General features: G+C 71.1%; 60 protein-coding genes (1 of these 60 cut by a window edge). 48 read left to right on the top strand and 12 right to left on the bottom strand.

The features are described from left to right. Both NYZ95_RS04195 and NYZ95_RS04190 read left to right on the top strand, forming a co-directional pair. Window positions 1–530, top strand: partial view of an ABC transporter ATP-binding protein gene (locus tag NYZ95_RS04195; protein ID WP_262849011.1) — the final stretch only. The gene continues 1,204 nt to the left of window position 1, outside the view; 530 of the gene's 1,734 nt are visible here — the last part of the coding sequence; its start codon lies beyond the left edge, outside the window; it ends in the stop codon at window positions 528–530. Next, a complete protein-coding gene (locus NYZ95_RS04190; RefSeq protein WP_262849009.1) occupies window positions 527–2,443 on the top strand; it encodes an ABC transporter ATP-binding protein in 1,917 nt (638 codons plus the stop codon). The genes NYZ95_RS04195 and NYZ95_RS04190 overlap by 4 nt, the downstream gene beginning before the upstream one ends. A 17-nt stretch (window positions 2,444–2,460) precedes the next feature. Here NYZ95_RS04190 and NYZ95_RS04185 read toward each other — a convergent pair whose 3' ends face one another. Further along, entirely contained in the window at window positions 2,461–2,886 is a 426-nt protein-coding gene (locus NYZ95_RS04185; protein ID WP_262849007.1) for an HIT family protein, read from the bottom strand. Between the two features lie 184 nt (window positions 2,887–3,070). Here NYZ95_RS04185 and rpsP point away from each other — a divergent pair, with 184 nt between their 5' ends. From rpsP to trmD, 4 genes are read left to right on the top strand one after another with little or no spacing between them, the layout of a single operon-like run. Next, on the top strand, window positions 3,071–3,514 hold the full coding sequence (gene rpsP / locus NYZ95_RS04180; RefSeq protein WP_262849005.1) for a 30S ribosomal protein S16: 444 nt from the start codon (window positions 3,071–3,073) through the stop codon (window positions 3,512–3,514). Between the two features lie 8 nt (window positions 3,515–3,522). After that, window positions 3,523–3,765, top strand: a complete 243-nt coding sequence (locus NYZ95_RS04175) for an RNA-binding protein (RefSeq protein WP_139107000.1) — start codon at window positions 3,523–3,525, stop codon at window positions 3,763–3,765. A gap of 4 nt (window positions 3,766–3,769) precedes the next feature. Beyond that, the gene (gene rimM / locus NYZ95_RS04170) at window positions 3,770–4,309 is read left to right on the top strand and encodes a ribosome maturation factor RimM (protein ID WP_262849001.1); all 540 of its coding nucleotides are present in this window, start codon (window positions 3,770–3,772) and stop codon (window positions 4,307–4,309) included. Beyond that, on the top strand, window positions 4,306–5,025 hold the full coding sequence (trmD, locus tag NYZ95_RS04165; protein WP_262848999.1) for a tRNA (guanosine(37)-N1)-methyltransferase TrmD: 720 nt from the start codon (window positions 4,306–4,308) through the stop codon (window positions 5,023–5,025). Before rimM ends, trmD begins: the two co-directional genes overlap by 4 nt. A gap of 3 nt (window positions 5,026–5,028) precedes the next feature. Here trmD and NYZ95_RS04160 read toward each other — a convergent pair whose 3' ends face one another. Then, window positions 5,029–5,844 carry a helix-turn-helix transcriptional regulator gene (locus tag NYZ95_RS04160; protein WP_262848996.1) on the bottom strand — a complete coding sequence of 272 codons (816 nt, stop codon included), beginning with the start codon at window positions 5,842–5,844 and terminating at the stop codon, window positions 5,029–5,031. A gap of 443 nt (window positions 5,845–6,287) precedes the next feature. Between NYZ95_RS04160 and rplS the strand changes: the two genes are divergently transcribed. From rplS to NYZ95_RS04110, 10 genes are all read left to right on the top strand, one after another. Continuing rightward, complete coding sequence (rplS, locus tag NYZ95_RS04155; protein WP_262848994.1) at window positions 6,288–6,638, top strand: 50S ribosomal protein L19; 351 nt, start codon at window positions 6,288–6,290, stop codon at window positions 6,636–6,638. A gap of 118 nt (window positions 6,639–6,756) precedes the next feature. Next, window positions 6,757–7,443 carry a signal peptidase I gene (gene lepB / locus NYZ95_RS04150; RefSeq protein WP_262848992.1) on the top strand — a complete coding sequence of 229 codons (687 nt, stop codon included), beginning with the start codon at window positions 6,757–6,759 and terminating at the stop codon, window positions 7,441–7,443. Window positions 7,444–7,495: 52 nt separating this feature from the next. Next, window positions 7,496–8,209, top strand: a complete 714-nt coding sequence (gene lepB / locus NYZ95_RS04145; RefSeq protein ID WP_262848990.1) for a signal peptidase I — start codon at window positions 7,496–7,498, stop codon at window positions 8,207–8,209. A gap of 11 nt (window positions 8,210–8,220) precedes the next feature. Next, window positions 8,221–8,913, top strand: a complete 693-nt coding sequence (locus tag NYZ95_RS04140) for a ribonuclease HII (RefSeq protein WP_262848988.1) — start codon at window positions 8,221–8,223, stop codon at window positions 8,911–8,913. Beyond that, complete coding sequence (locus tag NYZ95_RS04135) at window positions 8,910–9,218, top strand: DUF2469 domain-containing protein (RefSeq protein WP_262848985.1); 309 nt, start codon at window positions 8,910–8,912, stop codon at window positions 9,216–9,218. The genes NYZ95_RS04140 and NYZ95_RS04135 overlap by 4 nt, the downstream gene beginning before the upstream one ends. Window positions 9,219–9,320: 102 nt before the next feature. Beyond that, a complete protein-coding gene (locus tag NYZ95_RS04130) occupies window positions 9,321–9,689 on the top strand; it encodes a YraN family protein (RefSeq protein ID WP_262848983.1) in 369 nt (122 codons plus the stop codon). Further along, entirely contained in the window at window positions 9,689–11,257 is a 1,569-nt protein-coding gene (locus NYZ95_RS04125; RefSeq protein ID WP_262848981.1) for a YifB family Mg chelatase-like AAA ATPase, read from the top strand. Before NYZ95_RS04130 ends, NYZ95_RS04125 begins: the two co-directional genes overlap by 1 nt. After that, window positions 11,254–12,480: a DNA-processing protein DprA gene (gene dprA, locus NYZ95_RS04120; protein ID WP_262848979.1), complete on the top strand. Its 1,227-nt coding sequence runs from the start codon at window positions 11,254–11,256 to the stop codon at window positions 12,478–12,480. The genes NYZ95_RS04125 and dprA overlap by 4 nt, the downstream gene beginning before the upstream one ends. 62 nt (window positions 12,481–12,542) lie before the next feature. Next, entirely contained in the window at window positions 12,543–13,463 is a 921-nt protein-coding gene (locus NYZ95_RS04115; protein WP_262848977.1) for a tyrosine recombinase XerC, read from the top strand. A 204-nt stretch (window positions 13,464–13,667) separates the two neighbouring features. After that, window positions 13,668–15,881 (top strand): NADP-dependent isocitrate dehydrogenase, encoded by a 2,214-nt coding sequence (locus NYZ95_RS04110; protein ID WP_262848975.1) that lies wholly within the window; start codon window positions 13,668–13,670, stop codon window positions 15,879–15,881. 78 nt (window positions 15,882–15,959) lie between these two features. Here NYZ95_RS04110 and NYZ95_RS04105 read toward each other — a convergent pair whose 3' ends face one another. Continuing rightward, entirely contained in the window at window positions 15,960–16,868 is a 909-nt protein-coding gene (locus NYZ95_RS04105; RefSeq protein ID WP_262848973.1) for a peptidoglycan DD-metalloendopeptidase family protein, read from the bottom strand. A 122-nt stretch (window positions 16,869–16,990) separates the two neighbouring features. On the opposite strand from NYZ95_RS04105, the gene NYZ95_RS04100 reads away from it, so the two are divergent. The 11 genes from NYZ95_RS04100 to NYZ95_RS04050 all read left to right on the top strand — a co-directional run bounded on the left by NYZ95_RS04100 (window position 16,991) and on the right by NYZ95_RS04050 (window position 25,716). Beyond that, on the top strand, window positions 16,991–17,512 hold the full coding sequence (locus NYZ95_RS04100) for a CAP domain-containing protein (protein WP_262848971.1): 522 nt from the start codon (window positions 16,991–16,993) through the stop codon (window positions 17,510–17,512). A 245-nt stretch (window positions 17,513–17,757) separates the two neighbouring features. After that, window positions 17,758–18,672, top strand: coding sequence for a 30S ribosomal protein S2 (rpsB, locus tag NYZ95_RS04095; RefSeq protein ID WP_262848968.1), 915 nt, complete (start codon window positions 17,758–17,760; stop codon window positions 18,670–18,672). 103 nt (window positions 18,673–18,775) lie between these two features. Then, complete coding sequence (gene tsf, locus NYZ95_RS04090) at window positions 18,776–19,600, top strand: translation elongation factor Ts (RefSeq protein ID WP_262848966.1); 825 nt, start codon at window positions 18,776–18,778, stop codon at window positions 19,598–19,600. A gap of 50 nt (window positions 19,601–19,650) precedes the next feature. Continuing rightward, a complete protein-coding gene (gene pyrH, locus NYZ95_RS04085) occupies window positions 19,651–20,412 on the top strand; it encodes a UMP kinase (protein ID WP_372500449.1) in 762 nt (253 codons plus the stop codon). Window positions 20,413–20,448: 36 nt separating this feature from the next. Beyond that, window positions 20,449–21,003, top strand: coding sequence for a ribosome recycling factor (gene frr / locus NYZ95_RS04080; protein ID WP_262849946.1), 555 nt, complete (start codon window positions 20,449–20,451; stop codon window positions 21,001–21,003). After that, complete coding sequence (locus NYZ95_RS04075; protein ID WP_262848962.1) at window positions 21,003–21,845, top strand: phosphatidate cytidylyltransferase; 843 nt, start codon at window positions 21,003–21,005, stop codon at window positions 21,843–21,845. Before frr ends, NYZ95_RS04075 begins: the two co-directional genes overlap by 1 nt. Before the next feature lie 60 nt (window positions 21,846–21,905). Then, window positions 21,906–23,036 carry a dual-specificity RNA methyltransferase RlmN gene (rlmN, locus tag NYZ95_RS04070; protein WP_262848960.1) on the top strand — a complete coding sequence of 377 codons (1,131 nt, stop codon included), beginning with the start codon at window positions 21,906–21,908 and terminating at the stop codon, window positions 23,034–23,036. Next, a complete protein-coding gene (locus NYZ95_RS04065) occupies window positions 23,029–23,904 on the top strand; it encodes an HAD family hydrolase (protein WP_262848958.1) in 876 nt (291 codons plus the stop codon). Before rlmN ends, NYZ95_RS04065 begins: the two co-directional genes overlap by 8 nt. Further along, window positions 23,901–24,629 carry an enoyl-CoA hydratase gene (locus NYZ95_RS04060; RefSeq protein ID WP_262848956.1) on the top strand — a complete coding sequence of 243 codons (729 nt, stop codon included), beginning with the start codon at window positions 23,901–23,903 and terminating at the stop codon, window positions 24,627–24,629. Before NYZ95_RS04065 ends, NYZ95_RS04060 begins: the two co-directional genes overlap by 4 nt. Further along, complete coding sequence (locus tag NYZ95_RS04055) at window positions 24,629–25,021, top strand: thiol-disulfide oxidoreductase DCC family protein (RefSeq protein ID WP_262848954.1); 393 nt, start codon at window positions 24,629–24,631, stop codon at window positions 25,019–25,021. Before NYZ95_RS04060 ends, NYZ95_RS04055 begins: the two co-directional genes overlap by 1 nt. Next, complete coding sequence (locus NYZ95_RS04050; protein WP_262848952.1) at window positions 25,018–25,716, top strand: AMP-binding protein; 699 nt, start codon at window positions 25,018–25,020, stop codon at window positions 25,714–25,716. Before NYZ95_RS04055 ends, NYZ95_RS04050 begins: the two co-directional genes overlap by 4 nt. Here the strand turns inward: NYZ95_RS04050 and NYZ95_RS04045 are convergent. Further along, window positions 25,673–26,212, bottom strand: coding sequence for a hypothetical protein (locus NYZ95_RS04045; protein ID WP_262848950.1), 540 nt, complete (start codon window positions 26,210–26,212; stop codon window positions 25,673–25,675). The genes NYZ95_RS04050 and NYZ95_RS04045 overlap by 44 nt on opposite strands. A gap of 48 nt (window positions 26,213–26,260) precedes the next feature. Between NYZ95_RS04045 and NYZ95_RS04040 the strand changes: the two genes are divergently transcribed. Beyond that, window positions 26,261–26,728 (top strand): MarR family winged helix-turn-helix transcriptional regulator, encoded by a 468-nt coding sequence (locus NYZ95_RS04040; RefSeq protein ID WP_262848947.1) that lies wholly within the window; start codon window positions 26,261–26,263, stop codon window positions 26,726–26,728. A 12-nt stretch (window positions 26,729–26,740) separates the two neighbouring features. Here NYZ95_RS04040 and NYZ95_RS04035 read toward each other — a convergent pair whose 3' ends face one another. Beyond that, window positions 26,741–27,214 carry an Lrp/AsnC family transcriptional regulator gene (locus tag NYZ95_RS04035; RefSeq protein ID WP_262848944.1) on the bottom strand — a complete coding sequence of 158 codons (474 nt, stop codon included), beginning with the start codon at window positions 27,212–27,214 and terminating at the stop codon, window positions 26,741–26,743. A 275-nt stretch (window positions 27,215–27,489) separates the two neighbouring features. Here NYZ95_RS04035 and NYZ95_RS04030 point away from each other — a divergent pair, with 275 nt between their 5' ends. From NYZ95_RS04030 to NYZ95_RS04010, 5 genes are all read left to right on the top strand, one after another. Next, entirely contained in the window at window positions 27,490–28,593 is a 1,104-nt protein-coding gene (locus NYZ95_RS04030; RefSeq protein ID WP_262848942.1) for a polyamine ABC transporter substrate-binding protein, read from the top strand. Further along, complete coding sequence (locus NYZ95_RS04025; RefSeq protein ID WP_262848941.1) at window positions 28,577–29,743, top strand: ABC transporter ATP-binding protein; 1,167 nt, start codon at window positions 28,577–28,579, stop codon at window positions 29,741–29,743. The genes NYZ95_RS04030 and NYZ95_RS04025 overlap by 17 nt, the downstream gene beginning before the upstream one ends. Further along, a complete protein-coding gene (locus NYZ95_RS04020) occupies window positions 29,743–30,681 on the top strand; it encodes an ABC transporter permease (protein ID WP_262848939.1) in 939 nt (312 codons plus the stop codon). Before NYZ95_RS04025 ends, NYZ95_RS04020 begins: the two co-directional genes overlap by 1 nt. Continuing rightward, complete coding sequence (locus NYZ95_RS04015; protein WP_262848937.1) at window positions 30,678–31,496, top strand: ABC transporter permease; 819 nt, start codon at window positions 30,678–30,680, stop codon at window positions 31,494–31,496. Before NYZ95_RS04020 ends, NYZ95_RS04015 begins: the two co-directional genes overlap by 4 nt. Window positions 31,497–31,661: 165 nt before the next feature. Further along, window positions 31,662–32,411 carry a hypothetical protein gene (locus NYZ95_RS04010; RefSeq protein WP_262848935.1) on the top strand — a complete coding sequence of 250 codons (750 nt, stop codon included), beginning with the start codon at window positions 31,662–31,664 and terminating at the stop codon, window positions 32,409–32,411. Window positions 32,412–32,495: 84 nt separating this feature from the next. Here NYZ95_RS04010 and NYZ95_RS04005 read toward each other — a convergent pair whose 3' ends face one another. Then, window positions 32,496–33,872, bottom strand: coding sequence for an aspartate aminotransferase family protein (locus tag NYZ95_RS04005; protein ID WP_262848933.1), 1,377 nt, complete (start codon window positions 33,870–33,872; stop codon window positions 32,496–32,498). 142 nt (window positions 33,873–34,014) lie between these two features. On the opposite strand from NYZ95_RS04005, the gene NYZ95_RS04000 reads away from it, so the two are divergent. Next, on the top strand, window positions 34,015–35,457 hold the full coding sequence (locus NYZ95_RS04000; protein ID WP_262848931.1) for a gamma-aminobutyraldehyde dehydrogenase: 1,443 nt from the start codon (window positions 34,015–34,017) through the stop codon (window positions 35,455–35,457). A gap of 116 nt (window positions 35,458–35,573) precedes the next feature. Here the strand turns inward: NYZ95_RS04000 and NYZ95_RS03995 are convergent, their stop codons facing one another. Both NYZ95_RS03995 and NYZ95_RS03990 read right to left on the bottom strand, forming a co-directional pair. Further along, window positions 35,574–36,218, bottom strand: a complete 645-nt coding sequence (locus tag NYZ95_RS03995) for a response regulator transcription factor (RefSeq protein WP_262848929.1) — start codon at window positions 36,216–36,218, stop codon at window positions 35,574–35,576. Beyond that, a complete protein-coding gene (locus tag NYZ95_RS03990) occupies window positions 36,215–37,372 on the bottom strand; it encodes a sensor histidine kinase (protein WP_262848926.1) in 1,158 nt (385 codons plus the stop codon). Before NYZ95_RS03990 ends, NYZ95_RS03995 begins: the two co-directional genes overlap by 4 nt. Window positions 37,373–37,512: 140 nt before the next feature. Here NYZ95_RS03990 and NYZ95_RS03985 point away from each other — a divergent pair, with 140 nt between their 5' ends. The 5 genes from NYZ95_RS03985 to ispG are packed head-to-tail and all read left to right on the top strand — an operon-like array spanning window position 37,513 to window position 43,038. After that, a complete protein-coding gene (locus tag NYZ95_RS03985) occupies window positions 37,513–38,460 on the top strand; it encodes an ABC transporter ATP-binding protein (protein ID WP_262848924.1) in 948 nt (315 codons plus the stop codon). Continuing rightward, window positions 38,457–39,257: an ABC transporter permease gene (locus NYZ95_RS03980; protein ID WP_262848922.1), complete on the top strand. Its 801-nt coding sequence runs from the start codon at window positions 38,457–38,459 to the stop codon at window positions 39,255–39,257. The genes NYZ95_RS03985 and NYZ95_RS03980 overlap by 4 nt, the downstream gene beginning before the upstream one ends. A 51-nt stretch (window positions 39,258–39,308) precedes the next feature. After that, complete coding sequence (gene dxr / locus NYZ95_RS03975; RefSeq protein WP_262848920.1) at window positions 39,309–40,547, top strand: 1-deoxy-D-xylulose-5-phosphate reductoisomerase; 1,239 nt, start codon at window positions 39,309–39,311, stop codon at window positions 40,545–40,547. Continuing rightward, entirely contained in the window at window positions 40,544–41,845 is a 1,302-nt protein-coding gene (locus tag NYZ95_RS03970) for a M50 family metallopeptidase (RefSeq protein ID WP_262848919.1), read from the top strand. Before dxr ends, NYZ95_RS03970 begins: the two co-directional genes overlap by 4 nt. Window positions 41,846–41,889: 44 nt before the next feature. Beyond that, complete coding sequence (gene ispG, locus NYZ95_RS03965; protein ID WP_262848916.1) at window positions 41,890–43,038, top strand: flavodoxin-dependent (E)-4-hydroxy-3-methylbut-2-enyl-diphosphate synthase; 1,149 nt, start codon at window positions 41,890–41,892, stop codon at window positions 43,036–43,038. A 13-nt stretch (window positions 43,039–43,051) separates the two neighbouring features. Here ispG and NYZ95_RS03960 read toward each other — a convergent pair whose 3' ends face one another. Beyond that, complete coding sequence (locus NYZ95_RS03960) at window positions 43,052–43,567, bottom strand: mycothiol transferase (RefSeq protein WP_262848914.1); 516 nt, start codon at window positions 43,565–43,567, stop codon at window positions 43,052–43,054. 88 nt (window positions 43,568–43,655) lie between these two features. Here NYZ95_RS03960 and NYZ95_RS03955 point away from each other — a divergent pair, with 88 nt between their 5' ends. The 5 genes from NYZ95_RS03955 (at window position 43,656) to NYZ95_RS03935 (ending at window position 48,087) form a co-directional block, all read left to right on the top strand. Beyond that, complete coding sequence (locus tag NYZ95_RS03955) at window positions 43,656–44,498, top strand: GNAT family N-acetyltransferase (protein WP_262848911.1); 843 nt, start codon at window positions 43,656–43,658, stop codon at window positions 44,496–44,498. After that, on the top strand, window positions 44,498–45,070 hold the full coding sequence (locus tag NYZ95_RS03950) for a hypothetical protein (RefSeq protein ID WP_262848909.1): 573 nt from the start codon (window positions 44,498–44,500) through the stop codon (window positions 45,068–45,070). Before NYZ95_RS03955 ends, NYZ95_RS03950 begins: the two co-directional genes overlap by 1 nt. Before the next feature lie 46 nt (window positions 45,071–45,116). Continuing rightward, entirely contained in the window at window positions 45,117–45,692 is a 576-nt protein-coding gene (locus tag NYZ95_RS03945) for a hypothetical protein (RefSeq protein ID WP_262848907.1), read from the top strand. 35 nt (window positions 45,693–45,727) lie between these two features. Further along, window positions 45,728–46,255 (top strand): hypothetical protein, encoded by a 528-nt coding sequence (locus NYZ95_RS03940; RefSeq protein ID WP_262848905.1) that lies wholly within the window; start codon window positions 45,728–45,730, stop codon window positions 46,253–46,255. Between the two features lie 83 nt (window positions 46,256–46,338). Then, a complete protein-coding gene (locus NYZ95_RS03935; protein ID WP_262848903.1) occupies window positions 46,339–48,087 on the top strand; it encodes a proline--tRNA ligase in 1,749 nt (582 codons plus the stop codon). 3 nt (window positions 48,088–48,090) lie between these two features. Here NYZ95_RS03935 and NYZ95_RS03930 read toward each other — a convergent pair whose 3' ends face one another. Genes NYZ95_RS03930 through NYZ95_RS20295 form a run of 3 tightly spaced genes read right to left on the bottom strand, consistent with a single transcriptional unit; the run spans window position 48,091 to window position 50,274 of the window. Further along, entirely contained in the window at window positions 48,091–49,236 is a 1,146-nt protein-coding gene (locus NYZ95_RS03930) for a GNAT family N-acetyltransferase (RefSeq protein ID WP_262848901.1), read from the bottom strand. 52 nt (window positions 49,237–49,288) lie between these two features. Beyond that, a complete protein-coding gene (locus NYZ95_RS20300; protein ID WP_262848899.1) occupies window positions 49,289–49,735 on the bottom strand; it encodes a ferritin-like domain-containing protein in 447 nt (148 codons plus the stop codon). After that, window positions 49,732–50,274, bottom strand: a complete 543-nt coding sequence (locus NYZ95_RS20295) for a hypothetical protein (protein WP_262848898.1) — start codon at window positions 50,272–50,274, stop codon at window positions 49,732–49,734. The genes NYZ95_RS20300 and NYZ95_RS20295 overlap by 4 nt, the downstream gene beginning before the upstream one ends. Window positions 50,275–50,428: 154 nt before the next feature. Between NYZ95_RS20295 and rimP the strand changes: the two genes are divergently transcribed. The 4 genes from rimP (at window position 50,429) to infB (ending at window position 55,383) form a co-directional block, all read left to right on the top strand. Continuing rightward, a complete protein-coding gene (gene rimP, locus NYZ95_RS03915; RefSeq protein ID WP_262848896.1) occupies window positions 50,429–50,887 on the top strand; it encodes a ribosome maturation factor RimP in 459 nt (152 codons plus the stop codon). Beyond that, window positions 50,887–51,885, top strand: a complete 999-nt coding sequence (nusA, locus tag NYZ95_RS03910; protein WP_262848894.1) for a transcription termination factor NusA — start codon at window positions 50,887–50,889, stop codon at window positions 51,883–51,885. The genes rimP and nusA overlap by 1 nt, the downstream gene beginning before the upstream one ends. Before the next feature lie 79 nt (window positions 51,886–51,964). Further along, window positions 51,965–52,327 (top strand): YlxR family protein, encoded by a 363-nt coding sequence (locus NYZ95_RS03905; protein WP_308212219.1) that lies wholly within the window; start codon window positions 51,965–51,967, stop codon window positions 52,325–52,327. A 113-nt stretch (window positions 52,328–52,440) separates the two neighbouring features. Then, entirely contained in the window at window positions 52,441–55,383 is a 2,943-nt protein-coding gene (infB, locus tag NYZ95_RS03900) for a translation initiation factor IF-2 (RefSeq protein ID WP_262848891.1), read from the top strand. The last annotated feature ends 109 nt before the right edge of the window (window positions 55,384–55,492 follow it).

Here is a 55,492-nt window from a genome sequence, read left to right as displayed (position 1 = left end):
GGGAGCTGACCCAGGTGTGGGACGCGATGGGCCTGGTCCCGCAGAAGGCCTTCCTCTTCTCCGGCACCGTCGCCACGAACCTGCGGATGGGCGATCCGAACGCCACCGACGAGCAGCTCTGGGAGGCGTTGGAGATCGCGCAGGCGCGCGACTTCGTCGAGGCGATGCCCGAAGGGCTCCACGCGCCGATCGCGCAGGGCGGCACGAACGTGTCCGGCGGCCAGCGGCAGCGTCTCGCGATCGCCCGCGCGATCGTGAGCCGCCCGCTCGTCTATCTGTTCGACGACGCCTTCTCGGCCCTCGACTTCGCCACGGACGCCGCGCTGCGGCGCGCCCTGCGTACGGTCACCGCCGAGGCCGCCGTCATCGTCGTCGCGCAGCGCGTGAGCACCATCCGCGACGCCGACCGCATCGTCGTCCTCGACGAGGGCCGGGTCGTCGGCACCGGCACGCACACCACCTTGATGGACACCTGCGAGACCTACCGCGAGATCGTCCTCTCCCAGCTGACCGAGCAGGAGGCAGCATGAGCAGCCGCGGTCCCGGCCCGGCGCTGGGCATGCAGGCCCCGCAGCGGGCGAAGTCGTTCCGCAGGTCCGCCCGACGTCTCGTCGCCACGCTCCTGCGGGACCGGGTGACGACGGCGGCGATCCTCGCCCTGGCCGTGATCGGGGTCGCGCTGAGCGTGATCGGCCCGTGGATCCTCGGCCGCGCGACCGACATCGTGTTCGAGGGCTACCTCGCGAGCCGTTTCCCCGCCGATCTCTCCAAGGCGGAGGTGGTCGCCGGCCTGCGCGCCGACGGCGACGACCGGGTCGCCGACATGGTCCAGGCGATGGACCTCCAGCCGGGCCAGGGCATCGACTTCGAGGCGCTGGGGTGGATCCTCGTCGCCGCGCTGGTGCTCTACGTCCTCTCGTCGCTGTTCATGTACGTCCAGGGCGTGATGACGACGCGCCTCGTCCAGCGCACCGTGGCCGGCATGCGTACCGAGGTCGAGGAGAAGGTCGGCCGGCTCCCGCTCTCGTACTTCGACTCCCGTGCCCGTGGCGAGATCCTGTCGCGGGTCACCAACGACCTCGACAACATCGCGCAGTCGCTCCAGCAGACAATCAGCCAGCTCCTGGTCTCGGTGCTCACGGTGGTCGGCGTGCTGGTGGCGATGCTGACGATCTCGCCGCTGCTCACCCTCGTCGCGCTCGTGACGATCCCGGTCGCCGTCGTGGTGACCGGGCTGGTCGCGAAGCGGTCCCAGCCGCAGTTCGTCGCCCAGTGGGCCGCGACCGGACAGCTCAACGGGCACGTCGAGGAGAACTTCACCGGTCACGAGATCGTGAAGGTCTTCGGCCGCCAGGAGCAGGCGCGGGAGGAGTTCACCGCGGCCAACGCGCGGGTGTACGACGCCGGGTTCCGGGCGCAGTTCGTCTCCGGGATCATCCAGCCGGTGATGATGTTCGTCTCGAACGTCAACTACGTCGCCGTCGCCGTCATCGGAGCCGTGCGCGTCGGGTCGGGGACGATCAGCATCGGCGACGTCCAGGCGTTCATCCAGTACTCGCGCCAGTTCACCCAGCCGCTGACCCAGATCGCGTCGATGATCAACCTGCTGCAGTCGGGCGTGGCGTCGGCGGAGCGGGTCTTCGAGCTCCTCGACGAGACCGAGGAGGTCCCCGACCCGCCGGACGCGCTCGCCCCGGCGATCGTGCAGGGCCGCGTCGCCTTCGAGGACGTGTCCTTCTCGTACGACCCGGACAAGCCGCTGATCGAGCACCTCGACCTCGTGGCCGAGCCCGGCCAGACGGTCGCGATCGTCGGCCCGACGGGCGCAGGCAAGACGACGCTGACCAACCTCGCGCTGCGCTTCTACGACGTCGACGGCGGTCGCATCACCCTCGACGGCGTCGACATCCGCGCGATGGACCGCGACGTGCTCCGCGACAACTTCGGTGTGGTCCTGCAGGACGCGTGGGTGTTCCACGGCACGATCCGCGAGAACATCGCGTACGGGGCCGATGGTGCGTCGGAGGAGCAGATCGTGTCCGCGGCGCAGGCGGCGTACGTGGACCACTTCGTCCGCACCCTGCCCGATGGCTACGACACCGTGATCGACGACGACGGCGGCAACCTCAGCGCCGGTCAGCGCCAGCTGCTCACGATCGCGCGCGCGTTCCTCGCCGACCCGTCGATCCTGGTGCTCGACGAGGCCACGAGCTCGGTCGACACCCGGACCGAGGCCCTGGTGCAGAAGGCGATGGAGCAGCTGCGCTCCGGACGTACGAGCTTCGTCATCGCGCACCGCCTGTCCACCATCCGCGACGCCAGCCGGATCGTGGTCATGGAGCAGGGCCGGATCGTCGAGCAGGGCACCCACGACGAGCTCATCGCCGCCGCAGGCGCGTACGCGCGGCTCTACCAGGCGCAGTTCGCCGGCGCGGAGGTGTGACGGCGTCGGCGTGGGGGTCAGTCGGGGACGTGCTCGGCGTGGCCGTGGGCGACCAGCCGGGCGCGGAGCCGTTCGGCGGCCTCGTCCAGCGACGCGGGAGACGGGTCCGGGTCGACGGCAGCGAAGCTGAAGTCGTCGAGTCCCCAGACCGGCCACACATGGACGTGGAGGTGCGGGATCTCGAACCCCGCGACCATGGTGCCGACCCTCGGGCTGTCCCACTCGGCCTGCTGGGCGCTGCCGATCCGCTTCGCGACCGTCATCAGGCGGGCGAGCAGCGCGTCGTCGGCGTCGATCCAGTGGTCGACCTCCTCGCGCGGGACGACCAGCGTGTGGCCGGGCCGGATCGGCCCGATGCTCAAGAAGGCGACCACCTCGTCGTCCGCCCACACGAACCTTCCCGGGATCTCGCCGGCGATGATCTTGGAGAAGAGGGTGCTCATGAAGAGCAGTCTGCCGTACGGAGTTGGAGCGCCGAGCGGCGTTCTGGCACAATGGACAGTCGATTCCGTCTCGCGGGCGAACCCTCTCATTCGGCCGCGTCCGGATCCGCGATCAGGCGGCCCGTTCCCCACACGGTTCCCGCTGGATCACCACACCACATTCATTTGAGGAGACACCACACCCGTGGCCGTCAAGATTCGCCTGAAGCGGATGGGCAAGATCCGCACCCCGTTCTACCGTGTCGTCGTCGCTGACTCGCGCACCAAGCGTGACGGTCGCGTCATCGAGGAGATCGGGACGTACAACCCCAAGGCCGACCCGTCGATCATCAACATCGACTCCGAGCGCGCCCAGCACTGGCTCTCGGTCGGCGCCCAGCCGAGCGAGGCCGTCGCCGCGCTGCTCAAGCTCACCGGCGACCTCCAGCGGTCGAAGGGCGAGAAGGCCGAGTCGACCGTCAAGGTCGCCGAGCCCAAGCGCGACAAGGCCGAGATCTTCAACGAGGCCCTCAAGGCCGTCCACGACGTGCCTGCGTCCGAGGCCGTCACGAAGAAGGCCCCGGCCAAGAAGGCCGCGAAGGCCGACGACGCGGCCGAGGCTGCTGAGGCAGCTCCCTCGGAGGCCTGAGTCCCGTGATGGTCGCCGAAGTCATCGAGCACCTGGTCGGCGGCATCGTCGACCACCCGGACGACGTGGACGTCACCCCCAAGCAGCTGCGACGCGGCCTGCTGTTCGAGGTCCGGGTGCACCCCGAGGACCTCGGCAAGGTGATCGGACGCCACGGTCGTACGGCCACGGCGATCCGGACCGTCGCCGGCGCGATCGCCGGCAAGGGCGGCGCCCGGATCGACTTCGTCGACGTCGACCGGCGTCGCTGACGACGTGGAGATCGTCGTCGGTCGTATCGGCCGTGCGCACGGCATCCGCGGTGAGGTCAGCATCGACCTGACGACCGACGAGCCCGAGAAGCGATTCGCCTCGGGCTCGTCGGTCGTCGTGCGTCCTCGCTCCGGAGCCGCGCGCACGCTCGTCATCCGGGGCACGCGCCCGCACCAGGGGCGCCTCCTCGTCACCTTCGAGCAGGTCCCCGACCGGACGGCCGCCGAGGAGCTGCGTGGCGCCCAGGTCGTCGTCGACGTCGACGAGACCGAGCGGCCGGACGACCCGGAGGAGTTCTACGACCACCAGCTGGTCGATCTGCGGGTGCTCAGCGGCGGCGTCGAGCGCGGCGTCGTACGCGAGGTGCTGCACCTGCCCGCGCAGGACATGCTCGCCGTCGAGCGGTCGGACGGCGTCGAGGTGCTGGTGCCGTTCGTCGCGGCGCTCGTCACCGACGTGGACCTCGACGCCGGAGTCGTGCACGTCGCCGCCGTCGAGGGTCTGCTCGATCCCGAGCTGTCCGAGGACGCCGGGCCTCGATGATGCGCATCGACGTCCTCACGATCTTCCCCGCCTACCTCGCGCCGCTGGACCTCTCCCTGCCGGGCAAGGCACGGCAGCGCGGCCTGCTCGACCTGCGGGTGCGCGACCTGCGCGAGCACACCCACGACCGTCACCGCACGGTCGACGACACCCCGTACGGCGGCGGTGCCGGGATGGTGATGCGCCCCGAGCCGTGGGGCGAGGCGCTCGACGCGATGCTCGACGACCGTGGGGACGGCGACGGTGCCGACGCCCCTGTCCTGCTCGTCCCGACACCCTCAGGGAGGCCGTTCAAGCAGGCCGACGCCGAGCGCCTGGCGCACGAGCCGTGGCTCGCTTTCGCCTGCGGTCGCTACGAGGGGATCGACCAGCGTGTCATCGACTGGGCCTCAGAGCGGATGCGCGTCGAGGAGGTCTCGCTCGGTGACTTCGTCCTCAACGGGGGAGAGGTCGCCGCGCTCGCGATGATCGAGGCGGTCATCCGGCTGCTGCCGGGGTTCATGGGCAACCCCGAGTCGCTGGCCGAGGAGTCTCACGGGTCCGACGGGCTCCTGGAGTACCCCGTCTACACCAAGCCGACCCGCTGGCGCGACCACGAGGTGCCGCCGATCCTGCTGTCGGGCGACCACGCGCGGATCGCCGCTTGGCGCAGGGAGCAGGCCCGCCTGCGTACGGCTGAGCGCCGGCCCGACCTGCTCGACCGCACCGACTCCTGATCGTCAGCGCGGAGCGCGCACGCGCTCGGTGGCCTCGGGCCGTGCCCCCGCCTGCTCGTCGCCGAGCGTCATCACCAGGCCTCGGCGGTGCGCGGACGTCACCGCGGCGACGCGGTCGCTGACACCGAGCTTGCGGTAGACGTTCTCGAGGTGCTTGTGGACGGTCCGCGCGGAGATGCCGAGGCTGCGTCCGATGGACTCGGCGGTGCGGCTCTCGGCCAGCATCGCCAAGATCGTGTGCTCGCGCGGGGTGAGGTCGACCTCGTCCTCGGGCTGCGGGGTCGGCGTCGTGGCGGCCGCGACGAGGCGGATGTGGGACTCGAGCCCGCGTACGAGGTCGTGCAGGGCCCTCGCCCGGGGCAGCGCCCAGCGCGGGAACGGGTCCTCGCGGACCAGCACGTAGCCCTCAAGGACACCGTCGCGCTCGTTACGGGTCGGCAGGGCGAGCTGGTGGATGCCGATGTCGAGCGAGCTCAGGAGGCGCAGCAGCGGCGCCGGGAGGGCCAGAGGGCTCTGGTCCGGGGTCAGCAGCTGGCTCGGCTCGAGCGACCCCGTCCGCAGGTAGTGCAGCAGCAGCGGGTGGGTGCGCTCGAGGGTGCGCACGCCGTACGGCCAGCGCATCGCGTCGAACGCGATGTCCTGGGGGAACGCCTGCACGCCCAGTGCGCCCGACTGCCGGTCGAAGCTCACGTGGGCGCCCGCACGCGCGTCGAAGTCGTGGAGGAGGTGCTCGGCCAGGTGGCGGCGCGCGACGGCGGTGTCCTCCTCGGTGAGGACCGCCGCGGCGACCTCGATCCACCGCGCTGCGACGTCCGGCACCTTGTGCCCCCCTTCTCTCGCGCGCTCTAGGCGTGAGAGTAACGAAGATGCGGGACCCCGCGCTGCGTGGCGCCGTCGCTGAGACACCCCGCCCGCACCTGTCGCGGCGAGCGGCTGTTGCTACGTACCCTTACGTATACCGTCGCCTCGGCCGTCGGCCCTAGGCTCACAGCGGGGTCCAGCACCGTCGGCGACGTCATCGGGGGAGATGCCGCGAGACGCGGTGCTGGACCCCCTTCGCATGCCCCGACCGTCGCGCCTGACTCGATTAACGGCCGCCAGGGCGCGTGTGGCAGACTGGGAGGTCGGTGCTGGGCTCTGCTGCCACAGGGGTGTCGAGCCGACCTGACCGTCGCGAGGCGACGAATCGCAGCACCGTTTCCCCGCATTCGTACACCGCACATGTCGTGGGTGACCTGTGGCACCGACGAGGAAGAGATGAGATGACCAACGTAGTCGACGCCGTCGCGAGCCAGTCGCTCCGTGACGACGTCCCCGAGTTCCGCGCCGGCGACACCGTCAAGGTGCACGTCAAGGTGATCGAGGGCAACCGCTCGCGCGTCCAGGTGTTCCAGGGCGTCGCGATCCGTATCCAGGGCTCCGGGGTCGGTCGTACGTTCACCGTCCGCAAGGTGAGCTTCGGCGTGGGCGTCGAGCGGACCTTCCCGCTCCACACGCCGATCATCGAGAAGATCGAGGTCGTGACCCGCGGCGACGTCCGTCGCGCGAAGCTTTACTACCTCCGCAACCTGCGCGGCAAGGCGGCCAAGATCAAGGAGAAGCGCGAGTCCTGAGCAGTGCCGGGGGGCAGCTGTGGAGGAGCGTGAGGGCAGGTCCACGGACCGCCCTGAAGAGCTCGTACCGGGGACGCACCGGGCAGCCCGTGCGACGGGCGGCCCGGTGCGTCCGCGCGTGCGGACGCTCGTGGGTCGCTGGGGCGACCGGGCAGTGCCGCTCTGGATCGAGGTCGTCTCGCTCCTGCTCGTCGCCCTGCTCCTGTCCCTCGTCGTGAAGTCGCTGTTCCTCCAGACGTTCTACGTCCCCTCGGAGTCGATGGAGCCGACGCTCACCGGCAACCCCGACGGCGCCCAGGACCGGATCGTCGTCCAGAAGGTCTCGTACTGGGGCCGCGCCCCGCACCGCGGCGAGGTCGTGGTCTTCGAGGACCCCGGCGGCTGGCTGTCGTCCGGCGAGGTCCACGACTCGACCAACGCCGCCCAGAAGCTGCTGTCGACGGCCGGGCTCGCTCCGTCCGGCGGCCACCTGGTCAAGCGCGTCATCGGCGTGGGCGGCGACACCGTGCAGTGCTGCGACACGCTCGGGCGCATCGAGGTCAACGGCGTCGCGATCGAGGAGCCGTACGTCAAGGACGCCTCCGCGACGGCCCGTACGCCCTTCGACGTGACGGTGCCCCACGGGTACCTGTGGGTGATGGGCGACAACCGCGGCAACTCGGCCGACTCGAGGGCCCACGTCGACGATCCTGGCGGCGGTTTCGTGCCTGACGACAAGGTCGTCGGCAAGGTCGCTTTCGTCGTCTGGCCGTGGAAGGATCGCGCCGTCCTCCACGATCCCGAGACCTTCGCCTCACTCGACTGACCGTACGGCGGCTCGCGACGGTCGGCCTGGAGCGCGGGGCTAGGCTGTGGGCGTGACGTCCCACGAAGAGACCGCCGAGAGCGCGCCCATGAGCCGCTCCGGCAAGGAGAAGCGCAAGCCGCTGCCCCTCTGGCAGGAGACGATCCTGCTGGTGGTGATCGCGCTGGTGCTGGCGCTGATCGTCAAGACGTTCTTCGTGCAGGCGTTCTGGATCCCTTCCGGCTCGATGGAGAACACGCTCCAGGTCGACGACCGGATCCTCGTCCAGAAGGTGTCGTACTGGGCCGGCGAGCCGCAGCGCGGCGACGTCGTCGTGTTCGACGACCCGGGCGACTGGCTCGGTGCGGGCTACGAGGAAGAGGTCGGCCCGGTCCAGAAGGCGTTGTCGGTCTTCGGTCTGTTCCCGACCGGCGGTCACCTCGTGAAGCGCGTCATCGGCGTGGGCGGCGACCGGGTGGTCTGCTGCGACGCCGAGGGGCGCCTGCAGGTCAACGGCGTCTCGATCGACGAGCCGTACGTGCTCGACCCGGACGCCACGGCCGACGCGCGCTTCGACGTCGTGGTCCCGGAGGGCAGGCTCTGGCTGATGGGCGACAACCGCGGCAACTCGACCGACTCCCGCGCCCACCAGGGCGGCCCGGGTGGAGGCTTCGTCCGCGAGGACGCGGTGCTCGGCAAGGCGTGGGCCGTGGTGTGGCCGCTCAAGCGGGCCGGCTCTGCCGGCTCGGACCACGAGCCGTTCGCGGACGTCCCTGACCCAGGCTGAGGCTCGGGCCGATGACGCAGGTGGCACGCGGAGCGACCATCCGCAAGGACGCCGGGTTGTACGGCTACGACCGTGCGCTGCGTCGCGCCGGGTTCGGCGCGGTGGCGGGAGTGGACGAGGCGGGGCGCGGGGCGTGCGCCGGCCCTCTCGTGGCCGCGGCGGTGATCTTGCCTGAGGGACGCCGGGGCGAGGTGCCGGGGCTGGCCGACTCCAAGCTGCTGACGCCCGCGCGCCGCGAGGCGTGCTACGCCGAGGTCGTCCGTCGTGCCGTCGCCTGGTCGGTCGTGGTGATGAGCCCGGCCGACTGCGACGCGCTCGGCATGCACCACGTCAACATCACCGCGCTGCGGCGGGCGCTCGCGCGGCTGTCCATCAAGCCCGACTACGTCCTCAGCGACGGCTTCAGCGTCGACGGGCTCGGTGTGCCGGGTCTCGCGGTCTGGAAAGGCGACCGGGTCTCGGCGTCGATCGCGGCGGCCTCGGTCGTCGCCAAGGTGACCCGTGACCGGATGATGTGCGAGCTCCACGCGGAGTACCCGGAGTACGAGTTCGCCATCCACAAGGGGTACGTGACGGCGCTCCACGAGGAGCGGCTGGCCCGGTACGGCCCGTCGCCGGTCCACCGGCTGCGCTACCAGAACGTCCGCGCGGCGGCCGGGCTCGCTCGTTACGCTGGTGCGGCAACCACCGAGGGAGTGCGATGAGCGCGGAGGACCTGGAGCGGTACGAGGCGGAGATGGAGCTCGCGCTCTACCGCGAGTACCGCGACGTCGTCGGCATCTTCACGTACGTCGTGGAGACGGACCGGCGCTTCTACCTGTGCAACGGCGTGGACGTGAAGGTGCGTTCGGAGACGGGCGACGCCTACTTCGAGGTGACCATGACGGACGCGTGGGTGTGGGACATCTACCGCCCCGCGCGCTTCGCGAAGAACGTCAAGGTCCTCACCTTCAAGGACGTGAACGTCGAGGAGCTCGCGACGAGCGACTTCGAGCCGCCGAAGGCGTGATCGAGCTCTCCGTCGTCCACAGGCCTGGCCGTTCCCCAGGTGCCGTGCGTCCCGCGGCCGCGTCGGCGTGCCGGACCCACACTCTCGGCGGAGGTGGTGGTCATGGGCTCGACCTACGAGCAGCGGCAGGCCGTCGGCGTCCACGGCGAGAACGTCGCGGCGGAGTACGTGCAGAGACAGGGCATGGAGGTGGTCGCCCGCAACTGGCGGTGCCGGTGGGGTGAGATCGACCTGGTGGCGCGCGACGCCGAGACGATGGTGTTCTGCGAGGTCAAGACCCGGCGGAGCACCGCGTACGGGACGCCGCTCGAGGCGGTGACGCCGCAGAAGGCGGCCCGGCTTCGCAGGCTGGCGGGGCTGTTCCTCGCCGAGCACGACGTGAGTCCCGTGATGGTGCGCATCGACGTGATCGGCGTGCTGGTGCCCTCGCGGGGCGCGGCGCAGGTCACGCACGTGGTGGGGGTGGCGTGATGGCGTTGGGTCGGACGCGGTCGGTGTCGCTGGAGGGGATGCGCGGACGCGTGGTCGAGATCGAGGTCGACGTGAGCGCGGGGCTTCCGCGCACCACGCTCGTCGGGCTGCCGGACGCCTCGCTCGCGGAGGCGCGCGACCGGTGCCGGGCGGCAGTCGTCAACAGCCGCCACTCGTGGCCGGACCGCAAGGTCACGATCAACCTCTCACCTGCGGGCCTGCCGAAGTCGGGCGCACACTTCGACCTCGGCATCGCGCTCGCGGTGCTCGCCAGCCAGCAGGTGGTGCCGCACGACCGGCTCGCGAGCGCCGCCGTGCTCGGCGAGCTGCGCCTCGACGGCCGTCTGCGTGCCGTGGCCGGGGTCCTTCCTGCGACGGTCGCGGCGGTGGCGGCCGGCTGCGAGCGCATCATCGTCCCCGAGCCCAACGCGGGGGAGGCGGCGATCGTCGAGGGCGCGCACGTGCTGGGGGTCCGTTCGCTGCGGCACGCCGTCGCGCTGCTGCGTGGCGACGAGCCGCCGGACGACCCGCCCGTCGACCCGCTCGCCGAGCAGGCACCCGGTGGCGGCCGGCTCGACGGACTTGACCTGACCGACGTCGCCGGGCAGGACGATGCGCGGACGGCGATGGTGATCGCGGCAGCCGGTCTGCACCATGTCCTGCTCACCGGACCGCCGGGGGTGGGCAAGACCATGCTCGCGCAGCGGCTTCCTGGGCTGCTTCCCGACCTCGACCGGCAGGAGTCGCTGGAGACGAGCGCGGTGTACTCGGTCGCGGGGCTCCTCTCGCCGGAGGCACCGCTGCTCGACCGTCCGCCGTTCGTCGACCCTCACCACACCGCTTCCGCCCAGGCACTGGTCGGGGGAGGCAGCCGCGTGGTCCGGCCAGGCGCCCTGAGCCTGGCGCACAACGGCGTCCTCTTCCTGGACGAGGCGCCGGAGTTCCGGCGAGACGTCATCGAGGCGCTGCGCCAGCCGCTCGAGAGCGGGCGCGTGACCATCTCGCGAGCGGCGCAGACGGCCGAGTTCCCCGCGCGGTTCCTGCTGGTCCTCGCGGCGAACCCGTGCCCGTGCGGTCAGAAGGCGGGCCGATCCGACCTGTGCACGTGCCTGCCCCTCGACAAGCGTCGCTACTCCGAGCGGCTCTCCGCACCGGTCCGCGACCGGATCGACCTCCAGCCGTCCGTCGGACCGGTCTCTGCCCGTCACCACGGCCCGCTCGACGCAGCGCGGACCCCGACCGCCGTCGCGGCAGCACGGGTCGCCGAGGCGCGGGACCGTCAGCGGCTCCGTCTCGCCGCGACGCCGTGGCGGACCAACGGCGAGGTGCCGGGTGCGGTCCTGCGCCGCGAGATCGCGACTCCTCCCGTGGTCGTCGCCGAGGTGGACCGTTCGACGCGCTCGGGCGCCATCAACGCGAGGACGGCCGACCGGCTCCTGCGTGTCGCCTGGACCGTCGCCGATCTCCGCGGGCGGGACGCGCCCGACCCCGACGACCTGGCGACGGCGACGGCGCTGCGCCAGGGCGCGTCCCTGCCCGGTCGCCTCTGGGAGCGGGTGGTCGCGTGAGCGACGCGACGTCGCCCTCGAGGGCCGCCCGCGCCCGGCGCGCGGAGCGACGTGCACGTCTGGCGATGAGCCTGGTCGCCGAGCCGGGCGACCCTCGCATCGCCGCGCAGCTCGCCGAGCGCCCCGTGACCGACCTCCTCGCGGCGGTCGTCGCCGGCGAGCCGCCGCTCCCGGAGGCGTGGCGGTCGCGTGCAGCCGGTCTCGAGGGCAGGATCGCCGCGCTGCTCGCGGGAGCCCGGGGGAGGGGCGTGCGCTGGGTGTGCCCGGGCGACGGCGAGTGGCCGGAGCCCCTGGACGACCTCGATCAGATCGACGGTCTCCGCGGAGTGGCAGGTCGCCCTCTCGGCCTCTGGGTCCGAGGAGCCGGGCGCCTCGATCGTCTCGCCGAGAAGGCGGCAGCGGTGGTGGGGGCGCGCGACGCCACGACGTACGGCTGCGACGTCGCGGGCGACCTCGCGGCCGACCTCGCCGACGCGGGGATGACGGTCGTGAGCGGTGCGGCGTTCGGGATCGACGCGGCAGCCCATCGCGGGGCGCTCTCGCTCGACGGGCCCACGGTGGCGGTGCTCGCCTGCGGCGTCGACGTCGACTACCCCCGCGCGCACGCCGGGCTGCTCCACCGCATCGCCGAGGCAGGGGTGGTGGTCAGCGAGCATCCGCCCGGTGCGACCCCGACGAAGGGACGGTTCCTGACCCGCAACCGCGTGATCGCCGCGCTGGCGAGGGGCACCGTCGTCGTGGAGGCGGCGCGACGAAGCGGCGCCCTCAACACGCTGGGCTGGGCCAACGAGCTGGGTCGTCTCGCACTGGCCGTGCCGGGCCCCGTCACCAGCCAGACCTCGGTCGGCGTCCACCAGGCGCTCCGCACCGGTCGCGCGACGCTGGTGACCAACGGTGCCGAGGCCCTCGAGGACCTCGATGCGCTCGGGCGTCGCGACGCGACCCCGCCACCGGCGCCCCAGACGGCGTGGGACGTGCTGCCGTCCCTCGCGCGCGAGGTGCTCGAGGCCCTGCCTGCACAGGGCTCGATCACGGTGGACGTGCTCGTCTGGCGGGTCGGGACCACGGCCGAGTCCGTGCGGGAGGCCCTCGACGGGCTCGCGCGCGAGGGGTTCGTCCGGCAGGTCGACGGTGGATGGGCGCTCGCCCGGCGCGCCGACCTCGCTCCGGCCCCGCCGGGGGAAGCGCAGGGGAGGAGGGCAGAGACGCCACGGGACACCTAGACCCACCGCCCCTGCGGCGCGTCGCCTTGGCGGCGAGCGCACCCGGGTCCGAGACTCGCAGGGTGAGTGCGAGCGAACGGAGCCCGGCCTGGGCGGACGCCCTCGAGGCGTACGAGCGGCACCTGCGCTCCGAGCGAGGGCTCAGCGAGCACACCGTCCGCGCGTACACCGGCGATCTCGACCAGCTGTCCTCCCACGCCGAGGCGCTCGGGGTCCGCGACCCGTCGGCGCTCGACCTCCGCGCACTGCGCAGCTTCCTCGCGGCGCAGCAGGTCCGGGGGCGCTCGCGCAGCACCCTGTCGCGCAGGGCGGCGGCTGTGCGCCGCTTCACCGCGTGGATGGTGCGCACCGGACGCGCCGACGAGGACGCAGGGGCGCTGCTCGTCAACCCGCGCCGGCACCGTGAGCTCCCCGCGGTCCTGCGGCAGGACGAGGTCCGCGCGCTCCTCGACGCGGCAGCCGACCGGGCCGAGGGCGACGCGGTCGGCGTGCGTGACGTCGCGATCCTGGAGCTTCTGTACGCCACCGGGATCCGCGTGGGGGAGCTCTGCGGGCTCGACGTCGACGACGTCGACCACGCCCGCAGCGTCGTCCGCGTCGTGGGCAAGGGCGACAAGGAGCGCAGCGTCCCCTTCGGCCGGCCAGCCGCCCGTGCGCTCGAGCGGTGGCTCGGCCTGCGCGGCACGCTCGCCGTCGAGGGGAGCGGACCCGCGCTTTTCCTGGGGAAGCGGGGCGGCCGGATCGATCCGCGTACGGTGCGCCGGATGGTGCACGCACGCATCGAGGACGTCGAGGGCGCCCCCGATCTCGGGCCGCACGGCCTGCGGCACACCGCTGCCACGCACCTCCTCGAGGGCGGGGCCGACCTCCGCAGCGTGCAGGAGCTCCTCGGCCACGCCTCGCTCGCGACCACGCAGCTCTACACGCACGTGAGCTCCGAGCGCCTCCGGCAGGCCTACGCCCAGGCCCATCCCCGGGCCTGACCACGCGGTCCGAGCGGTGCTGCCCGCGTCGGGACGCCCGCCGACGAGGAAGTACGCTTCATTGACGGAGCACCTTCCTACAGGTGGACCGCGAGCATGCGACGAGTCCCTTCCGGTGACGGACGCATCCCTGTAGGACGCGCCACCAGCACGACGAGCCGTCCTGGCGAGCAGGGCGGTCGAACGCAGGAACGGAGCTCGAAGTTGGACTCGAAGGTCATCTACACGCACACGGACGAGGCGCCTCTCCTGGCGACCTACTCGTTCCTCCCCATCATCTCGGCGTACGCGGCGAAGGCCGGCATCACCGTCGAGACCCGTGACATCTCGCTCGCGGGCCGGATCCTCGCGCAGTTCCCGGAGCGTCTGACCGAGGACCAGCGTGTCGGTGACGCGCTCGCCGAGCTCGGCGAGCTGGCCAAGCGGCCCGAGGCCAACATCATCAAGCTGCCGAACATCAGCGCCTCGGTCCCGCAGCTGAAGGCGGCGATCACCGAGCTGCAGGGGCAGGGCTACGACCTGCCGGACTACCCCGACGACCCGTCGACCGACGAGGAGCGCGACGTGCGCGCCCGCTACGACAAGGTCAAGGGCAGCGCGGTGAACCCGGTCCTCCGCGAGGGCAACTCCGACCGCCGGGCGCCCGCGTCGGTCAAGCAGTACGCGCGCAAGCACCCGCACTCGATGGGTGCGTGGTCGCCGGACTCGAAGACCAACGTCGCCACGATGGGCGAGAACGACTTCAAGTCCAACGAGAAGTCGGTAGTCATGGAGGCCGACGACACGCTCCGGATCGAGCTCGTCACCGCCGACGGCACGACCGTCCTGCGTGACGCGGTGCCGGTGCTCGCCGGCGAGGTCGTCGACGCGACCTACCTCGACGTGGAGGCCCTGCAGGCGTTCATCGCCGACGCCATCGCCCGCGCCGAGCGCGAGGGCGTCCTGTTCAGCGTCCACCTCAAGGCCACGATGATGAAGGTCTCGGACCCGATCATCTTCGGCTACGTCGTCAAGACGTTCCTCAAGCCCGTGTTCGACACGTACGGTGACCAGCTGGCCGAGGCCGGCCTGAGCGCCAACGACGGCCTGGGTGCGATCCTCGCCGGTCTCGGCAAACTCTCGAACGGTGACGACATCGCGGCCGCGATCGACACCGCGCTCGCCGCGGGCCCGGCACTCGCCATGGTCGACTCCGACCGCGGCATCACCAACCTGCACGTCCCCAGCGACGTCATCGTCGACGCCTCGATGCCCGCGATGATCCGCACCTCGGGCCACATGTGGGGTCCGGACGGCGCCGAGGCCGACACGCTCGCGACCATCCCGGACAGCTCGTACGCGTCGGTCTACCAGACCGTCATCGACGACTGCCGCGCGAACGGCGCCTTCGACCCGTCGACCATGGGCTCGGTGCCCAACGTCGGTCTGATGGCACAGAAGGCCGAGGAGTACGGCAGCCACGACAAGACCTTCGAGATCCCCGCCGACGGCACCGTCCGTGTCGTGGCCTCGAACGGCGACGTCCTGATGGAGCACACGGTCCGCAAGGGCGACATCTGGCGCGCCTGCCAGACGAAGGACGTCCCGATCCGCGACTGGGTGAAGCTCGCCGTCACCCGCGCCCGCGCGACCGGCGCTCCCGCCGTGTTCTGGCTCGACGAGACCCGCGCGCACGACGCCAACCTCATCGCCAAGGTGAAGCAGTACCTCCCCGAGCACGACACGGAGGGCCTGCAGATCGAGATCATGAGCCCCGCGGACGCGACGCAGTTCTCCCTCGACCGCATCCGCAAGGGCGAGGACACGATCTCGGTCACCGGCAACGTGCTCCGCGACTACCTCACCGACCTCTTCCCGATCCTCGAGCTGGGCACGAGCGCCAAGATGCTCTCGGTCGTCCCGCTCATCAACGGGGGCGGTCTCTTCGAGACCGGCGCAGGCGGGTCGGCGCCCAAGCACGTGCAGCAGCTCGTCAAGGAGAACTACCTCCGCTGGGACAGCCTCGGCGAGTTCCTCGCCCTCGCGGTCAGCTTCGAGCACCTCGCGCAGGTCACCGACAACGCCCAGGCGCAGGTCCTCGCGGACACGCTCGACCGCGCGACCGCGACGTTCCTCGACGAGAACAAGTCGCCGAGCCGTCGCGTCGGGGGTCTGGACAATCGCGGCAGCCACTTCTACCTCGCGCTCTACTGGGCGCAGGAGCTCGCGCGCCAGACCGAGGACGCCGACCTCGCGGCCGCGTTCGCCCCGCTCGCCGAGACGCTCACGGCGAACGAGCAGGCGATCAACGACGAGCTGATCGCCGTCCAGGGCTCGCCCGTCGAGATCGGCGGCTACTACCGTCCGGACGACACGCTCGCGACCCAGGTCATGCGCCCGTCGCAGACGCTGAACGACGCCATCGCGTCGCTGGGCTGACGTCGACGGACTGACGTCCGCCCGCCACGGGGCCCGCCGGAGTGATCCGGCGGGCCCCGTCGTGCGTCCGGCCCGCCCTCAGCGCAGCAGCGGCGCCGGGTCGACGGGGTCTCCTGCGACCGTCACCATGAAGTGCAGGTGGCACCCCGTCGACATCCCGGTGCTCCCGACGGCACCCACGGTGGCTCCCGCCTGCACGGTCGCGCCGCTGCGGACGGCCGCCTTCGCGAGGTGGTTGTAGCTGGTGGCCAGGCCGCCTCCGTGGTCGACCACGACCCGCTGGCCGTACGCGGGGTCGTAGGTCACCGCGACCACCCGCCCGTCGGCCGCGGCACGAACGTCCGTCCCGCAGGCCGCGGCGAAGTCGGTCCCGTCGTGCAGCTTCAGCTCGCCGGTCAGCGGGTGGACACGCATCCCGTACGGCGAGCTGACCGGCGCGTCGACCGGGGCAGCCAGACCCGTCACGCCCGCCGGTGCCCGCGCCTTCGGCGGCGGGACGGGAGGCGGGCCGCTGGGCGGGACGAGCCGGACGCTCCCGCCGTGGCTCAGCAGCTCCGCGGGGTCGGCGTACGCCTCGCCGTGGCGGCGGCCCAGGTGCAGGCACGCGGCCGGGTAGCAGTGGCCACCGGCGACCAGCAGCGACCCGAGCACCTCGCCGCGCGCCACCCGCGCCCCACGCCGTACGTCGGCGTCGACGGGCTGGTACGTCGACCGGACGCCGCCGTGGTCGACGCTGACCGACCTCACCCCGCCGACGCTGCCGGCGAAGGTGACGACGCCGTCGTCGACGGCGCGCACCGGCGAGCCGGGCCGGCCGGCGAGGTCCAGACCGCGGTGACCCGCGGCGTACGGCGTCGGCGGCTGCTCGTACGTCCTCACCACGTCGGGCCGGGGCTCGAGCGGCCACGCCCATCGGGAGTCGGCGTCGCGGGGGAGCGCGGAACCGAAGGCGACCAGGAGGACGGCGAGGACGCGGAGGGAAATCATCCCGAGATGCAAACGCATCGGAGGTGGTTAGCGTGGGGGGATATCGCCCAACTGGGGACGAACACGTCAGTCGGCGGCCTGGGGACAACCCGAGCGCCGGCTGCGGGGGAGTGGGAGAACCCATGCGAGTTGTGAGTGCTGCCGTGCTGCTCGCGGCCACGGTGGTCGTCGGCCCGGCCGTCGGTGCAGGCCCGACCGGAGCCGCGCCCGCAGAGGCGGCGGAGGCCGGCGTACGCGCCGTGGCTGTGCCGGCTGCGAAGACCAGACCGCCCGGGCCACGCGTGTACGAGCGGCGGGTGGTCCGCCACACGAACCGCCAGCGCCGGGCGAACGGGCTCCGCGCGGTGAAGCGGTCGTCCTGCCTCGACCGGTACGCCCAGCGCGCGGCGAACCGGATCGCGGCGAACGGGCGGCTCGTCCACCAGGACCTCCAGCCGGTCCTGCGCCGGTGCGGCGGCCGCAAGGTCGGCGAGAACATCGCGTACGGGTACCGGTGGCCCCGGTACGTGGTCGCCGCATGGATGGACTCGCCCGGCCACCGCGCCAACATCCTCGAGCCGCACTACCGCCGCATCGGTGTGGGGGTACGCCGTGACCGGCGCGGGGTCGTCTGGGTGAGCCAGGTCTTCGCCTACCGCCGCTGAGCACGCGGCGGCGGTCTGGATTTCGCGCCCTGGAACCGGTGTCCTAGACTGGGACGAGCACCTCGACCGTCTCACGACGCGACGGGTGACTTCGCGCGCTCTGCGCCCAGCACCGCTGGGATGCGCGGCCCTGGTCCTCTCCGTACGGGGAGGCGGTCCGCGCAAGGGCGCCAGGGTGCCGGCGCCGCCGGCACGTCAACCAGGACCGGGCGCACCCGTGCGTCCAGCAGAGAAAGAGGAACGTCATGGCCGTCGTGTCCATGCGCCAGCTGCTCGAGAGCGGTGTCCACTTCGGGCACCAGACCCGCCGCTGGAACCCCAAGATGAAGCGCTTCATCCTCACCGAGCGCAACGGCATCTACATCATCGACCTGCAGCAGTCGCTGGCCTACATCGACCGCGCGTACGACTTCGTGAAGACCACGGTCGCCCGTGGCGGGACGATCCTGTTCGTCGGCACCAAGCGCCAGGCGCAGGAGGCCATCACCGAGCAGGCCACGCGCGTCGGCATGCCGTACGTCAACCACCGCTGGCTCGGCGGCATGCTCACCAACTTCTCGACCGTCCACGAGCGGATCAAGCGCCTCAAGGAGCTCGACGAGGTCGACTTCGACGACGTCGCCGGCTCGGGCCGCACCAAGAAGGAGCTCCTCCAGCTCAAGCGCGAGCACGACAAGCTCGACCGCACCCTGGGCGGCATCCGTGACATGAGCCGTACGCCGTCGGCGCTGTGGATCATCGACACCAAGAAGGAGCACCTGGCGGTCGACGAGGCCAAGAAGCTGGGCATCCCGGTCGTCGCGATCCTCGACACCAACTGCGACCCCGACGACGTCGACTACCCGATCCCGGGCAACGACGACGCGATCCGCTCCGTGACGCTGCTGACCCGCGTCGTCGCCGACGCCGTCGGCGAGGGCCTGATCGCCCGCGGCGCCGGCCGTGAGGACGCCGCCGAGGCCAGCGAGGCCGTCGCCGCCGGCGAGCCGCTCGCCGAGTGGGAGCGCGAGCTCGCGCAGGGCACCGACCCGGCCACCACCGAGGTCGCCGAGGCCGAGGTCCAGGCGTCGGCCAGCGCCGACGACACCCCGGCCGAGGTCGCCGAGGAGACCGCCGTGGCCGAGGAGAACCTCGCCGAGGGCAAGCCCGCCGACGCCTGATCCGCTCTGCGGTTCGGCGCGTCACCTGGGCCGGCTCGTCCGGCCACGCGACATCACCCCGGCCGGTCCGCCGGCCACGGACACACGACGAGAAGAGAAACAGATGGCAATCACCGCAGCAGAGGTGAAGAAGCTCCGCGACGCCACCGGCGCGGGCATGATGGACGCCAAGAAGGCGCTCACCGAGGCCGACGGCGACTACGACAAGGCCGTGGAGTTCCTCCGCGTCCACGGTCAGGCCAAGGCCGAGAAGCGTGGTGCTGAGCGCGAGGCGACGGCCGGTCTGGTCGCGGCCTCGGGCAACGCGCTCGTCGAGCTGAACGCCGAGACCGACTTCGTCGCCAAGAACGAGCAGTTCATCGCGCTCGCCGAGGAGCTCGCGGCGCTGGCCGACGCGACCAAGCCGGCCGACGCGGCGGCGTTCGCGGCCACCGACACCGGTGACGGCGTCACGGTCGCCGAGAAGATCTCCGGCCTGGCCGCGATCATCGGCGAGAAGCTCGAGCTCGGCCGCGTGGCCGTGGTCGACGGCACGGGCAAGGTCGCGACCTACCTGCACCGTCGCGCGAGCGACCTGCCGCCGGCCGTCGGCGTCCTCATCGAGTTCGAGGGCGAGGGCGAGGAGGAGGTCGCGCGCAGCGTGGCCATGCAGGTCGCCGCGATGCGCCCGCGCTACCTCACGCGTGACGAGGTCCCGGCGGACGTCGTCGCCAAGGAGCGCGAGATCGCCGAGGCCGCCGCCCGCGAGGAGGGCAAGCCGGAGCAGGCGATCTCCAAGATCGTCGACGGCAAGGTCAACGCGTTCTACAAGGACTTCGTCCTGCTCGAGCAGCCTTCGGTCACCGAGCAGAAGAAGTCGGTGAAGCAGGTCCTCGACGAGGCCGGCCTCACCGTGACGCGCTTCGCGCACATCGAGATCGGCGCCTGACGCGCCAGATCGGCGACGATGAACTGACGACGTACGAGACGGAGGCCGGTGTGGTGGACCAAGCAAGGACAGTCGACCCGCCGGCTTCCGTGTCTGCGGAGGACAGGCCCCGACGGGTGCTGCTGAAGCTCTCGGGAGAGGCTTTCGGCGGCGGAAGCCTCGGGGTCGACCCGGACGTCGTCAACATGATCGCCCGGCAGATCTCCGAGGGAGTGGCCGCCGGCGTCGAGATCGCCATCGTCATCGGCGGCGGCAACTTCTTCCGCGGCGCCGAGCTCCAGCAGCGCGGGATGGACCGGGCCCGCGCCGACTACATGGGGATGCTCGGCATCGTCATGAACTGCCTCGCGCTCCAGGACTTCCTGGAGAAGCAGGGCATCGACACCCGCGTCCAGACCGCCATCACGATGGGGCAGGTCGCCGAGCCGTACATCCCGCGGCGCGCGATCCGTCACCTCGAGAAGGGCCGTGTCGTCATCTTCGGTGCGGGTGCGGGGATGCCGTACTTCTCCACCGACACCGTCTCGGCGCAGCGTGCGCTCGAGGTGAAGGCCGACGAGGTCCTGATGGGCAAGAACGGCGTCGACGGTGTCTACACCGCCGACCCGCACCAAGACTCCAGCGCGACCAAGATCGACTCCATCTCGTACGGCGAGGCCCTCCAGCGCGGACTGCGGGTCGCCGACGCGACGGCCTTCGCCCTGCTGATGGAGAACAAGCTGCCGATGCGCGTCTTCGGGATCGAGGGAGAGGGCAACATCTCCCAGGTCCTGCGAGGTGAGAAGATCGGCACGCTGGTCTACGCAGACTGATCGACCAGAGACCTCAGACGAAGGAGCAGGCCAGTGATTGACGAGACCCTGCGCGACGCCGACACCAAGATGGACAAGGCTGTCGAGCACGCGCGCGAGGAGTTCGCCGCGATCCGCACCGGACGCGCGCACCCCGCGATGTTCGCGAAGATCACGGCCGACTACTACGGCACGCCCACGCCCATCCAGCAGCTCGCCGGGTTCCAGATCCCCGAGCCGCGCGTCGTCATCATCAGCCCGTACGACATGGGGGCGAAGGCCGCGATCGAGAAGTCGATCCGTGACTCCGACCTCGGCGTCAACCCGACCGACGACGGCAAGGTCCTCCGTCTGGTGCTCCCGCAGCTGACCGAAGAGCGCCGCAAGGAGTACATCAAGCTCGCCAAGTCCAAGGCGGAGGAGGGCCGCGTCGCGGTCCGCAACATCCGCCGCTCCGCCAAGCAGGCGATGGACAAGGCCGAGAAGGACGGTGAGATCGGCCAGGACGACGTCACTGCCGCAGAGAAGCGCCTCGACGGCCTCACCAAGAAGCACGTCGACCACATCGACGAGCTCCTGAAGAACAAGGAGCAGGAGCTGCTCGAAGTCTGATGAGCACTCCGGACGTCCCCGCAGCGCCACGGCAGCGCGGCGGGCGCAACCTGCCTGCCGCGATCGGGGTCGGCGTCGGCCTCGGGGCCGCCGTCGTCCTGTCGCTCTTCTTCGTGAAGGCGCTGTTCGTGGTCGTCGTGCTGGCCGCGGGCGCCGTGGCGATCTGGGAGCTCGCCGGCGCGCTGCGCAAGGCCGGCATCACCGTCCCGCTGCCGCCGCTGATGGCGGGCGGGCTCGCGACCCTCGGGGCCGCGTACGCCGGGGGCACTGAGGCGATCGCGATCGGCACGGCGTTGACCGTGCTCGGCATCTTCGTCTACCGGATGCCGGACGGCGCCGACGGCTTCGTCAGGGACGCCTCGGCAGCCGTCTTCATCTTCGGGTACGTCCCGGTGCTCGGGTCGTTCGTCGTGCTCATGGCGGCCGAGGACGACGGCGCCTGGCGCATCGTCACGTTCATCCTCATCACGATCGCCTCGGACATCTTCGGCTACGCCGCCGGCTACAAGCTCGGCAAGCACCCGATGGCGCCGACGATCAGCCCGAAGAAGTCGTGGGAGGGTTTCGGCGGTTCCGTCCTCGGCTGCGTCCTCGCCGGCGTGCTCTGCGTGGTGTTCGCGCTCGACGGTCGTTGGTGGGTCGGTGTGATCCTCGGTCTCGCCGCGGTCGCGATGGCGACGCTCGGCGACCTCTCCGAGTCGATGATCAAGCGCGACGTCGGCATCAAGGACATGAGCGACCTTCTCCCGGGCCACGGCGGTCTCATGGACCGGCTCGACTCGCTCCTCGCGGTCGCCCCCGTCTGCTGGCTGGTCCTGCACTTCCTCGTCCCCGTCTCCTGATCACGCTGCGGGAGCGCGGGGACGCGCGCGGTTGGATCGGGATGGGAGAATGGCTGCGACATGTCTGACGTGAATCCGAACCCGCTCCCGCTCGTCTTCGAGCAGCCCAAGGGGCGGGGCAAGCCGCCGCGGCACCTCGCCGACCTCGACCTCGATGCCCGCAAGGAGGCGGTCGAGGCCCTCGGGCTCCCTGGGTACCGCGCCAAGCAGCTGTCGACGCACTACTTCACCCGCCTGGTCTCCGACCCGGCCGAGATGACCGACCTTCCAGCGGGCATCCGCGAGCAGCTCGTCGAGGGCATGCTCCCGACGCTGATCAGCCCCGTACGCACGCTCGAGGCCGACCGCGGCACCACCCGCAAGACGCTGTGGCGCCTCTTCGACGGCGCGCTCGTCGAGTCGGTCCTCATGCGCTATCCCGACCGCGCGACCATCTGCGTCTCGAGCCAGGCCGGCTGCGGCATGGCGTGTCCCTTCTGCGCCACCGGCCAGGGCGGCCTGCAGCGCAACATGTCGACGGGCGAGATCATCGAGCAGGTCGTCGACGGCGCCCGGGCGATGGCGCGCGGCGAGATCCCCGGTGGCCCCGGACGGCTCTCCAACGTCGTGTTCATGGGCATGGGCGAGCCGATGGCCAACTACAAGGCCGTGATCGGCGCCGTCCGCCGGATGGTCGACGACGGCCCGGCGGGCCTCGGCATGTCGGCGCGCAACATCACCGTGAGCACGGTCGGTCTGGTCCCTCGCATCAAGCAGCTCACGACCGAGGGCATCCCGGTCACGCTGGCCCTCTCGCTGCACGCCCCCGACGACGAGCTGCGCGACGAGCTGGTGCCGATCAACACCCGCTTCAAGGTCGCCGAGGCCGTCGAGGCCGCGTGGGAGTACGCCCGGGTGACCAAGCGCCGCGTCTCGATCGAGTACGCGCTCATCAAGGACATCAACGACCAGGCGTGGCGTGCGGACATGCTCGGCGACCTCCTCCGCTCGTACGGGGACTGGGGCTGGGTCCACGTGAACCTCATCCCGCTCAACCCGACGCCCGGCTCGATCTGGACCGCCTCGCGGCCCGAGGACGAACGCGAGTTCGTCCGTCGGCTCGAGGCGAAGGGCATCCCGACGACCGTCCGCGACACGCGCGGCCAGGAGATCGACGGCGCGTGCGGCCAGCTCGCGGCGGCCGATGCCTGACCACCCAGGGGTGGCGCCTCCCGCGACGCTCCTCGCCACCGACCTCGACGGCACCCTGCTGCGCTCCGACGGGACGCTGTCGACCCGCACCCGCGAGGCGATCGCGGCGGCGGAGGAGTCGGGAGTCCCGACCGTCTTCGTCACCGCCCGTCCTCCCCGCTGGCTCGACGACCTGGCCGACGCCGTCGGTGACGCGACGGGCGGAGTCGCCCTGAGCGCGAACGGCGCGTTCGTCTACCACGTCGCCAGCCGGACGGTGACGGAGGTCGGCACGCTCGCCCCCGACGCCTTGCGCGAGCTCGGGGAGGTGCTGCGCAGGGCGGTCCCCGGGATCGCGTTCGCCGTCGAGCGCGCTGACGGCATGCGCCGCGAGGAACGCTTCGCGTACGTGCGGGAGCGCCCGGCGGGTGACGACGTCGACGACTGGGAAGCGATCGCCTCCCGCCCGGCGGGCAAGCTGCTCGCGAAGCTCGACGGCAGCGACCCCGAGGTGTTCCACCAGCGGGTCGCCGAGGCGTTGGCGGGGCGCGCCGAGCTGGGCTTCTCCGGCGCGATCGGCCTCGCCGAGATCACCGCCCGCGGCGTCACCAAGGCGTCGGGGCTGGCTGCCTGGACGACGCAGCACGGGTACGCGCGCGACGAGGTGTGGGCGGTCGGCGACATGCCCAACGACCTGCCGATGCTGCGGTGGGCCGGGCGCGCCTTCGCCGTCGCCAACGCCCACCACGAGGTCCTCGCGAGCGTCCACGAGGTGGTGGCGACGAACGACGAGGACGGGGTGGCTGCCATCCTGGACCGCATCAGCCGCGACCGGGGACGCGAGGCGCGACGTGCGCCCGTCCCCGCCGAGCACGAGGAGCTTCCGTGATCGAGGTGACCCGTACGGGTGACGTCACCCAGATCGAGCTGCGTCGGCCCGAGCGCCGCAACGCGCTCGACCTCGACACCTGCGTCGAGGTACGCGAGGCGGTGCGGGCCGCCAGCGGCGACGGCACCCGCGCGGTGGTCGTCACCGGACAGGGCAGCAGCTTCTGCGCCGGCGCCGACCTCACCGGCGTGTACGGCGACGCGTTCATCGAGGGGCTGTACGGGATGCTGACGGCGCTCACCGAGGTGGACCTGCCCGTGATCGCTGCGGTCAACGGGCCGGCGATCGGTGCCGGCACCCAGCTCGCGCTCGCGTGCGACCTGCGCGTCGCGGCGCCGACGGCGAAGTTCGCCGTCCCGACCGCCCGCAACGGCATGGCCGTCGACACCTGGACCATCCGTACGCTCGCGGCGGTCGCGGGGGCAGGGACCGCCAAGGCGCTCATGATCGGCGCCGACACGCTCGACGCCGAGACGGCGTACGCGCGCGGGCTGGCCGACCGTCTCGGCGACCTCGAGGTCGCGAACGAGTGGGCGCAGGAGATCGCGTCGTTCGCGCCGCTGACCCTCGCGTACAACAAGCTCGTCCTCAACTCCGTCCCCGGACACCCCGAGGCGGACGCGCGCATCCGCGAGGGCTGGGAGGCGTGCTGGACGAGCGACGACGTACGCGAGGCCGCCGCGGCGCGTGCCGAGAAGCGGGCTCCGGTGTTCCGAGGGCGATGATGACCGCGGTCCTGGTCTTCGACGGAGACTGCGCGTTCTGCTCGAGCAGCGCGCGGTGGCTGCAGCGGTGGGCTCCGTCTCGTCGCGCGCACGTGGTCGCCTGGCAGCACGCCGATCTCGACGCTCTCCGGCTCACGGCCGCGCAGTGCGCGGAGGCGGTGCAGTGGGTCGACGACGCGCGGCAGGCTGCCGGTCCCGTGGCGATCGCCGCGTACCTGCGGACGGCCCGTCGCCCGTGGCCGCTCGCCGGCGCGCTCCTGGGACTGCGCCCGGTGACGGCGCTCGCCTGGCCCGTCTACCGCTGGATCGCCGCGCACCGGCACCAGCTTCCCGGCGGCACGCCACAGTGTGCCCTGCCGTCCGCGCCCCCGACGACCGGAGACCCCCGATGACCGATCCGACCTGGTTCTCCCGTCCTGCCGAGGGCAGCACGGGCATGCTCAACGCCGTGTACGACGCGCTCGACCGGCAGGTCGTCCTCGGTCGTGCCGACGAGCCCGCGCTCGACCTCGGTGACGAGGTGCTGTCCTACGCCGTGCTGCTGGAGCGGGCGGCAGCTTTCGGCGGTCTGCTGCGCGCGCTCGGCGTACGCCGTGACGACCCGGTCGCGGTGACCGCTCCGGTGTCGGCCGAGACGGCGGTCGCGGTGCTGGCCGCGGCGCGGATCGGTGCCGTGCCGTGGGTGGGGATCGACCCCGTGACGATGGCGTCTGCCAGCGCTGCACCGCTGGTGGTGGCCGAGGGGGCGCAGATGGAGACGGTCGCGCCCGCGGTCGACGCCCTCGACCCCGCACGTCCGCGCGCCGTCGTGGTCGTACGGCCGGAGCCGTGGTCGCTGCTCGAGACGCGCGACGTGGCGTGGGCCCCGGCGCTGAAGGCAGGGGGTACGGACCCGGCCGAGATCGTGCCGGTCGCGCCGGACGCCGCGTTCGTCGTGGCCGAGGACGGGACGCACGACCACCGGGAGCTCGCGTCGCCGGTGGACCTCGCCGCGACGCTGACGGCGGGGGAGTCCTGGGGTGGCGACAAGGTGCGCCGGCTGGTCAGCGCTCTGCGGGCCGGTCCGGGGACGGCTGCTCGAGGGTGACCGTCGGCGGTGAGGCGTGGTCGGTGGCGGGTCTCGAGACGAGCGCGACCACGAGGATCACCATCCAGACGAGCACGAACGGGATCACGGTCACGTTCTTGAGGGCGAGCTCCCAGGACGTGTAGGTCGTCTGGTGCGCCTCCGCCACGAGGCGGCTCCCGATCAGGTCGAGACCGACCTTGAACACGAGCGTCATCAGCACCAGGTATGCGGTGCTGGCGAGAACGATCCCGAGGGTTCCCGCCGAGGTCGTGGGCGGGTCCGGGCGGTCTCGCAGCACGGCTCGGACGACCCAGACCGCGAACGCGATCCGGACGGCCATCGTGATGAGCTCCCCGCTGATCCCGGTGAGCAGCGGCACGTCGTACCGGCTGACGGACACGAACCTCTGGACGGACGCAAGGGCGCCGAACGCGAAGACGATCGGGTAGTGCCTGACGAAGAAGCGTGCGGCCTCCGCCAGGAGCGAGGTCGCGGCAGCAAATGATTCAGTCATCCAAATAGTTTAGATGCCTAAAGGAAAATGGCAAGGCACCATAGGGGAGTGACTTCCCAGACTTCGGGTGGCCGCGACGTCGCGGGCGTGCTCCTCGGTGCCGAGCTCAGCGATGCCGTCGTCAGCTTTCACGAGGCGGTAGGGGCCCTGCTCGGCCTTTCTGCCGCCGACCACAAGGCGCTCGGGATCGTCCGACGGGACGGCCCGATGTCGGCTGGCCTGCTGGCTGAGCGCACCGCTCTGACCGCAGGGGCGGTGACCGGTCTCGTCGACCGGCTCGAGGCGGCCGGACTCGTACGCCGATCCCGCGACCCGCAGGACCGACGACGCCTGGTCATCGAGGCGACCGCGGGCCCTTCGGAGGAGGTCGCGGCCGCGTTCGACGCCCTGCAGCGCGCGATGGCGGGGGTGACGGCGGAGTTCAGCGATGCCGAGCTGGCAGTCGTCGAGCGGTGGGTGCGCGCGACGACCCAGGTCCTGCGCGACCAGGCGGCCGCGCTCGCCGCGCGACCGTGATCTCGCTCGCGTCTACTGCACGCCCCAGGCGTAGGTCTGCTTACGGAGCCGAAGATAGACGAACGTCTCGGTGTTTGTGACCGCCGGGATCGCGCGCACCTTGCTCGTGATCACCTCGAGGAGGTCGTCGTCGCTCTCGCACACGATCTCGGCGAGGACGTCGAACCGGCCCGTGGTGATCACCAGGTAGTCGAGCTCGGGGATGGCCGCCAGGGCGTCGGTGACGGCGAAGACGTCGCCGTCCACGCAGATCCCGACCATCGCCTGACGTGCGAAGCCGAGCTCGAGAGGATCGGTGACGGCGACGATCTGGATGATCCCGGCGTCGGTGAGCTTCTGGACCCTCTGTCGTACGGCCGCCTCGGACAGGCCGACCGCCTTGCCGATCGCGGCGTACGAGCGACGCCCGTCGATCTGCAGCTCGGCGATGATCCGCTTCGACACCTCGTCGAGGATCGCCCCGTTGCTCGTCCTGCGCTCCGTCATGCGCTCATCCTGCCCGAGCGACGGGTCCCGAGGCGCGGCAACCCGCACATATGTTGCGGATTTCGGGCACGTGCGCACTGTCACGCGGTGATTTCGTTGCGGCACGGTAAACAAGTTGCGGAATCGCTTGTCTGAAGACCGCCAGCCGTGTGAGGATTCCCGCCAGGCCGATCGGCAGACGGCGCCATGGCCGGCGCGTGAGAGGGAGTGGGTAGCCAGTGGTGAGACAGGTAAGTCGCCGGACCCTCCTGCGGGGCGCGGGAGGTGCGGCGTTCGTGGCCGGCAGCGCGGCGGTGCTCCCGTTCTTCGGGACCCCCGACCGACGCCAGGACCCTGCGGACTGCGCGGCGACCGACCGCAGCAACGACGGACGCCTGATCGTCTCGAACTGGCCGGAGTACATCGATCAGCCCGACGACGGCTACGTCACGACGATCGACCAGTTCCAGAAGGAGTACGGGATCTCCGTCTCCTACACGGCCGACGTCAACGACAACAACGAGTTCTTCGCGAAGGTCGTCAACCAGCTCGGCGCCTGCGAGCCCGTCAACCGCGACATGTTCATGCTCACCGACTGGGCGGCGGCGCGGATGATCCAGATGGGCTGGATCCAGCCGATGGACCCCGCCAAGGTCCCGAACCTCCACAATAACCTCATCTCGTCGCTGCGCGACCTCGCCTGGGACCCCGACCGCGGGTACTCCGCGCCGTGGCAGGCCGGCCTGACCGGCATCGCGTACAACAAGTCCAAGGTCGGCGAGGTCCGCTCGTACGCCGAGCTCCTCACGCGCGCCGACCTCAAGGGCCGCGTCACGATGCTCACCGAGATGCGCGACACGATGGGCTTCATGCTGCTGAAGAACGGCGCCGACCCCGCCGACTTCACCTCTGAGCAGTGGGGCGTCGCCCTCGAGGACCTGCGGCGGGCCGCCAACGACGGCCAGATCCGCGCGTTCACCGGCAACGAGTACGTCCAGGACCTCGCCGCCGGCAACATCGTGGCGTGCGAGGCCTGGTCGGGTGACGTGCTGGCGGCCGGCGACCCCAACATCGAGTTCGTGGTCCCCGAGGAGGGGCTCATGATCTGGGCCGACAACATGCTGATCCCCAACCAGGCGGCGCACGTGGCGAACGCCGAGAAGTGGGTCGACTACTACTACCGCCCGGACGTCGCGGCGAAGCTCGCGGCGTACGTCAACTACATCTGCCCCGTCGTGGGTGCCCAGGCCGAGATGGAGAAGATCGACCCCGAGCTGGCCGCGGACCCGCTGATCTTCCCCGACGACGAGACCCTCGCCAAGACCCACTCGTTCATGGCCCTCGAGGAGTTCCAGATGCGCGAGTACGAAGGAGACTTTGCCGATGTCACTGGTGGCTGACGACCACGAGACCGCCCAGGGACGGTCGGGCTCTGGCCGCGACCTCCGCCTGACGGCGGTCACCAAGTCGTACGGAACGTTCACGGCGGTGAAGTCGCTGGACCTCGTCGTCCCCGAGGGGTCGTTCTTCGCGCTGCTCGGTCCGTCGGGCTGCGGCAAGACGACCACGCTGCGGATGGTCGCCGGCCTCGACGTCCCGACCTCGGGCACGATCGCCCTCGGCGACCGCGAGATCACGTACGACAAGCCGTACAAGCGGCCCGTCAACACGGTCTTCCAGAACTACGCCCTCTTCCCGCACCTCAGCATCGCCGAGAACGTCGCGTTCGGTCTCAAGCGCCGCGGCGTGAAGGACACGAAGGCCAAGGTCGCGGAGATGCTCGAGCTCGTGGAGCTCGGCGAGCAGGGCGCCAAGAAGCCGTTCCAGCTCTCCGGTGGTCAGCAGCAGCGCGTCGCGCTCGCCCGTGCCCTCATCAACAACCCTGAGGTGCTCCTCCTCGACGAGCCGCTCGGTGCGCTCGACCTCAAGCTGCGCCGCGGGATGCAGATCGAGCTCAAGCGCATCCAGACCGAGGTCGGGCTGACCTTCGTCCACGTGACCCACGACCAGGAGGAGGCCATGACCATGGCCGACACGGTCGCGGTCATGAACGCGGGCGTGATCGAGCAGATGGGCGCGCCGGAGGCGCTGTACGACAACCCGGAGTCGACCTTCGTCGCCAACTTCCTCGGCCAGTCCAACCTGCTCGCGGGTGACATCCTCGGCCCCGACGGCGACGTCGTGAAGGTGTCGATCCAGGGCACCACCGTCTCGATCCCGAGCGACCGGTCCCACGCCGACGGCACCCGCGGCTGGGTGGGCATCCGTCCCGAGAAGGTCATGATCGCCGAGGTGGGAGGCGAGATCGACGCCCCCGGCAACCGTTTCGAGGGTGGCGTGGTCTCCGACGTGAGCTTCGTCGGCGTCAGCACCCAGTACCTCGTCCGGATGCCCTGGGGCCAGGAGCTGATGGTGTTCGAGCAGAACACCGGCCGGCGTCCGATCTTCGCGGTCGGCACCCCCGTCGATCTCTCGTGGCGTCCCGAGTACGCGTTCCTCCTCGACGCGAGCCAGGACGCGAGCGCGGGTGTCGAGGACGGGGACGACTGATGACCCACCAGCCCCAGGAGGCGGTCGTCGAGCCGGATGCCGTGGGCCTCGGGCCCTCGGGCACCGACCCGACGCCACCGGTGCGCGTGCGCGGCCGGGGACGGCTGACGGGCTACTGGCTGATGCTGCCCGGCGCGCTGTGGCTGGGCCTCTTCTTCCTCGTCCCGTTCTACTCGCTGATCGCGATGAGCCTGTACGACCCGGAGGGCTCGAGCCTCACCGGGTACGACATGACCTGGCACGTCGCGAACTACGTGGACGTGATCCAGGCGTACTGGCGGCCGCTGCTGCGGTCGTTCTGGTACGCCGCGCTCGCGACCGTGGCGTGCCTGGTCCTCGGGTACGTCCTGGCGTACGCGATCGTGTTCAAGGCGGGCCGCTGGAAGAACCTGATGCTCATCTTGGTGATCGCCCCGTTCTTCACCAGCTTCCTCGTGCGCACGCTGTCGTGGAAGCTGATCCTCGCCGACGACGGCTGGATCGTGAACTCGCTGCAGTTCGTCGGCATCCTCGGCGAGGAAGGCAGGCTGCTCGCGACCCCGTTCGCGGTGGTCGCGGGTCTGACGTACAACTTCCTGCCGTTCATGGTGCTGCCGCTGTTCGCGAGCCTCGACAAGATCGACTACCGCCTGATCGAGGCTGCCGGAGACCTGTACGCGTCGCCGCGCCGTGCGTTCCTGCGGGTGACGCTCCCGCTGTCGATGCCCGGCGTGGTCGCGGGGACGCTGCTGACGTTCATCCCGGCCGCCGGCGACTACATCAACTCCGAGCTCCTCGGCAGCCCCAACCAGCGCATGATCGGCAACGTCATCCAGAACCTCTTCACCAACCAGGGTGACTACGCCGCAGCCGGTGCGCTGTCCATGACGCTGATGATCGTCATCACGATCGGCGTCGTGCTCTACATCCGACGTGCAGGGACGGAGGACCTCGTATGAGCCCGCTCCACAAGCTCGGACGCTGGATCGGCGAGCACCTGATCCTCGCGCTCGGCATCCTCGTGCTGGTCTACATGTTCGTGCCGATCGGCATCGTGGCGCTGATGAGCTTCAACGACCCGGCGTCGCGCAACGTCTACCGGTTCGACGGGTTCACGCTCGACAACTGGCTGAACCCGTGCGAGCCGGCCGGGATGTGCGCGTCGGTCGTCCGCAGCGTCGAGATCGGCCTGCTGGCCACGCTCGTCGCGACGATCCTCGGGACGCTCGCAGCGTTCGCGCTGGTGCGCCACCGCTTCGTCGGGCGCGGCCCGCTGAACACGCTGATCATCCTGCCGATGGCGGCGCCCGAGATCGTCCTGGGCTCGTCGATGCTGGCGCTGTTCGTGTCGGCGGGCTTCGGCGGCAAGCTCGGGTTCTGGACGATCTTCATCGCCCACGTCACGTTCTGCCTGTCGTTCGTCATCATCACGGTGCGCGCACGGCTGTCGGGGCTCGACGACAACCTCGAGCAGGCGGCGATGGACCTCTACGCCACGGAGAACCAGACGTTCTGGCGCGTGACGTTCCCGCTCGTCTTCCCGGGCATCCTCGGCGCCGCGCTGCTGAGCTTCTCGCTGTCGTTCGACGACTTCATCATCACGAACCTCAACGCCGGGCAGACCGTGACGTTCCCGATGTACGTGTGGGGTGTCGCCCAGCGCGGTATCCCGATGCAGGTCAACGTGATCGGCACGGCGATGTTCGTCATCGCGGTGGCGATCGTGCTCGCCAATGAGGTGTCGCGGCGCCGGCAGGCGAAGATCGCCGCCTGACCCACGCCCGTACCGTCCGCGATCCTGACGCTTCCAGCGGTACCCGAGCGAAGTCGCTCTGACCCGACTGCACACACTCGGGTCGGTGCAGCTCCGCTCGGGTACGCTGGCGGCCGCACCACGTCTCGCCAGACATTGGATCCATGGTTCGGACAGGAGCGTCTGATGCATGACTTGGTCAAGTGGGGCGGCGGTGTCGGAGCCCTTGTGCTGACCATCACGGGTTGTGCGGGCTCGCCACCAGTCGCGGATTCGACAGCCGTCCGGCCAGCCGTTGATGAGGCTGTCTTGACCGGCGCGGGATTCAGGAGCTTCGACTATCAGCCCGTGGCCAGTCCGCGCGAGCTGTCAGCGGCTTGCGAGGTCGTCGTAGCCGGTCGAGTGGCGTCCTGGGCGGCGGGGGTTGACGCGTACGACGACGAAGACCATCAAGCGTTCGCCATCCTCGCGGTCGACGTGGACGACGCGATCGCGGGGGAGAGTGCTGTCCACGACGGTCGGGTCTTCGTGCGCGTCATCCGAGGATATGAGGTCGTCGAGGACAAGATCCCGGTCAAGCCCGCAGATGCTCCAGCGACGGTGACGTCGATCGCTGATCTCGAGAAGGCTGCGCCGGTGGGCACCCGCGTGGCGATCACCGGGAACGTCGTCGACCGGCTTCCCCATGGTGACGACCCCGCATGGACGCAGGAGAATGCCGACGCTGGCCTGCCGAAGGGCGCTGCCGTCATCCAACCTTCCCTGCAGGGGCTCCTCCTCGAGGACGCCGATGGCCAGCTTGTCAGCGGGATCGTCGACGACGATCCCACGACCTGGGGCGCAGCCTGGACGCCGACAGTCGAGCGCACCGGGAAGCAAAGGACCACGCCGTACGGATGGCTGGTCGCCGAGCTCGGTGAAGGCGCAGCCTCCTAGCCCGCGCCACGGCCGCACGGCGCGGGGAACGAGAAACCGCCGCCCGCGGGGTACGGCGGACGGCGGCTCTCGAGGGACGTACGGTCAGAGCAGGTTCTGGCCCTCGGTGATCACCGAGCGGAGGATGCTCTCCATCTCGTCGAAGTGCTCCTGGTCGCAGATCAGCGGGGGAGCGAGCTGGACGACCGGGTCGCCACGGTCGTCGGCGCGGCAGTAGAGGCCCGCGTCGTACAGCGCCTTGGAGAGGAAGCCACGGAGCAGCCGCTCGGACTCCTCCTCGTTGAACGTCTCCTTGGTCGCCTTGTCCTTGACGAGCTCGATGCCGTAGAAGTACCCGTCACCGCGGACGTCGCCGACGATGTCGAGGTCGAGCAGCTTCTCGAGCGTCGAGCGGAAGCCGTCCTCGTTGGCGCGCACGTTCTCGTTGATGCCCTCGCGCTCGAAGATATCGAGGTTGGCCATCGCGACGGCGGTCGAGACCGGGTGCCCGCCGAAGGTGTAGCCGTGCAGGAACGACTCGTGACCCTTGAGGAACGGCTCCATCAGGCGGTCCGAGGCGATCATCGCGCCGAGCGGGGAGTAGCCCGAGGTGAGGCCCTTGGCGCACGTGATGATGTCGGGCTGGTAGCCGTAGCGCACCGCGCCGAACATCTCACCGAGACGGCCGAACGCGCAGATGACCTCGTCGGAGACCAGCAGCACGTCGTACTCGTCGCAGATCTCGCGGACCCGCTGGAAGTATCCGGGCGGCGGCGGGAAGCAGCCGCCAGCGTTCTGCACCGGCTCGAGGAAGACGGCCGCGACGGTGTCGGGGCCCTCGAACTCGATCGCCTCGGCGATGCGGTCGGCGGCCCAGCGGCCGAAGGCCTCGGGGTCGTCGCCGTGCTCGGGCGCGCGGTAGATGTTGGTGTTCGGGACGCGGAAGGTGCTCGGCACGAGCGGCTCGAACGGCGCCTTCATGTCCGGGATGCCGGTGATCGAAAGCGCCCCCTGCGGGGTGCCGTGGTACGCGATGTTGCGGCTGATGACCTTGTGCTTGGTCGGCTTGCCGGTCAGCTTGAAGTACTGCTTGGCCAGCTTCCAGGCGGACTCCACGGCCTCGCCGCCACCGGTGGTGAAGAAGACGCGGTTGAGGTCGCCGGGCGCGTACGAGGCGACGCGCTCGGCCAGCTGCACGGCCGGCGGGTGCGCGTACGACCACAGCGGCATGAACGCCAGCTCGCGGGCCTGCTTGGCTGCGGCCTCGGCGAGCTCCTCACGGCCGTGACCGACCTGGACGACGAAGAGTCCCGCCAGTCCGTCGAGGTAGCGCTTGCCCGCGGTGTCGTAGAGATATGCACCCTCCCCCTTCGCGATCACCGGCACGTCCGAGCTGTCGTACGTGCTGTGGCGCGTGAAGTGCATCCAGAGGTGGTCCTTTGCGGCGCGCTGGAGGTGCGCGTCGTCCCACGATTCGCTCATGGACCGAGTATCGCCCAAAAGTCGCTCCTAGGCAAAGGTTTTCGGTCGTGTAGAGGGGTTACACATACGAAATCCGCAGCGTCGGCGCTGATTGGCTATTCAATCCATTGTCACGCTCCGGCGTCTGTGCCAGATTGTGGTCATGACCGAGACCATCGCGAACTTCGTCAACGGCAAGAAGTCGCCGTCGCAGGACGGCGCCACGTACGACGTGATCGATCCGACGACCGGACAGGCGTACGCGACCGCGCCGCTGTCGCGCGAGGCGGACGTCGACGTGGCGATGAAGGCGGCGCAGGACGCCTTCGACAACGGCTGGCGCGACACGACCCCGCGTGAGCGCCAGGCCGCGCTGATCAAGCTCAACCAGGCGATCGCCGACCGTCTCGACGACATCGTCGACGCGGAGGTGAAGAACACCGGCAAGCCGCGCGGCCTCACGGTCAGCGAGGAGATGCCGATGGTCGACGACGCGCTGACCTTCTTCGCCGGCGCCGCACGCGTGCTCGAGGGCCGCGCGGCGGGGGAGTACATGGCCGGCCACACCTCGATGATCCGCCGCGAGCCGATCGGTGTCGTCGCGCAGGTGACCCCGTGGAACTACCCGCTGCTCATGGGCATCTGGAAGGTCGCCCCCGCGCTGGCGGCCGGCAACACGATCGTGATCAAGCCGAGCGACACGACGCCCGCGTCCACCGCGCTCCTCGCCGAGATCGCCGCCGACATCCTGCCGCCGGGCGTGCTCAACGTCGTCTGCGGCGACCGTGACACCGGCCGCGCGCTCGTCTCGCACCCGACGCCGGCGATGGTCGCCATCACCGGGTCGGTCCGCGCCGGCATGGAGGTCGCCCGCTCGGCGGCCGACGACGTCAAGCGGGTCCACCTCGAGCTGGGCGGCAAGGCGCCGGTGGTCGTGTTCGACGACGCCGACATCGAGGCGGCGTCTGCGGCCATCGCGGAGGCCGGCTACTTCAACGCCGGACAGGACTGCACCGCTGCGACGCGGGTGCTGGCCTCGCCGCGGGTGTACGGCGACTTCGTCGACGCGATCGCCGAGCAGGCGAAGGGCCTCAAGACCGGTCTGCCGGACGACGAGGACGCGATGTACGGGGCGCTCAACAACGCCGACCAGCTCGCGCGGGTGTCGGGGTTCGTCGACCGTCTCCCGGACCACGCGAAGGTGGCCGCAGGTGGCTCGCGCCCGGGCGGCGACCTGGCGAACGGCTACTACTTCGAGCCGACCGTGCTCGCGGACCTCAAGCAGAGCGACGACGCGATCCAGAACGAGATCTTCGGCCCCGTCATCACCGTGCAGCAGTTCTCCGACGAGGACGAGGCGGTGCGCTGGGCCAACGGCGTCCAGTACGGCCTCGCGTCGTCGGTGTGGACGAAGGACCACGGCCGTGCGATGCGGATGGCCCGCCGGCTCGACTTCGGGTGCGTGTGGATCAACACCCACATCCCGCTGGTCGCCGAGATGCCGCACGGCGGGTTCAAGCACTCCGGCTACGGCAAAGACCTCTCGATGTACGGGCTCGAGGACTACACGCGCGTCAAGCACGTGATGAGCAACATCGAGGCCTGACCCCCGGGACGCCCCGCGCCCTCTCCGTTGGTCCCCACGCAACGTTCACGCCCCACCGCAACCTTGCGGTGGGGCGTGGCATCGTCGGTGGGCCCAACGGAAAGTGGGGGACGGACTCAGACCAGGCCGGCGTCGTGGACCGCGATCGCGACCTGCACGCGGTTCGCGGCGTCGAGCTTGGTGAGGATCCGCGAGACGTGCGCCTTCACGGTCGCGACGCTCATGTGGAGGTCGGCGGCGATCTCGGCGTTCGAGAGCCCGTGGCCCACTGCCACCGCAACCTCACGCTCGCGGTCGCTCAGCACCTTCAGCCGTGCCTCGGCGTCGTCGTCCCCGCCGCCGGTGTCGCGCACGCGGCGGATCAGCTGCTCGGTCACGCTCGGCGACAGCATCGGCTCGCCGTCGGCGACCTTGCGCACGGCGTCGACCAGCATCTCGGGAGGGGTGTCCTTCAGGAGGAACCCGCTCGCCCCGTGCCGCAGCGCCCGCAGCACGTAGTCGTCGGCGTCGAACGTCGTCAGCACGATGACGTACGGGGGAGCGGGGGTGCGCTGGAGCTCCGCGGTCGCCGAGAGGCCGTCCATGCGCGGCATCCGGATGTCCATGAGGACGACGTCGACCGGCGTCGCGCGCAGCGCGGCGAGCGCGGCGGCTCCGTCACCGGCCTCGGTGACCACCGCGATGTCGTCGGCGCCGCCGAGGATCAGCCGCAGACCGGCGCGTACGAGGGCGTCGTCGTCGACGAGGGCAACGCGGATCATGTCGGCCACGGTAGTGCGAGCGTCAGCACGAACTCGTCACCGGTGATCCGGTGGGTGAGCGTCCCGCCCACGAGGTCGGCGCGCTCGGCGAGCCCGACGAGGCCGAGCCCGGAGGTGGGGAGCGGTGCGTACGTCGACCCGACGCGCAGCGGGTTGCGGACCTCGACGACGACGCCGTCGTCGGGCGCTCCGCGCAGCGTGGCTGTCACGGCGGTGTCCGGGGCGTGCTTGTGGGCGTTGGTAAGAGCCTCCTGGACGACCCGGTACGCCGTGCGGCCCAACCGGTCGGGCGGGCCGAGCGCCGTGACCTCGTCGTCGAGGTGGACCCGCATCCCGGCCGACCGCGCACCGTTCACGAGGTCGGGAAGGTCGCTCCACGACGGCTGGGGACGGTCGCCGTCGGCGTCGTCGCCGCGCAGGATGCCCAGCACCTCCCGCAGGTCGGTCAACGCGAGGTGGGCGTGGTCGCGGATCACCTCCGAGGCGTCGCGGATCTCGGCCGGGGGCAGGTCGGTCCGGTACGCGAGCGCGCCTGCGTGCATCGCGACCATGGAGATGCGGTGGGCCAGGACGTCGTGCATCTCCCGGGCGATCCGGGCCCGCTCGGCGATGCGGGCCTGGGCGACGCGGCTCACCTGCTCCGCCTCGGCGACGCGGGCCCGCTCGCGCAGCGTGTAGAGCAGCTCGCGGCGCGACCCGACGTACATGCCGATGGCGAAGACGACGGCGACCCCCATCAGCCCCATCGCCATGACGAACGCGCGCTCGTCCCCGATCGAGGGGTCGATGAGCACGATGACCACGGTCTGGACGACCACGAGGACGCCGACCGGCACGATCTCGCGGAGGCGGCGTCGGGTCGCCAGCGAGGCGACCGCGAGCAGCGCGGAGCCGGCGGCCGACATCGACCCTGCCGCGATGACGGTCACGAGCACGGCGACCCCCACGGGGTAGCGGCGACGCTGCGTCACCGCTGCCAGGGCGACCGCACCCCCGAGCAGGTCGAGCCAGAACCACCACGGAGCGTGGTCGGCCTGCCACTGGGCCACGGGGAACCACACGATCGCCCCGAGGACGACTGCCAGACCTAGGCGCCACGCCTGGCTCCACCAGCGCAGGGGCGGCTGGTACGCCGCGGGGTCGACCTCGTCCACGCACACCAGGGTAGGTGAGCGCCGACGGGCCCCGAACCGGCCGAAGGTCGAGGATCGAGGTCGCGCCCCCTACTTTCGGCTAGGACATTCCCACCCATGGGCCGATGTCCGCAGAACCGTCGAGGGGTGATGCTAGGGGCATGATCGAAGTCCAGAACCTCTCGAAGAGGTACGGCGACCATCTCGCGGTCGACGACATCACCTTCGTGTGCCGCCCGGGCACCGTCACCGGCTTCCTCGGCCCGAACGGCGCCGGGAAGTCGACGACGCTGCGGATGCTCGCCGGCCTGACGCACCCGACCGCCGGCCAGGCGACCATCGGCGGCCACCGCTACACCGAGATCCCCAACCCCGGGGCGCAGATCGGCGTGCTGCTCGACGCCTCGGCCCAGCACAACGGACGCGCCGGTCGTGAGGTGCTCACGATCGCCGCGCAGACGATGGGGCTCCCCAAGAAGCGCGTCGACGAGATGCTCGAGCTCGTGGGGCTCTCTCCCAAGGAGGCGAAGCGCCGGGTCGGCAACTACTCCCTCGGCATGCGTCAGCGGCTGGGGATCGCGCAGTCCCTGCTGGCCGACCCGAAGGTGCTCATCCTCGACGAGCCGGCGAACGGTCTCGACCCGGCGGGCATCCACTGGATGCGCCAGCTGCTGCGCCACTACGCCGACCGTGGCGGCACGGTCCTGCTCTCGTCGCACCTCCTCCACGAGATCGAGGTCATCGCCGACGAGATCATCGTCATCGGCAACGGGCGCATCGTCGCCCAGGGGCAGAAGGAGGAGCTGCTGGCCGGCGCCGGCACCTTCGTACGGGCGCTGGAGCCGGACGCGCTGGCCCGCGCGCTGTCGGTCGCTGGCATCCACGTGACGCCGGCGACGGCCGACGGCTTCACCACGGACGCCGATCCCGCCGACGTCGGCAAGGCGGCCGCTGCCGCCGGAGTCGCGCTGCTCGAGCTGCGCCCCGGAGACCGGGCAGGGCTCGAGGACCTGTTCCTCCAGCTCACCGCTGGCGACCAGCGCGAGGCGCTTGCGCCTGCACCCGCCCCGGGCTTCGGCCCGACCGCTCCCCAAGGAGGCCAGGCATGACCGCCGTCGCCCCCGAGGTCGGCATCGACCTCGACCGTCCCCGCGTCCCGTTCACGCGCCTGGTGGGCGTCGAGCTGCGCAAGCTCGCCGACACCCGAGCCGGGAAGTGGCTGCTCGGCACCATCGCCGCCATCAGCCTCCTCGTGATGGTCGTGATGCTGTGGGTGGGCCTCGCCGAGGACGTCAACCTCGGCTTCACCGACTTCCTCACGGGCATGAACATCCCGATGGGCGTGCTGCTGCCGGTCCTCGGTGTCCTCTCCGTCACGAGCGAGTGGTCGCAGCGCACGGCGCTGGTGACGTTCACGCTCGAGCCGAACCGCGGCCGCGTCCTGGCGGCGAAGGTCGTCACCGGCCTCATCACCGCGCTGTTCGCCGTCATCGCCGCTCTCGTCGCCGCCGCGGTCGGCACGGCGCTGATGGGTGCGCTCGGCTCGGGGGAGACCAGCTGGAGCATCGACGCCAGCCAGCTCGTCGGGTTCTACGCCGGCCAGGCGCTGGCGCTTCTCATGGGCATCACGTTCGGCATGCTCCTGCTGAGCTCGCCGGCCGCGATCGTCGTCTACTTCGCGTGGGCGTTCGTCCTCCCCACGATCTTCGGCGTCGCCGTGGCCTTCATCGGGTGGTTCGGTGACGTGTGGCCGTGGATCGACTTCTCCGCGGCCCAGACCCCGCTGTTCCAGCGTGGCGGCCCGAGCGGGGAGGAGTGGGCCCACCTCGCCGTCTCCGGCACGATCTGGCTGCTGATCCCGTTCGTGCTGGGCTGGATGCGCGTCCTGCGCAGCGAGATCAAGTAGTCGCTCCGTCCCTGCGACGACGTCGCGGGAGCACCTGGGAGACTTGTTTCCATGGTGCAGACCCGCGACGTCGTCGTCCTCGGTTCGACCGGTTCCATCGGGACCCAGGCCCTCGAGATCGTCGCCGCCAACCCCGACCGTTTCCGGGTCACCGGCATCGCGGCCGGCGGCAGCGACCCGGTGCTCCTCGCGCAGCAGGCGATCGCCCACGAGGTCGAGGTCGTCGCTGTCGCGCAGGCGACCGCGGCCCAGGACGTCCAGCTCGCGCTGTACGCGGAGGCGCAGCGTCGTGGCTACGCCGAGGGCCAGTACCGCCTCCCGCGCATCCTCGCCGGCCCGCAGGCCGCCACCGAGCTCGCCGCGACGCCGTGCGACGTCGTCCTCAACGGCATCACCGGTGCCGTCGGCCTCGGTCCGACGATCGCGGCCCTGAAGGCCGGCACCACCCTGGCGCTGGCCAACAAGGAGTCGCTGATCATCGGCGGACCCGTCGTCACCGCCCTCGCAAGACCGGGTCAGATCGTCCCCGTCGACTCCGAGCACTCCGCGATCGCCCAAGCGCTGCGCAGCGGCACCACCGCCGAGGTGCGCCGCCTCGTGCTCACCGCCAGCGGCGGCCCCTTCCGCGGCCGGACGCGTGACCAGCTCGCCGACGTCACGCCCGACCAGGCGCTCGCGCACCCCAACTTCGCGATGGGCCCGGTCATCACGATCAACTCGGCGACGCTCGTCAACAAGGGCCTCGAGGTCATCGAGGCGCACCTGCTCTTCGACGTGCCGATGGACCGCGTCGACGTCGTGGTCCACCCGCAGCAGATGATCCACTCGATGGTCGAGTTCATCGACGGCTCGACGATCGCCCAGGCCTCGCCTCCCTCGATGCTGATCCCGATCGCCCTCGGCATGGGGTGGCCCGACCGGGTCCCCGACGCAGGCCCCGGCTGCGACTGGGCGACGGCGTCTCAGTGGGACTTCGCACCGCTGGACGACGACGCGTTCCCGGCCGTACGCCTCGCGCGCCGAGCGGGCGCTGCCGGCGGCACCGCCCCTGCGGTCTACAACGCCGCCAACGAGGTGTGCGTCGCCTCGTTCCTCGCCGGCGAGCTTCCGTTCCTCGCGATCGTGGACACCGTCGGCGCCGTTCTCGAGGAACACCTCACCGGCGCGCGCGTACTCTCGGAGAAGGAGCCGCTGACCGTCGACGACGTCCTCGCGGCCGACACGACTGCCCGTACGAGGGCCCACGAGCTGATCGAGGGCCACCAGAGTGCCGCGAAGGAGCGCCGATGACGGAGGTGCTGCTCTACACCCTCGGTGTCGTCGTCGTGGTCGTGGGCCTGGCCGTCTCGATCGCGCTCCACGAGGTCGGGCACATGGTGCCGGCCAAGCTGTTCGGCGCCAAGGTCACGCAGTACTTCGTCGGCTTCGGTCGCACCCTCTGGTCGACCCGCAAGGGCGAGACCGAGTACGGCGTCAAGGCGATCCCGCTCGGCGGCTTCGTCAAGATCGTCGGCATGCTTCCGCCGCACCCCGGCGACGACCCCGGCCAGGTGCGCCAGTCGAACACCGGGATGTTCACGCAGCTCATCTCCGACGCCCGCTCGGCGGAGTACGAGAACGTGACCCCGGAGGACGAGCCGCGCCTCTTCTACCGCCTGCCGTGGTGGAAGAAGGCGATCGTCATGGTCGGCGGCCCGGCCGTCAACCTGGTGATCGCGTTCGTGCTGTTCGCCGCCGTGTTCCTGTCGATCGGCGCGAGCACCGTCAACACCACCGTCTCGGCCGTGTCGGACTGCGCGATCCCGTCGACCGAGGCCGGCCGCACGTGCACGGCCTCCGACCCCGTCGCCCCGGCCAAGCAGGCCGGGCTCCAGGTCGGTGACGAGATCACCTCGTTCAACGGCACCGCGATCACGACGTGGGACCAGCTCTCGCGCGCGATCCGCGCCAACGGCGACGCGCCGGCGACCATCGGCTTCGAGCGCGACGGCGCCGCGCGTACGGTCACCGTCAACACGTCGGTGCAGACCCGGACGTCGCTGGACGACCCCGACAAGGTCGAGGACGTCGGGTTCCTGGGCGTCTCGCCGACGCCGGTCTACCAGCGCGAGGACCTCGGCTTCGTCGTCACGACGATGGGCGACATGACGGTCAGCACCGTCAAGGCGATCGGATCCCTGCCGGAGAAGATGGTCGAGGTCACCAAGGCGGCCTTCGGCGCCGAGCGCGGCGACGACACCCCGATGAGCCCCGTGGGAGCGAGCCGCGTCGCCGGCGAGGTCACGTCGGCGGAGGGCACCACCTGGACCGACCGCGTCCACTTCGTCGCGCTGCTGCTCGCGAGCATCAACCTGTTCATCGGCATCTTCAACCTCGTCCCGCTGCTGCCGCTCGACGGCGGACACATCGCGGGCGCCCTGTGGGAGGGTCTGCGCAACGCGATCGCCCGCCTGCGTCGCCGCCCGATCCCGGGCCCGGTGGACGTCGCCAAGATGTTGCCGGTCGCGTACGCCGTGGGTGCCGTGCTGCTCGTGATGGGTGTCATCCTCGTCTACGTCGACATCGTCAACCCGATCCGCCTGACCTGACCGCTGCCTCACCCTGACCCCGTACCAAGGAGACCTGGAACCGCATGGACGTCAACCTGGGAATGCCGGCCGCCCCGCCGCCGGTGCTCCGGCCCCGTCGACCCAGCCGCAAGATCAAGGTCGGCAAGGTCGAGGTCGGGGGAGACGCACCGATCTCGGTGCAGTCCATGACCACGACTCCGACGGTCGACGTCAACGCGACGCTCCAGCAGATCGCCGAGCTCACCGCCGCCGGCTGCGACATCGTCCGCGTCGCGTGCCCGAGCCAGGACGACGCCGAGGCGCTGCCCGACATCGCCCGCAAGTCGCAGATCCCGGTGATCGCCGACATCCACTTCCAGCCCAAGTACGTCTTCGCCGCGATCGAGGCCGGCTGCGCCGCCGTCCGCGTCAACCCCGGCAACATCCGCAAGTTCGACGACCAGGTCAAGGAGATCGCGCAGGCCGCGAAGGACCACGGGACGTCGATCCGCATCGGGGTCAACGCAGGCTCGCTCGACAAGCGGCTGCTCGAGAAGTACGGCAAGCCGACCGCGGAGGCGCTCGTCGAGTCCGCCGTCTGGGAGGCGTCGCTGTTCGAGGAGCACGACTTCCACGACTTCAAGATCTCGGTCAAGCACAACGACCCGGTCGTGATGGTCCGGGCCTACGAGCTGCTCGCCGAGAAGGGTGACTGGCCGCTGCACCTCGGCGTCACCGAGGCGGGCCCGGCGTTCCAGGGCACCATCAAGTCCGCGACCGCCTTCGGCGCGCTGCTGAGCCAGGGGATCGGCGACACGATCCGCGTCTCGCTGTCGGCGCCCCCGGTCGAGGAGGTCAAGGTCGGCATCCAGATCCTGCAGTCGCTCAACCTCCGCCCGCGCAAGCTCGAGATCGTCTCGTGCCCGTCGTGCGGCCGCGCGCAGGTCGACGTCTACACGCTCGCCGAGGAGGTCACCGCCGGGCTCGAGGGCATGGAGGTGCCGCTGCGCGTCGCCGTCATGGGCTGCGTCGTCAACGGGCCCGGCGAGGCCCGCGAGGCCGACCTCGGTGTCGCGTCCGGCAACGGCAAGGGCCAGATCTTCGTCAAGGGCGAGGTCATCAAGACCGTGCCGGAGTCGAAGATCGTGGAGACGCTCATCGAGGAGGCGATGCGGATCGCCGAGGAGATGGAGCCGGTCGAGGGCGCGTCGCCCGAGGTCGCGATCTCCTAGTCCCTCGAAGGGTCTACTCGCCGACGTCCCCGCTGGCCAGCTCCACGACGATGTCGAGGTGGCCGACGTGCCGCGCGTACTCCTGCACGAGGTGCAGGAGGATCCACGCGAGGTTCGGCGGGTCGGCGTCGAAGCGTCCGCCGAGAGCGGCGACGTCGTCCAAGGACGCCGACGTGGTGATCGCACGCGAGCGGTCGGCCTGCTCCTCGAAGCGCCGTCGCAGGACCTCGTACGACTCGTCGTCGGCGACCGCCCACTCGTCGGTCCCGGGACGGAGGTCGCCCCACGGGTCCGGCACCGGCTCGGCCCGGAAGCCCCACTGGAGCCAGCGGCGCTCGACGTACGTGAGGTGCTTGAGCAGCCCCAGCGGCGTCCATCCGCTGGGGACACGCGTACGTGCGCGGTCGTCGTCGTCCAGGGCGTCGAGCTTGCGGAGGAGCGCGTCGCGGTAGTGGTCGAGCTGGCCGGCGACGATCTCCCGGGGGTCGCGCAGCGTCATGGGCGGCTCGCCGAGGGGTCCGGTCGTCATGGCACGGAGCCTACGACGCTCCTGGGGCCATGGTCCGTCGACGCGAGGCCAGATAGGCTCACCACACGGACCGGCGGGAGGAGGGTGCATGCTCAGCACCACCACAGGCGTCCGTGTGCTCCACGAGCCGGACCTCCCGCTCCTCCAGCAGCTCATCGACCGGGATCCGGTGGTCAACCTCTTCGTCGACCACCGCGCGGCCACGACACGGCTGCAGGCCCGATGGCTCGGCGGAGAGGTCTGGGGCTACTTCGAGGACGGGGCTCTGGTCTCCGCCTGCCACGTCGGCGCCAACCTGGTCCCCGTCGAGGCGACCGATCGGGCGATCGACGCGTTCGCCTACCGCGCCGAGAGCCTCGGACGCCTGTCGTCGTCGATCGTGGGACCCCGTGACGCCGTCGTCCGGCTGTGGGACAACCTCGCGCCCGAGTGGGGTCCGGCGCGCTCGCTGCGTCTCGACCAGCCGTTCCTGGAGATCGCCGCGCCACCGGCGGTGCGGCCCCACCCGGCCCTGCGCCCGGTCCTCCTCGACGAGATCGACATCCTCTATCCCGCCGCCGTCGCGATGTTCACCGAAGAGGTGGGGGAGAGCCCAGAGCTCCCCGGTCGCAACAGCTACCGCGCACGGGTCACGCAGCTGGTCAGCCGCGGCTGGGCGTACGCGATCATCGAGGACGGCGAGGTGCTCTTCAAGGCCGAGGTCGGCTCGGCGACCGCGCGGGCCTGCCAGGTCCAGGGCGTCTACGTCTCGCCGGAGCACCGCGGCAGAGGGCTGGGCACCGCAGGGATGGCTGCGGTGGTCGAGCGGGCGCGCCGCGAGGTCGCGCCGGTCGTGTCGCTGTACGTGAACGACTACAACCTCCCTGCTCGCCGGGTGTACGAGCGGGTCGGGTTCGTCCAGACCGCGACCTTCGCGTCGGTGCTGTTCTGATGCGCGCCGTACGCGTCGGCCTGACGCTGGGGACCGCGCTCCTGCTCGCGCTCGGACTCCTCAGCCCGGCGTACGGTGCCGTGCGGGACGTGCGCGACCGCCGCGGCGACGCGATGCCCGCGCTGGACATCTCCTCTCTGCGCGTGCGCAACGCCGAGCACCGGGTCACGGTGACGCTGCGCATCCCGCGTCTGGAGCGCCGACGCCTGGGCGGGGTCACGGTCTTCGTCGGCCGCAAGGTCGCGGGGCGCCCCGAGTACGCGGCGTCCAAGGTGCGGCGCGGCTCGGGATGGGTGAAGACGTGGCAGCGTCTCGACGACGAGCGCCGGCGGTGCAAGGGCCTGCGGATGCGGGTCAAGCCGCGACGGGTGGTCGTCTCGGTGCCGCAGCGCTGCCTCGACGGCAACCGTGCTGCCGTACGCGTCCAGGTCGCGGTGTTCACCCGTGCGTACCTTCGCGGAGACGTGCCCGACGAGGTGCTGCTCGACCCGACGCCGGGTCCGACGCTGCCGGTCGACGGCGTGCCGAAGGTGGGCGGCGTGACGATGACGCGCTGGGTCGCCTATCGGTGACTCCGGGCTGGGTTACGCTTCGGCCACCTTCAACGCAGGAGCACCCATGATCCGTCCCGTCCGGACCCTCGCCGCCGCCGGCGCGGCCGCTGCCCTCGTCCTCACCGCCACCGCCTCGCCGGCGGCGGCGAAGACGCGCAGCTTCACCGACAAGCGCGGTGACGCGCAGTCGGCTCTCGACATCACCAAGGTCAAGGTCACCAACAAGAAGTCGGCCGTCGTCGTGCGCGTGTCGGTGCCCGGCCTTCGGAAGTCCAAGGTTGGCGGCGTCCTCGTCGCCGTCCGGACCAAGGCCAAGGGCCGCCCCGACTACGCCGCGATGAAGCTGCGCCTCGAGGGGTCCGGCTGGATGCCGCTGATGTTCTTCGACGAGTCTGCCGAAGACTTCGACACCGCTTGCAAGGGCGACCGTGTGAGCTTCCACAAGAAGTCGATCACCGTCCGCATCCCGCAGCGGTGCCTCGGCGCCAACAAGAAGGCGGTCCGTGTCGCTGCCGCCGTCATGGGGCGTGACGAGGAGGGTCTGTTCGACGAGGAGCTGAAGCCGGGCCCCGACGCGCCGATGGACGCCTACCCGAGCCTCACGTCCGACCGGATGTCGCCGTGGGTCTCCTACCGCTGAGGCGCTCGCTCCGTACGCTTGCGCTCGGAGCTGCGGTGACGGCGCTCGTCGTCGGCGCCGCCGCCTCCCCGGCAGCGGCGCAGACCCGCACGTTCTCGGACGCCCGGGGCGACGCGACCGCCGCGGTCGACATGACCAAGGTCAAGGTCGCCAACAAGAAGCGTGCCCTCGTCGTCCGCATCACGGTCCCCGACCTCAAGAAGTCCGCGCTGGAGGGGGTCAACGTCACGATCGTGACGAAGAGGCGCGCACGGCCGATGTACATCTCCACCAAGTCGCGCTACCCCGACGGACCCTGGTCGTCGTTGTCGCTGGTCAGCTTTCAGGCGGAGTCTGTGGTGCGGTGCCGAGGCGACCGCATCCGCTTCGGTGCGCGCGCGATCACCGTGCGCGTGCCGCAGCGCTGCCTCGACCGTAACCGCAAGGCGGTGCGGGTCAGCATCTCCCTGGTCTCGCGCGCGAACGACGGTGTCAGCTCGCCGGAGCCTGGCCCCGACACCTACGCGGACGGCTACCCGTCCCTGGTCGCGCCTAAGCAGCCGCCCTGGGTGCGCTACCGCTGAGGCGCAGGACCCGTGCGGTGCCCGGTCGCTAGGCTGGGCACCGCACCTCTCACCGAAACAGGAGTACGCCCGTGGTCACCCGCATGTCTCGTCTCTTCCTCCGTACGCTGCGCGAGGACCCGGCGGACGCGGAGGTCCCGTCGCACCGGCTGCTCGTCCGCGCGGGCTACGTCCGCCGCGCGGCGCCCGGTATCTATTCCTGGCTGCCGCTGGGTCTGCGCGTCCTCCGCAAGATCGAGGGCATCGTCCGCGAGGAGATGGACCGGATGGGCGCCCAGGAGGTGTCGTTCCCTGCGCTCCTGCCGAAGGAGCCGTACGAGGCGAGCGGCCGCTGGGCGGAGTACGGCGACAACCTGTTCCGCCTGAAGGACCGGCGTGACGTCGAGATGCTGCTCGGTCCGACCCACGAGGAGATGTTCACCCTTCTCGTCAAGGACCTCTGCTCGTCCTACAAGGACCTCCCCCTCTCGATCTACCAGATCCAGACGAAGTACCGCGACGAGTCGCGTCCCCGCGCCGGCCTGCTCCGCGGCCGCGAGTTCGTCATGAAGGACTCGTACTCCTTCGACATCGACGACGACGGCCTGAAGCGCGCGTACGAGGCTCACCGCGAGGCCTACATCCGGATCTTCGAGCGCCTCGGCCTCGACTACGTCATCGTGCAGGCCGTGTCGGGTGCCATGGGCGGGTCGGCGAGCGAGGAGTTCCTCGCGACCGCGACCAACGGCGAGGACACCTACGTCCGCTCGCCCGGCGGGTACGCCGCCAACGTCGAGGCCGTGAGCACCGTCGCGCCCGAGCCGCTCAGCGACGAGGAGATCGCCGCGCTGCCCGCCGCGCACGTCGAGGACACCCCTGACACCCCGACGATCGAGACGCTCGTCGACCTCGCCAACGCGCGCTACCCGCGCGAGGACCGTCCCTGGACGGCTGCCGACACGCTCAAGAACGTCGTGCTGTGGGTCCGTCAGCCCGACGGCTCGCGCGAGGTCCTCGTGGTCGGCCTGCCCGGCGACCGCGAGGTCGACCTCAAGCGCCTCGAGGCGCAGGTCGCCCCGGGGGAGATCGACGCCTTCGAGGACGCCGACTTCGCCAAGCACCCCGCGCTCGTCCGCGGCTACATCGGTCCCCAGGCGCTCGGCACCGAGTCCGACTCCGGCATCCGTTACCTGGTCGACCCGCGGGTCGCGCGCGGGACCGCGTGGCTGACCGGTGCCAACGAGCCCGGAAAGCACGTCTTCGACCTGGTCTGCGGTCGCGACTTCACCCCCGACGGCACGATCGAGGCCGCCGAGGTGCGTCCCGGGGACCCGGCGCCGGACGGCTCCGGTCCGCTGGAGCTCGCCCGCGGCATCGAGATGGGACACATCTTCCAGCTCGGGCGCAAGTACGCCGACGCGCTGGGCCTCCAGGTCCTCGACGAGAACGGCAAGCTCGTCACGGTCACCATGGGCTCGTACGGCATCGGTGTCTCGCGCGCGGTCGCGGCGATCATCGAGAACAGCCACGACGAGGCCGGCATCGTCTGGCCTGCCGAGGTCGCCCCGTACGACGTGCACCTCGTCGCGACCGGCAAGGACGCCGCGGTCTTCGACGCCGCGGCGTCGCTCGCCGAGGAGCTCGAGGCTGCGGGCGTCGAGGTGCTGTACGACGACCGTCCGAAGGTGTCGCCCGGCGTGAAGTTCAAGGACGCCGAGCTGATCGGCGTCCCGACGATCGTGGTGGTCGGCCGCGGCCTCGCCGAGGGCGTCGTCGAGGTCAAGGACCGCAAGACCGGCGTACGGGAGAACGTCCCGCTCGACATGGTCGTGGAGCGGCTGACGGCCCGCTGAGGCTCAGAAGTCGATCAGCGGGTTGACGCGCTCGAGGACCAGCATGTCGGCGAACGTGCCGTCACGCCGGACCAGGCCGGCCCGCTCGGTGCCGGCCATCTCGAACCCGCACGCGTAGGCGACCGCGAGCGAGTCGCGGTTGAGCTCGTCGACCCGCACGTACGCGCGCAGCGCGCCGATCCCGCCGTGGTCGCGCGGGGCGAAGACGTGCGCGACCACAGCATCTACCGCGTCTCGGACGTACCCGTGCCCCCGCGCCTCGGGGTGGAGCCAGTAGCCGATCTCCGCGCTGGTGTCGGTGCGGCGCGGGACGGCGACGGCGCCCAGCAGCAGGTCGGTCTTCGCGTCGGCGATCGCCCACGAGAAGGCGGCGCCGGCCGCGGCGGCGTCGTCGACGAGCGCGCGGAACTCGGTGGCGTGCTGGGCGGTGTACGGGGCGGGGAAGGACGGCATCCAGCGCTGCAGCGTCGGGTCGTTGGCCGCCTCGACGATCCGCGGGTCGTCGGCGGCGACGAGCGGGCGTACGGTGACGCGCTCGGCCTCCAGCCGTGGCAGCGACCACCACGGGCCCCGGGGCTGCCGAGGGTCGTCGCGGTGAACCGTGGCGACCCACGCGTCCTGGTAGTCGCCGTGCTCGGCCAGCCAGCGGCGCACCGTCCCGCCGAAGGTGAAGCCGCAGCGCCAGGCCACCTTGCGCGAGGCCCAGTTGCCTCTCATCGCCCACCAGATCACGGTCTCGAGCCCGAGGTCGTCGAAGGCGTGGTCGAGCAGCAGGCCGAGTGCCGTCGACATGACGCCTCGGCCGCGGAGGGCAGGATGGCTGACGAACCCGACCGCGGCGCGCCCGTCGCCCTTGTCGCGCAGGGCGACCGAGCCGGCATAGCCGCGGGTGCCGTCCGGACGGGTCGCCTCCACGGCGAACGTCCGCTCGGCCCCGGTGCGCCATCCCTGCGGGACGAGCACGGACAGGAAGCTCCGGCCCTCCTCCTCGCCGTACCCGGCGGGGATCGTCGTCCACGCCAGCGTCTCGGGGTCCAGGCACTGCTCGACGAGGGCCGGCAGGTCGGTCTCGCAGTGGGCGCGCAGCCGGACGTCACCGTCGCCCAGCTCCGGCACGTCGGCCGGGAAGGCGGCGGTCGGGAAGGTCATGGACCGCACCTTGTCACACCGAGGCGCCGGCGTGCGGTCGGTGGTCCGTCGGTCAGGTGGTCCCCGGCAGCGCGCTCGGGCGACCACCCCACGCCAGCAGCGACGTCGCCGACTCCGTGAGCGCGGCCGCGGCGTACGCACGGTCGTCGCCGGACGTGACTCCGACGACCGCCAACCAGCTGCGGCAGAGGCCGGCCTCGATCGACTGGGCGAGCCGGCGTGCGTCCGCGGTGCCGTCGATCGTTCCAATCTCGTACGCAGGGTCGGGCTCGACCGGGGTCTGGCCGTCGCGGACGAGCCGCGCCATCAGCTCGTCGCGGCGCTTGCGATGCAGCACGAAGGCGTTGGCGGCCTGCCGCTGCACGGCCGAGCCGGCTGGCAGGCGACCCGCGAGGAGCGCGTACGCGTAGACGGCGGCGTGCTCGCCGGCCAGGGCGTTCTGCCAGGCGTCGGTCGGGTCGGTCTCGACCTCGTCGCCGTGGTCGCTGTGGCGTCTCACGCGGCACCTCGCTGGCGTCGCAGGACGACGACGTCCTGGGCGTATCCGGCCGCGAGCGCACCGAGCAGGCGGGCGACCCCGCCGTCGGTGGCGTCGCGGCACGCCTCGCTCCGGGCCGTCTCGGCCGCGCGGGTCTGCGTGAGGAGGGCGTTCACCGCCTGGGCCGGTCGAGCGGGAACCGCCGGGGGAGTGGCGGCGGTCGCGCCCGGGGAAGCCGGTTCGGCTGCCGTCGACGTGTCGCCGACGGCCTTGTCGAGCGCGGCCAGCCGCTCCTCGCTGCGAGCGGCCATCGCGTCGAGCGTCGCGGCGAGGGCGGCGTGCGCCGACGCCGTCGCGCGCACGGCGGCGAGGAGCGTCTCCTGGTCGTCGCGGGCGGTGACGAGGCGTTCGCGGTCCGGGTGGACCTCGGGGTCGGGCTCCTCGGGCGTACGGTCGAGCCACGAGCAGCCGGTCACGGCCGCCAACGTCGCCGCACCGGACCCGAGCAGGAGGACACGGCGGCCGACCCCGCGAGAGGGTGCCGCACCGAGACTGGTCACCTCTGCACGTTATCGGAGGCCACCTGCACCGGGTCCCGGGCGACCGGGTCGGCCGCCGCGTGACGTTCTTGGCGACGCCCTAGACTTGAGGTGGCTCTACAGCAGGTCCCGTGCGCACACCTGCGCGCGGCACAACAGAACACGGAGGCGTGCCATGGCAACGACACCGGTCCCCGACACCCTCCGGCAGGCGCTGGACGAGGTCGTCACCTCTCACGGCATGGACCTCGACGCCGTCGAGCTCACCGGTGGACGAGTGCTCCGCGTCGTCGTCGACGCCGAGACCGCTCCGACCCTCGACGACGTCGCCGAGGTCACGCGCGCCGTCTCCTCGGCGCTCGACGACACGAACGACCTCGGCCCGGCGCCGTACACCCTCGAGGTCTCGACGCGGGGGACGAGCCGGCCCCTGACCCTTGCCCGCCACTGGGTGCGCAACGTCGACCGGTGGGTGAAAGTCACGCTGTCCGAGGGCGGGGCCTTCGAGGGTCGGCTGGTCTCCGCCGACGATGCGGGGGCCGTGGTCCGCACCGAGACTGGGGAGCGGAACGTCGCGTACGGGGACGTCAAGAAGGCCAAGATCGAGCCCGAGCTGAAGCGGAAGGACGTCTGATGGACATCGACATGGCGGTGCTGCGCACCCTGGAGCACGAGAAGGACCTGCCGCTCGACGTCGTGGTGACGGCGATCGAGCAGGCGCTCCTGGTCGCGTACCACCGCACGCCGGGTGCCCGCAGCAATGCCCGCGTCGAGCTCGACCGCAAGTCCGGGCACGTCGTCGTGTGGGCGCGTGACCGCGTCGAGACCGAGGAGGGCTACACGCTCACCGAGGAGTTCGAGGACACGCCCAGCGACTTCGGCCGCATCGCGGCGACGACGGCCAAGCAGATCATCCTGCAGCGACTGCGCGACGCCGAGGACGAGCAGCGCTTCGGCGAGTTCTCCGCACGCGAGGGCGACATCGTCTCCGGCGTCATCCAGCAGGGTCGCGAGCCGGGCGACGTGCTCGTCGACCTCGGCCGCGTCGAGGCGCTCCTGCCGGTCGCCGAGCGGGTGCCGGGGGAGTCGTACGAGCACGGCGAGCGGATCAAGGCCCTCGTGACCAGCGTGCGCCGTGGCCCGCGCGGCCCACAGGTCCAGGTCTCGCGGACGCACCCCAACCTGGTCAAGAAGCTGTTCGCGCTCGAGGTCCCCGAGATCGAGGACGGAACGGTCGAGATCTCCGGGATCGCCCGGGAGGCCGGCCACCGGACCAAGATCGCCGTCCGCTCGACCGCTGCGGGTGTGAACGCCAAGGGCGCGTCGATCGGGCCGATGGGCCAGCGGGTCCGCAACGTGATGTCGGAGCTGCACGGCGAGAAGATCGACATCGTCGACTACTCCGACGAGCCGACCGAGTACATCGCGCACGCGCTCTCCCCGGCTCAGGTGACCTCGGTCACGGTGGTCGACGCCGACGCGAAGGCCGCGCGAGTGGTCGTTCCCGACTTCCAGCTGTCGCTGGCGATCGGCAAGGAGGGGCAGAACGCCCGCCTCGCCGCACGTCTGACGGGCTGGCGGATCGACATCCGCCCCGACACCGAGGCCGCGCCGGACTCCGCAGGCGCGTGAGCTGTCGCCCCGCCGGCCCGGCACTGCGCCGAGCAGGGTGGGCGACAGCGCCAGGACCGACCCGCTAGACTGACAGACGGTGAATCACTCGACTCCGCCCGGTGGCACGTCGCACGACGAGGCTTCGGGGGCTCCGGTACGTGTGCGGCCCGTCCGTACGTGCATCGGTTGTCGGGAGCGAGTCGACAAATCCGATCTGGTTCGAGTCGTGGCGATACGCGGCGAGGCGATCATCTTCGTCTCTCCTGATCTCCGTGGCGCGGCACCGGGACGTGGGGCGCACCTGCACCTCGACGTCGCGTGCCTCGAACGAGCGACGCAGCGCAAGGCGTTCGCGAGGGCCCTCCGCCTGGAGGGGCCTGTGGACATCGGACCGCTCGACGCCTACGTCCGGGGATCAACCAGGCAGACGCAGCCGGCACCGCCAACAGGCGGTGCGTAGACAGAAGTGGAGCACACGCTCATGAGCAGTCGATGATTTCCGTTCGATGAGCATGCACATCAACTAGCGGTCTGCGCCCTTCCGGGCTCGGACCGCCCCTGAAGAGGAGAGCAGTGGCAAAGGTCCGAGTCCACGAACTCGCCAAGGAGTTCGGCGTCACCAGCAAGGACGTGCTGTCGGCGCTGAACGACATGGGCGAGTACGTTCGTTCCGCGTCGTCGACGATCGAGGCGCCGGTCATCCGCCGGCTGACCGAGAAGTACGGCGACCAGTTCCGCGCCCAGGGCGCGAAGAAGTCTTCCAAGAAGCCTGCGGCGGCGCCCAAGCCCGCCGCTCCCGCCGACGCTGCGCCCGCTGAGGGTGCGGCAGCGGCCTCCCCGGCGACGGGTGCCCCCGTGCCGGGTCCGCGCAAGAAGCCGGCTCCGCCGAAGGCGGCGCCGGCGCCCGAGCCGACCCCTGCGCCGGCTCCGGTGGAGGAGCCCGCGGCCGCAGCGCCCGAGGCACCTGCGACCCCGCAGGCGCCGCAGGCCCCGCGTCCCGGTGCCCCGGTCCCGAAGCCTTCGGGTCCCCGTCCTGCACCGCGTCCGGCGCCCCGTCCCGAGGCACCGGCCGCGCGTTCCGACGCTCCCCGTCCGGGTGCGCCGACCCCGCGCCCCGGCGGCGCAGGCCGTCCCGGCCCGCGTCCGGGTGGTGCGGGCAGCGGCCGTCCTGGTGGTGGGCCGCGTCCGGGCAACAACCCGTTCTCGTCGACCCAGGGCATGCAGCGCCCCGGTCGCGGCGAAGGCGGCGGTCCCCGCGAGGCTGCGCCTCGTGAAGGAGGCGCGCCCGCGCCCCGTCCGGGCATGCCGCCCCGTCCGCCGGCCTCGCGTGAGGGCGGTGCCCCGGCGCCTCGCCCGGGCATGCCGCGTCCCAACCCGGCGATGATGCCGAAGCAGAGCTCGATCGGTCCCGCTCGTGGCGGGCCCGGTGGTGGTCGCGGTCGCGGTGGCGCTCCGGCAGGTGCCGGCCGTCCTGGTGGCGGCGGTGGCCGTCCCGGTGGTGGCGGCGGTGCCGGTGGCGGCGGTCCGCGTCCCGGCGGTTTCGGTGGCGGCGGTGGCCGTCCCGGTCCCGGTCGCGGCGGCCGTGGTGGCACGCAGGGCGCGTTCGGTCGTCCCGGCGGTCCCGCGCGTCGTGGGCGCAAGAGCAAGCGCGCGAAGCGTCAAGAGTTCGACCAGATGCAGGCACCTGCGGTCGGTGGTGTGCGCGTCCGCAAGGGCGACGGCCAGACGATCCGTCTGCCGCGCGGCGCTTCGCTGACCGACTTCGCCGAGAAGATCGGCGTCGACGCGGCCTCGCTCGTCCAGGTGCTGTTCGCCCTGGGCGAGATGGTGACCGCCACGCAGTCGGTCAACGACGAGGTCCTGCAGATCCTCGGTGAGGAGCTCAACTACGACGTCCAGGTCGTCTCGCCCGAGGACGAGGACCGCGAGCTGCTCGAGTCGTTCCAGATCGAGTTCGGTTCGGACGAGGGTGACGAGGAAGACCTCGCACCGCGTCCGCCGGTGGTCACCGTCATGGGTCACGTCGACCACGGCAAGACCAAGCTGCTCGACGCCATCCGTTCGGCCAACGTGGTCGACAAGGAGGCCGGTGGCATCACCCAGCACATCGGTGCCTACCAGGTGGCGACGGAGGTCGACGGCGCCGAGCGTCGCATCACCTTCATCGACACCCCCGGTCACGAGGCGTTCACCGCCATGCGTGCCCGTGGTGCGCAGGCGACCGACATCGCGGTGCTGGTGGTCGCGGCCGACGACGGCGTGATGCCGCAGACGGTCGAGGCGCTCAACCACGCGAAGGCGGCCAACGTCCCGATCGTGGTGGCGGTCAACAAGATCGACAAGCCCGACTCCGACCCGACGAAGGTCCGTGGCCAGCTCACCGAGTACGGCCTCGTTCCCGAGGAGTACGGCGGCGACACGATGTTCGTCGACGTCTCGGCCAAGTCGCAGCTGAACATCGACGGTCTCCTCGAGTCCATCGTGCTGACGGCAGACGCCTCCCTCGACCTGCGGGCCAACCCGCACCAGGCGGCGGAGGGCATCGCGATCGAGGCGCACCTCGACCGTGGACGCGGCCCGGTCGCCACCGTGCTCGTCCAGCGCGGCACGCTGCGGGTCGGCGACTCGATGGTCGCGGGTCCGGCTCACGGTCGTGTGCGCGCCATGCTCGACGAGCACGGCGACAACGTCGACCAGGCCGACCCGTCGCGCCCCGTCCTCGTGCTCGGCCTCACGGCCGTGCCGGGTGCCGGTGACAACTTCATGGTCGTCCCCGACGACCGGATGGCCCGCCAGATCGCCGAGAAGCGCGAGGCGCGCGAGCGCAACGCCGCTCTTGCTCAGCGGGCGGGTCGCCGGACGCTCGAGGACTTCATGCAGCACATGGAGAAGGGCGAGACCGACGAGCTGCTGCTCATCCTCAAGGGTGACGGCTCGGGCTCGGTCGAGGCGCTCGAGGACGCGCTCAGCAAGATCGACGTCGGCGACGACGTGGCGCTGCGCGTCATCGACCGCGGTGTCGGTGCGATCACCGAGACCAACGTCATGCTCGCGGCCGCGTCGAACGCCGTCATCATCGGCTTCAACGTCCGACCGCAGGGCAAGGCCACCGAGGTCGCCGACCGCGAGGGCGTCGAGATCCGTTACTACTCGGTCATCTACCAGGCGATCGAGGAGATCGAGGCGGCCCTCAAGGGCATGCTCAAGCCGGAGTACGAGGAGGCCCAGCTGGGCCGTGCGGAGATCCGCGAGATCTTCCGCTCCTCCAAGATCGGCAACATCGCAGGCTGCATGGTCACCTCCGGGTCGATCAAGCGGAACTCCAAGGCGCGGTTGCTGCGCGACGGCGCTGTCGTCGCGGACAACCTCGACCTGGCCAGCCTGCGCCGCGAGAGGGACGACGTCACCGAGGTCCGCGAGGGCTTCGAGTGCGGTCTGACGCTCAGGGGATTCAACGACATCAAGATCGGCGACATCGTCGAGACGTTCGAGATGCGGGAGATTCCGCGGAGCTGAGACCGTACGGTCAACGCTGAGTGAGACGGGGTGGCGCACGCGTGCGGCACCCCCTCTCCACCTACCAAGGAGCTAGTCGTGGGTAGCAATCGGGTCAACCACGTGGCCG

This window comes from Mumia quercus (assembly GCF_025506335.1).
Classification (GTDB): domain Bacteria; phylum Actinomycetota; class Actinomycetes; order Propionibacteriales; family Nocardioidaceae; genus Mumia; species Mumia quercus.
The sequence above is the reverse complement of the archived record's forward strand: the minus strand, read 5'-3'. Positions and strand labels throughout refer to the sequence as shown.

Coding starts and splice junctions, on each gene's coding strand:
- NYZ95_RS04190 (WP_262849009.1), top strand. CDS start 527: ATGAGCAGCCGCGGTCCCGGCCCGGCGCTGGGCATGCAGGCCCCGCAG.
- NYZ95_RS04185 (WP_262849007.1), bottom strand. CDS start 2,886: ATGAGCACCCTCTTCTCCAAGATCATCGCCGGCGAGATCCCGGGAAGG.
- NYZ95_RS04175 (WP_139107000.1), top strand. CDS start 3,523: ATGGTCGCCGAAGTCATCGAGCACCTGGTCGGCGGCATCGTCGACCAC.
- trmD (WP_262848999.1), top strand. CDS start 4,306: ATGATGCGCATCGACGTCCTCACGATCTTCCCCGCCTACCTCGCGCCG.
- rplS (WP_262848994.1), top strand. CDS start 6,288: ATGACCAACGTAGTCGACGCCGTCGCGAGCCAGTCGCTCCGTGACGAC.
- NYZ95_RS04140 (WP_262848988.1), top strand. CDS start 8,221: ATGACGCAGGTGGCACGCGGAGCGACCATCCGCAAGGACGCCGGGTTG.
- NYZ95_RS04135 (WP_262848985.1), top strand. CDS start 8,910: ATGAGCGCGGAGGACCTGGAGCGGTACGAGGCGGAGATGGAGCTCGCG.
- NYZ95_RS04130 (WP_262848983.1), top strand. CDS start 9,321: ATGGGCTCGACCTACGAGCAGCGGCAGGCCGTCGGCGTCCACGGCGAG.
- NYZ95_RS04125 (WP_262848981.1), top strand. CDS start 9,689: ATGGCGTTGGGTCGGACGCGGTCGGTGTCGCTGGAGGGGATGCGCGGA.
- NYZ95_RS04105 (WP_262848973.1), bottom strand. CDS start 16,868: ATGATTTCCCTCCGCGTCCTCGCCGTCCTCCTGGTCGCCTTCGGTTCC.
- NYZ95_RS04100 (WP_262848971.1), top strand. CDS start 16,991: ATGCGAGTTGTGAGTGCTGCCGTGCTGCTCGCGGCCACGGTGGTCGTC.
- rpsB (WP_262848968.1), top strand. CDS start 17,758: ATGGCCGTCGTGTCCATGCGCCAGCTGCTCGAGAGCGGTGTCCACTTC.
- tsf (WP_262848966.1), top strand. CDS start 18,776: ATGGCAATCACCGCAGCAGAGGTGAAGAAGCTCCGCGACGCCACCGGC.
- NYZ95_RS04075 (WP_262848962.1), top strand. CDS start 21,003: ATGAGCACTCCGGACGTCCCCGCAGCGCCACGGCAGCGCGGCGGGCGC.
- rlmN (WP_262848960.1), top strand. CDS start 21,906: ATGTCTGACGTGAATCCGAACCCGCTCCCGCTCGTCTTCGAGCAGCCC.
- NYZ95_RS04065 (WP_262848958.1), top strand. CDS start 23,029: ATGCCTGACCACCCAGGGGTGGCGCCTCCCGCGACGCTCCTCGCCACC.
- NYZ95_RS04055 (WP_262848954.1), top strand. CDS start 24,629: ATGACCGCGGTCCTGGTCTTCGACGGAGACTGCGCGTTCTGCTCGAGC.
- NYZ95_RS04050 (WP_262848952.1), top strand. CDS start 25,018: ATGACCGATCCGACCTGGTTCTCCCGTCCTGCCGAGGGCAGCACGGGC.
- NYZ95_RS04045 (WP_262848950.1), bottom strand. CDS start 26,212: ATGACTGAATCATTTGCTGCCGCGACCTCGCTCCTGGCGGAGGCCGCA.
- NYZ95_RS04035 (WP_262848944.1), bottom strand. CDS start 27,214: ATGACGGAGCGCAGGACGAGCAACGGGGCGATCCTCGACGAGGTGTCG.
- NYZ95_RS04025 (WP_262848941.1), top strand. CDS start 28,577: ATGTCACTGGTGGCTGACGACCACGAGACCGCCCAGGGACGGTCGGGC.
- NYZ95_RS04020 (WP_262848939.1), top strand. CDS start 29,743: ATGACCCACCAGCCCCAGGAGGCGGTCGTCGAGCCGGATGCCGTGGGC.
- NYZ95_RS04015 (WP_262848937.1), top strand. CDS start 30,678: ATGAGCCCGCTCCACAAGCTCGGACGCTGGATCGGCGAGCACCTGATC.
- NYZ95_RS04010 (WP_262848935.1), top strand. CDS start 31,662: ATGCATGACTTGGTCAAGTGGGGCGGCGGTGTCGGAGCCCTTGTGCTG.
- NYZ95_RS04005 (WP_262848933.1), bottom strand. CDS start 33,872: ATGAGCGAATCGTGGGACGACGCGCACCTCCAGCGCGCCGCAAAGGAC.
- NYZ95_RS04000 (WP_262848931.1), top strand. CDS start 34,015: ATGACCGAGACCATCGCGAACTTCGTCAACGGCAAGAAGTCGCCGTCG.
- NYZ95_RS03995 (WP_262848929.1), bottom strand. CDS start 36,218: ATGATCCGCGTTGCCCTCGTCGACGACGACGCCCTCGTACGCGCCGGT.
- NYZ95_RS03985 (WP_262848924.1), top strand. CDS start 37,513: ATGATCGAAGTCCAGAACCTCTCGAAGAGGTACGGCGACCATCTCGCG.
- NYZ95_RS03980 (WP_262848922.1), top strand. CDS start 38,457: ATGACCGCCGTCGCCCCCGAGGTCGGCATCGACCTCGACCGTCCCCGC.
- dxr (WP_262848920.1), top strand. CDS start 39,309: ATGGTGCAGACCCGCGACGTCGTCGTCCTCGGTTCGACCGGTTCCATC.
- NYZ95_RS03970 (WP_262848919.1), top strand. CDS start 40,544: ATGACGGAGGTGCTGCTCTACACCCTCGGTGTCGTCGTCGTGGTCGTG.
- ispG (WP_262848916.1), top strand. CDS start 41,890: ATGGACGTCAACCTGGGAATGCCGGCCGCCCCGCCGCCGGTGCTCCGG.
- NYZ95_RS03960 (WP_262848914.1), bottom strand. CDS start 43,567: ATGACGACCGGACCCCTCGGCGAGCCGCCCATGACGCTGCGCGACCCC.
- NYZ95_RS03955 (WP_262848911.1), top strand. CDS start 43,656: ATGCTCAGCACCACCACAGGCGTCCGTGTGCTCCACGAGCCGGACCTC.
- NYZ95_RS03950 (WP_262848909.1), top strand. CDS start 44,498: ATGCGCGCCGTACGCGTCGGCCTGACGCTGGGGACCGCGCTCCTGCTC.
- NYZ95_RS03945 (WP_262848907.1), top strand. CDS start 45,117: ATGATCCGTCCCGTCCGGACCCTCGCCGCCGCCGGCGCGGCCGCTGCC.
- NYZ95_RS03935 (WP_262848903.1), top strand. CDS start 46,339: ATGTCTCGTCTCTTCCTCCGTACGCTGCGCGAGGACCCGGCGGACGCG.
- NYZ95_RS03930 (WP_262848901.1), bottom strand. CDS start 49,236: ATGACCTTCCCGACCGCCGCCTTCCCGGCCGACGTGCCGGAGCTGGGC.
- rimP (WP_262848896.1), top strand. CDS start 50,429: ATGGCAACGACACCGGTCCCCGACACCCTCCGGCAGGCGCTGGACGAG.
- nusA (WP_262848894.1), top strand. CDS start 50,887: ATGGACATCGACATGGCGGTGCTGCGCACCCTGGAGCACGAGAAGGAC.